The 44,331-nt window shown below is 68.3% G+C and carries 40 protein-coding genes (1 of these 40 only partly in view); 25 read left to right on the top strand and 15 right to left on the bottom strand.

Annotated features, from left to right (window positions below; all coding sequences use genetic code 11):
• Nucleotides 1–274, bottom strand: a 274-nt coding sequence (locus AZG88_RS11170) for a DUF2277 domain-containing protein (RefSeq protein ID WP_156517463.1), incomplete at its 3' end; no start/stop codon positions are given.
• 116 nt (nt 275–390) lie between these two features.
• On the bottom strand, nt 391–1,617 hold the full coding sequence (locus tag AZG88_RS11165) for a glycosyltransferase family 87 protein (RefSeq protein WP_005244603.1): 1,227 nt from the start codon (nt 1,615–1,617) through the stop codon (nt 391–393).
• A 137-nt stretch (nt 1,618–1,754) separates the two neighbouring features.
• On the opposite strand from AZG88_RS11165, the gene AZG88_RS11160 reads away from it, so the two are divergent.
• The gene (locus tag AZG88_RS11160) at nt 1,755–2,348 is read left to right on the top strand and encodes a PadR family transcriptional regulator (RefSeq protein ID WP_061697709.1); all 594 of its coding nucleotides are present in this window, start codon (nt 1,755–1,757) and stop codon (nt 2,346–2,348) included.
• A gap of 25 nt (nt 2,349–2,373) precedes the next feature.
• Here AZG88_RS11160 and hutC read toward each other — a convergent pair whose 3' ends face one another.
• Together hutC and AZG88_RS11150 are read right to left on the bottom strand one after the other, a co-directional pair.
• A complete protein-coding gene (hutC, locus tag AZG88_RS11155; protein ID WP_197487802.1) occupies nt 2,374–3,144 on the bottom strand; it encodes a histidine utilization repressor in 771 nt (256 codons plus the stop codon).
• Nucleotides 3,145–3,243: 99 nt separating this feature from the next.
• Nucleotides 3,244–7,923: an NAD-glutamate dehydrogenase gene (locus tag AZG88_RS11150; RefSeq protein WP_061697707.1), complete on the bottom strand. Its 4,680-nt coding sequence runs from the start codon at nt 7,921–7,923 to the stop codon at nt 3,244–3,246.
• 230 nt (nt 7,924–8,153) lie between these two features.
• Here AZG88_RS11150 and AZG88_RS11145 point away from each other — a divergent pair, with 230 nt between their 5' ends.
• The 4 genes from AZG88_RS11145 to hutG are packed head-to-tail and all read left to right on the top strand — an operon-like array spanning nt 8,154 to nt 13,556.
• Nucleotides 8,154–9,590 carry a purine-cytosine permease family protein gene (locus AZG88_RS11145; RefSeq protein WP_005244607.1) on the top strand — a complete coding sequence of 479 codons (1,437 nt, stop codon included), beginning with the start codon at nt 8,154–8,156 and terminating at the stop codon, nt 9,588–9,590.
• Between the two features lie 59 nt (nt 9,591–9,649).
• Nucleotides 9,650–11,326 (top strand): urocanate hydratase, encoded by a 1,677-nt coding sequence (hutU, locus tag AZG88_RS11140; RefSeq protein WP_061697706.1) that lies wholly within the window; start codon nt 9,650–9,652, stop codon nt 11,324–11,326.
• A gap of 47 nt (nt 11,327–11,373) precedes the next feature.
• Nucleotides 11,374–12,597 (top strand): imidazolonepropionase, encoded by a 1,224-nt coding sequence (gene hutI / locus AZG88_RS11135; protein WP_061697715.1) that lies wholly within the window; start codon nt 11,374–11,376, stop codon nt 12,595–12,597.
• Nucleotides 12,594–13,556, top strand: coding sequence for a formimidoylglutamase (gene hutG / locus AZG88_RS11130; RefSeq protein WP_061697705.1), 963 nt, complete (start codon nt 12,594–12,596; stop codon nt 13,554–13,556). Before hutI ends, hutG begins: the two co-directional genes overlap by 4 nt.
• Before the next feature lie 20 nt (nt 13,557–13,576).
• Here hutG and AZG88_RS11125 read toward each other — a convergent pair whose 3' ends face one another.
• Nucleotides 13,577–14,410: an alpha/beta fold hydrolase gene (locus AZG88_RS11125; protein WP_005244611.1), complete on the bottom strand. Its 834-nt coding sequence runs from the start codon at nt 14,408–14,410 to the stop codon at nt 13,577–13,579.
• 226 nt (nt 14,411–14,636) lie between these two features.
• Between AZG88_RS11125 and cspE the strand changes: the two genes are divergently transcribed.
• Nucleotides 14,637–14,840 (top strand): transcription antiterminator/RNA stability regulator CspE, encoded by a 204-nt coding sequence (gene cspE, locus AZG88_RS11120; protein ID WP_005244612.1) that lies wholly within the window; start codon nt 14,637–14,639, stop codon nt 14,838–14,840.
• 79 nt (nt 14,841–14,919) lie between these two features.
• On the opposite strand, the gene AZG88_RS11115 is transcribed toward cspE, so the two are convergent.
• Nucleotides 14,920–15,369, bottom strand: a complete 450-nt coding sequence (locus AZG88_RS11115) for a hypothetical protein (protein ID WP_231913931.1) — start codon at nt 15,367–15,369, stop codon at nt 14,920–14,922.
• Nucleotides 15,370–15,476: 107 nt separating this feature from the next.
• On the opposite strand from AZG88_RS11115, the gene AZG88_RS11110 reads away from it, so the two are divergent.
• From AZG88_RS11110 to AZG88_RS11100, 3 genes are read left to right on the top strand one after another with little or no spacing between them, the layout of a single operon-like run.
• A complete protein-coding gene (locus AZG88_RS11110) occupies nt 15,477–16,628 on the top strand; it encodes an acyl-CoA dehydrogenase family protein (protein WP_061697704.1) in 1,152 nt (383 codons plus the stop codon).
• Between the two features lie 12 nt (nt 16,629–16,640).
• A complete protein-coding gene (locus tag AZG88_RS11105; protein ID WP_061697703.1) occupies nt 16,641–17,789 on the top strand; it encodes a CaiB/BaiF CoA transferase family protein in 1,149 nt (382 codons plus the stop codon).
• Between the two features lie 37 nt (nt 17,790–17,826).
• Complete coding sequence (locus AZG88_RS11100; RefSeq protein WP_005244616.1) at nt 17,827–18,489, top strand: IclR family transcriptional regulator; 663 nt, start codon at nt 17,827–17,829, stop codon at nt 18,487–18,489.
• A 7-nt stretch (nt 18,490–18,496) separates the two neighbouring features.
• Here AZG88_RS11100 and AZG88_RS11095 read toward each other — a convergent pair whose 3' ends face one another.
• Complete coding sequence (locus tag AZG88_RS11095) at nt 18,497–19,387, bottom strand: LysR family transcriptional regulator (protein WP_005244617.1); 891 nt, start codon at nt 19,385–19,387, stop codon at nt 18,497–18,499.
• Nucleotides 19,388–19,589: 202 nt separating this feature from the next.
• On the opposite strand from AZG88_RS11095, the gene AZG88_RS11090 reads away from it, so the two are divergent.
• The 3 genes from AZG88_RS11090 to AZG88_RS11080 are packed head-to-tail and all read left to right on the top strand — an operon-like array spanning nt 19,590 to nt 22,699.
• Nucleotides 19,590–21,065: a sodium:solute symporter gene (locus AZG88_RS11090; RefSeq protein WP_005244618.1), complete on the top strand. Its 1,476-nt coding sequence runs from the start codon at nt 19,590–19,592 to the stop codon at nt 21,063–21,065.
• A 48-nt stretch (nt 21,066–21,113) separates the two neighbouring features.
• Nucleotides 21,114–21,743: a TetR/AcrR family transcriptional regulator gene (locus tag AZG88_RS11085; protein ID WP_061697714.1), complete on the top strand. Its 630-nt coding sequence runs from the start codon at nt 21,114–21,116 to the stop codon at nt 21,741–21,743.
• Nucleotides 21,740–22,699, top strand: a complete 960-nt coding sequence (locus AZG88_RS11080) for a C-terminal binding protein (RefSeq protein ID WP_005244620.1) — start codon at nt 21,740–21,742, stop codon at nt 22,697–22,699. Before AZG88_RS11085 ends, AZG88_RS11080 begins: the two co-directional genes overlap by 4 nt.
• Before the next feature lie 29 nt (nt 22,700–22,728).
• On the opposite strand, the gene AZG88_RS11075 is transcribed toward AZG88_RS11080, so the two are convergent.
• Nucleotides 22,729–23,511, bottom strand: coding sequence for a class II aldolase/adducin family protein (locus AZG88_RS11075; protein WP_061697702.1), 783 nt, complete (start codon nt 23,509–23,511; stop codon nt 22,729–22,731).
• 75 nt (nt 23,512–23,586) lie between these two features.
• Nucleotides 23,587–24,171 carry a TetR/AcrR family transcriptional regulator gene (locus AZG88_RS11070; protein WP_005258658.1) on the bottom strand — a complete coding sequence of 195 codons (585 nt, stop codon included), beginning with the start codon at nt 24,169–24,171 and terminating at the stop codon, nt 23,587–23,589.
• Nucleotides 24,172–24,268: 97 nt separating this feature from the next.
• Here AZG88_RS11070 and AZG88_RS11065 point away from each other — a divergent pair, with 97 nt between their 5' ends.
• The 3 genes from AZG88_RS11065 (at nt 24,269) to AZG88_RS11055 (ending at nt 27,844) form a co-directional block, all read left to right on the top strand.
• Entirely contained in the window at nt 24,269–25,666 is a 1,398-nt protein-coding gene (locus AZG88_RS11065; RefSeq protein WP_061697701.1) for a cytochrome P450, read from the top strand.
• Between the two features lie 71 nt (nt 25,667–25,737).
• Nucleotides 25,738–27,261: an MFS transporter gene (locus AZG88_RS11060; RefSeq protein WP_061697700.1), complete on the top strand. Its 1,524-nt coding sequence runs from the start codon at nt 25,738–25,740 to the stop codon at nt 27,259–27,261.
• Nucleotides 27,251–27,844 (top strand): acyl-CoA-like ligand-binding transcription factor, encoded by a 594-nt coding sequence (locus AZG88_RS11055; RefSeq protein ID WP_061697699.1) that lies wholly within the window; start codon nt 27,251–27,253, stop codon nt 27,842–27,844. The genes AZG88_RS11060 and AZG88_RS11055 overlap by 11 nt, the downstream gene beginning before the upstream one ends.
• A 74-nt stretch (nt 27,845–27,918) precedes the next feature.
• Here AZG88_RS11055 and lhgO read toward each other — a convergent pair whose 3' ends face one another.
• Nucleotides 27,919–29,124, bottom strand: coding sequence for an L-2-hydroxyglutarate oxidase (gene lhgO, locus AZG88_RS11050; RefSeq protein ID WP_061042298.1), 1,206 nt, complete (start codon nt 29,122–29,124; stop codon nt 27,919–27,921).
• A 44-nt stretch (nt 29,125–29,168) separates the two neighbouring features.
• Here lhgO and AZG88_RS11045 point away from each other — a divergent pair, with 44 nt between their 5' ends.
• The 10 genes from AZG88_RS11045 to AZG88_RS11000 all read left to right on the top strand — a co-directional run bounded on the left by AZG88_RS11045 (nt 29,169) and on the right by AZG88_RS11000 (nt 37,936).
• Nucleotides 29,169–29,441, top strand: a complete 273-nt coding sequence (locus tag AZG88_RS11045) for a helix-turn-helix domain-containing protein (RefSeq protein ID WP_061042299.1) — start codon at nt 29,169–29,171, stop codon at nt 29,439–29,441.
• Nucleotides 29,442–29,521: 80 nt separating this feature from the next.
• Nucleotides 29,522–30,097 (top strand): ATP-dependent Clp protease proteolytic subunit, encoded by a 576-nt coding sequence (locus AZG88_RS11040; protein ID WP_061042300.1) that lies wholly within the window; start codon nt 29,522–29,524, stop codon nt 30,095–30,097.
• A gap of 147 nt (nt 30,098–30,244) precedes the next feature.
• On the top strand, nt 30,245–32,551 hold the full coding sequence (gene hypF, locus AZG88_RS11035) for a carbamoyltransferase HypF (RefSeq protein WP_061697698.1): 2,307 nt from the start codon (nt 30,245–30,247) through the stop codon (nt 32,549–32,551).
• Between the two features lie 44 nt (nt 32,552–32,595).
• Nucleotides 32,596–33,345: a HypC/HybG/HupF family hydrogenase formation chaperone gene (locus tag AZG88_RS11030; protein ID WP_061697697.1), complete on the top strand. Its 750-nt coding sequence runs from the start codon at nt 32,596–32,598 to the stop codon at nt 33,343–33,345.
• On the top strand, nt 33,342–34,034 hold the full coding sequence (locus tag AZG88_RS11025; RefSeq protein ID WP_005258645.1) for a D-sedoheptulose-7-phosphate isomerase: 693 nt from the start codon (nt 33,342–33,344) through the stop codon (nt 34,032–34,034). Before AZG88_RS11030 ends, AZG88_RS11025 begins: the two co-directional genes overlap by 4 nt.
• Nucleotides 34,031–35,131, top strand: coding sequence for a hydrogenase expression/formation protein HypE (hypE, locus tag AZG88_RS11020; protein ID WP_005244642.1), 1,101 nt, complete (start codon nt 34,031–34,033; stop codon nt 35,129–35,131). The genes AZG88_RS11025 and hypE overlap by 4 nt, the downstream gene beginning before the upstream one ends.
• Nucleotides 35,132–35,157: 26 nt before the next feature.
• On the top strand, nt 35,158–35,430 hold the full coding sequence (locus AZG88_RS11015) for a HypC/HybG/HupF family hydrogenase formation chaperone (protein ID WP_005244643.1): 273 nt from the start codon (nt 35,158–35,160) through the stop codon (nt 35,428–35,430).
• A 25-nt stretch (nt 35,431–35,455) separates the two neighbouring features.
• Nucleotides 35,456–36,583, top strand: coding sequence for a hydrogenase formation protein HypD (gene hypD, locus AZG88_RS11010; RefSeq protein ID WP_061697696.1), 1,128 nt, complete (start codon nt 35,456–35,458; stop codon nt 36,581–36,583).
• Nucleotides 36,584–36,607: 24 nt separating this feature from the next.
• A complete protein-coding gene (locus tag AZG88_RS11005; RefSeq protein ID WP_061697695.1) occupies nt 36,608–37,399 on the top strand; it encodes a DUF6390 family protein in 792 nt (263 codons plus the stop codon).
• Between the two features lie 36 nt (nt 37,400–37,435).
• Entirely contained in the window at nt 37,436–37,936 is a 501-nt protein-coding gene (locus AZG88_RS11000) for a hypothetical protein (protein WP_061697694.1), read from the top strand.
• Between the two features lie 17 nt (nt 37,937–37,953).
• Here AZG88_RS11000 and AZG88_RS10995 read toward each other — a convergent pair whose 3' ends face one another.
• From AZG88_RS10995 to AZG88_RS10975, 5 genes are all read right to left on the bottom strand, one after another.
• Nucleotides 37,954–38,721, bottom strand: coding sequence for a DeoR/GlpR family DNA-binding transcription regulator (locus AZG88_RS10995; RefSeq protein WP_005244647.1), 768 nt, complete (start codon nt 38,719–38,721; stop codon nt 37,954–37,956).
• A gap of 11 nt (nt 38,722–38,732) precedes the next feature.
• Nucleotides 38,733–40,961, bottom strand: coding sequence for a 4-hydroxythreonine-4-phosphate dehydrogenase PdxA (pdxA, locus tag AZG88_RS10990; protein WP_061697693.1), 2,229 nt, complete (start codon nt 40,959–40,961; stop codon nt 38,733–38,735).
• A gap of 76 nt (nt 40,962–41,037) precedes the next feature.
• Nucleotides 41,038–41,727 (bottom strand): SDR family NAD(P)-dependent oxidoreductase, encoded by a 690-nt coding sequence (locus tag AZG88_RS10985; RefSeq protein ID WP_061697692.1) that lies wholly within the window; start codon nt 41,725–41,727, stop codon nt 41,038–41,040.
• Complete coding sequence (locus tag AZG88_RS10980; protein WP_061697691.1) at nt 41,724–42,950, bottom strand: sialidase family protein; 1,227 nt, start codon at nt 42,948–42,950, stop codon at nt 41,724–41,726. Before AZG88_RS10980 ends, AZG88_RS10985 begins: the two co-directional genes overlap by 4 nt.
• A gap of 49 nt (nt 42,951–42,999) precedes the next feature.
• On the bottom strand, nt 43,000–44,331 hold the 3' portion of the coding sequence (locus AZG88_RS10975) for an ABC transporter substrate-binding protein (RefSeq protein ID WP_061042384.1). It continues 249 nt past the right edge of the window; 1,332 of the gene's 1,581 nt are visible here — the last part of the coding sequence; its start codon lies beyond the right edge, outside the window; it ends in the stop codon at nt 43,000–43,002.

The raw sequence follows: 44,331 nt of genomic DNA, 5'->3' as shown, positions 1-44,331 counted from the left end.
ATGACGCGGCCTTCGCCGCGATGCGCGCCCGGACCTCCGGCCGTCGCAGCGGGGGCACCGTCTGGGGCGGCTGCTTCCGCGGCGGCAGTGCCGCGAGCAGCTTCGTGGTGGCCTCGGTGACGACGGCTACCGCCTCCTCGAAGGGCTCACGGTTGGCGTCCGACAGCTTCTGGATTCCGCTGACCTTCCGGACGTACTGACGCGCCGCCGCCTCGATCTCCTCCGCGGTGGCCGCCGGTTCGAGTCCGCGCAGCTCGGTGATGTTTCGGCACATGACTCGACGATAGCGCCGCTCGGCCGTCTCCGCGGCACCTCGGCGCTGGGCGAATGTACCTTTCGGCGCACCTGAGGCGCCGGAAGGTACATTCGCCCGCCGGGGGTAGCGACGCCTCAGCTGCGGGCGGGCTCCAGCGCCTCTTCGTCCGCGGGCACGGCGTCCGTCTCGACGTCCGGGAGCGGGGTGCGAGACCGTGCGGCCACGACTGCCGCGCCGAGCAGGACCAGCGCGATGAGGCACTGCGAGCTTCCGATCACCTCACGCACGGCCGCCTCCACCCAGCCTGACGACGAGGACTGCAGGACGAAGTTCGGGCCGATCAGGAAGATCAGGGTCGCGGCGCCGATCAGGGGTCGCCAGCTGCGGTACTGCGGTGCGATCAGGATCGGAATCAGCAGGATGCTGTACGCCCAGTGGTGGGTGACGGCGAACGGCGCGGCGAGCAGGGATGCCAGGGCCACGACCGACAGCGCGATCAGGTGCTCACCGGACCGGGTGAAGCGATACGCCGACCACGCCGCGGCGGACACGATGACGGCTGCGCTGAGGACCCAGAGAACGCTGGCCGGCCGGCCTTCCGCCCCGAGCCGCGCGATGACGCCGGTGACGGCCTGGTTGCGGAAGAAGTCGGGCGCACCCGCGCGGCCGGTGGCGAAGAATTCGGTGGTCCAGAACCACACCGACGACTGCGGCAGCAGCCAGAAGCCGAGCCCGACGGTGACCAGGATCGTGGCGAGCGATCGTCCGATCGAGCGGAAGTCGCGGCGGACGAGAAGGACCAGCAGAAAGGCTGCCGGGGTGATCTTGACGGCCGCGGCGAGACCGATCGCGACTCCGCGGAACCTCTTCGGGATCACACCGGTGCAGTCGGCGACCACGAGCGCCATCAGGATGATGTTGATCTGACCGAAGTCGAAGTTCGAGCGCATCGGCTCGAGGAGAAGTACCGGGCCCATCGACAGCAGAGCGAGAAGTTCGGGGCGTGCGACGTCGAGCTTCGACAGCGCCACCTTGACCATCCACCACACGAGTCCGAGGTTGAGGGCGCACCACAGCGCCTGCAGGACCGCGGGGTCGATCTCCGCCATCGGCGCGAAGAGGATCGCCGCGAAGGGTGCGTAGATGAACCTGAACCCGGAGCTGCTCGGGAAGTCCGCGGAGTAGAGCGGCAGGCCGCTGACGAAGGCATAGCCGGCGTCGCGGAACACGGAGAGGTCCATCAGGTAGCCCGTCGCCGCATCGAACTCTCGGTAGGCCACCGCCCCCAAGGAGAGGACGCCCACGAGGAGCGCGACGGCGTGGAGACGATAAGCCCTGAACTTCGATTCACTCTGTAACAAGAATTTGTTCTTTCATGATCGGCGTCGTGGTCAACGATCCACCGTAGCGGGCCGTGACCCAATCGTGACAAAGGCGAGGTCGCGGTGTCCGAACCGCGTACTTCGTCATAGTTTATTTAGATTGATATATTTCAACCATGCCTGCGCGCACTCTCGACAATCCTCTCGTCCTGCCGGTGCTCGGCCTGCTCCTCGAATCGCCGATGCACCCGTACCAGTTGGAGGTCACGCTGCGCGAGCGCAGCGAGGAGGGCCAGTGGCCGCTCAACCGCGGCTCGCTGAACAATGTGGTCGCGGCCCTCGCCTCGGCGGGCTGGATCGAGGAACACGAACGTGCGCAACGGGAAGGGCGGCCCGCCCGCACCGTCTACGCCCTCACCGAGGCCGGGTACGCGGAACTCGTGAGCCGACTCGACCTCCAGATCCGCAGTGCCGCACGAGAGTTCTCCCCGTTCTTCGCGGCGATCAGCTACCTCGGCGCGCTGGGACGCGAAGGCGCCGTGGACGCGCTGCGCGAACGCGCCGAACGACTCACCGCGAGAATCGAATCCGACCAGGCACGGCTCACCCGAGCGCTCGACGGCGGAGCGCCTGCGCTGTTCGTCGTCGAAGCGGACTACGCACTCCACGCGGCGCGGGGCGAACTCGCCTGGATCGCGTCGACGATCTCCGACATCCACGCGGGCCATCTCACCTGGCCCGCCCCGCAGACGAGGGACGTGCAGCCGTGAGCCTGGTGTTCGGCATCTACCCCGGTCAGCCGGTCCCGAACGTCCCTTCGAGCCGGTTCCGCGAACCGGGATGGACGAGACGCGCAGCACTGACGAGGCCCCGCGAGGACCACGTGCGGCGCCGGATCATCAGGCACGGTTCGGCGCGCTCGATGTGGAGGAGCCGGCATTCCTCGGGCGACGCGAGGATCGCTTCGACCACGTGCTCGCCCCTCGTCAGGGGAGCCTCCACGCTCAGATAGTGATTGGGCGTCTGCTGGGTGAAGTCCTGATCGAGATACCCGGGAGCCTCGGCGGGATTGACGAACCGGTCTTCGAGCTGGATCGGCGTGTCGTCCTCGTAGTGGATCATCAGAGAGTGGAACACCTTGCCGCGGATCGAATCCCGGATGAAGGCGTTCGCCGGATCGGCGTCTTCCTCACGCACGTACACCACTTCGGTTCGATGGCGGTGTCCGCGTTGCTGAATCTCGTCCGCGATGTTCTTGACCTCGAACAGAGACGACGCCGTCTTCGTGGCCGCCACGAATGTCCCCACACCCATCAGGCGCACCACGAGCCCCTCGGCGCTGAGTTCGCGCAGCGCGCGGTTGATGGTCATGCGGGAGAGGCCCAGAGCGCCCACCAGCTGATTCTCCGAGGGCAACTGATCGCCCTCCTGCCAGCGGCCGGCATTGATCTGCGACACGATCAACTGCTTGACGCGTTCGTACGCCGGGGCCGACTCCGTCCCCGGTCCGTTGTACAACGCAGCAAGCTCCGCGTCGACTACTGCGATCTCCACCTCCACTGACACCCATCCCTCTGCAACACCGATGAACTTCCCGTGCAGTCGGCCGTTGCAGTCTATCGGCCGACTGCACGGGTAAGCCCTCATCGCGCGGTGCGCCCGGTGTCACCTCACCATGCTGCGCAGTTGCCTGGTCGCGACGGAGAGGGCGGCCAGGTCGTGCTCCCCCGATTCCGTGACGGCGTCGAGCGTGTGCCGGGCGCGCGCCAGCCGGGCCGCGTTGCGGTCCTCCCACTCCCCGATCTTCTGTTCCGCCGTGTCCAGCACTTCGCTGCCCGAGATCACGTCGAGGCACAGTGCCCGGACCGTGTCGTACAACTCGTCGCGCAACGACAACCGGGCCAGCGCGTTCCACCGAGTTCCCCGTCCCAGCTGCGAGACCCCCACCAGGAGGTGCACCAACCCGAGGCACTCCCCGAGCCGGTAGTACACCTCGGCCACTTCGCGGGGATCGCGTTGGGTGATGTCGGCGATCTCGACGATGTCCAGCAGCGCGAACCGGTCCAGGAGCAGTTGCACCCGCCCGGCCAGGTCCGCGGGGACACCACGGGCCACCAGCGCGGCCGTGCGACTCCGGAGGTTCTCCGCGTCTTCACCGCAGAGCCAGCCCGCGACGTGCGGTGTCAGGTCCGCGACGCGGTCACGGAATCGGGTGATCTCCGCCCCGACCGCGAGCGGCTGGGGCCTGCGGGTGAGCATCCATCGCGACGCCCGGTCGAGCAGCCGCCGGGTGAACAGCGTGAGGTCGTCCGAGAGCGCGGCGTCGAGGTCGGCGTCCCGGATGTCGCGCCGGAGCGACGGCAGGTCGAACACGGCCGACACCACGGCGAACGCCCGCACGGCGTCGGCGCTGCTCGCTCCGGCCTCCTCGCCCAGCCGGAAGGCGTAGGTGATGCCGCCGTTGTCGACGGCGTCGTTGGTGAGGACCGTCGCGACGATCTCCCGGCGCAGCGGATGGTCGCCGATGGCGTCGCCGAAGGACTCCCGGAGCCTGCGCGGGAAGTACCCGGCGAGTGCGTCCGCGAAAGCCGGGCTGTCGGGCAGGTCGCCGGCCAGCAGGTCCGACTTCAGCGCCAGCTTCACGTGCGCCATGAGGGTCGCTAGTTCGGGCGAGGTGAGTCCCGTCTCCGCGCGCTCCCGGGCGGCGATCTCCTTCCTGGACGGCAGCACCTCGATGGCGCGGTCCAGACCGTAGCGGCCTTCCAGATGGCCGATGAGCCGTCCGTGCACCGTGAGGGACGCGGTTGCGTCGGCCCGGCACGTGCCCAGCACGTCGTTCTGGGCGACGTTGTCGGAGAGCACGAGACGCGACACCTCCCCGGACATCTCGGCGAGCAGACCCGCACGGTCGTCGGCGGCGAGACGGCCGCCGCTGACCAGGGCGTCGAGCAGAACCTTGATGTTGACCTCGTGGTCGGAGCAGTCCACGCCCGCCGAGTTGTCGAGAGCGTCCGTGTTGATTCGCCCTCCGGAGCGGGAGAAGTCGATACGTCCCAGCTGGGTGAAGCCGAGGTTGCCACCCTCACCGACCACCCGGGCCCGGACGTCGGCACCGTCGACGCGGACGCCGTCGTTACCCTTGTCCCCCACGTCGAGATGGGTTTCGGTGCCCGACTTCACGTATGTTCCGATGCCGCCGTTCCACAGCAGATCCACCGGGGCCTGCAGGATCGCGCGGACGAGGTCCGGTGGGGACAGTTCGGTGGTCCCGGGGCTCAGTCCGAGTGCGCGCCGCGCCTCCTCGCTGATCGGCACACTCTTCCTCGACCGTTCCCACACACCGCCGCCTGCGCTGATCAGACCGGGCGCATAGTCCGCCCACGACGACCTCGGCAGCGCGAAGAGTCGTTCCCGCTCCGCGAATGATGTGGCCGCGTCGGGATTCGGGTCGAGGAACACGTGCCGGTGGTCGAATGCGGCGACGAGCCGGATGTGCGGGCTCGCGAGCATTCCGTTGCCGAACACGTCGCCGCTCATGTCGCCGATCCCGACGGCCGTGAACTCCTGCGACTGGGTGTCGACACCCATTTCGCGGAAGTGCCGCTTCACGCTCTCCCACGCACCCCGGGCGGTGATGCCGAGCGCCTTGTGGTCGTAGCCGACGGATCCGCCCGATGCGAATGCGTCACCCAGCCAGAACCCGTACTGTGCTGCAACGTCGTTGGCGATGTCGGAGAACGTCGCGGTGCCCTTGTCCGCGGCGACGACGAGGTACGTGTCGTCGCCGTCGTGCCGCACCACCCGCGGCGCCGGGATCACGGCACCCGTCGCGAGGTCCACGTTGTCGGTGACGTCCAGCAGTCCGCTGATGAAGCTGCGGTAGCAGCGAACCCCCTCCGCGCGCTGGGCGTCGCGATCGCGCAGCGGGTCGCCGGTGGGAGCAGGCGGGCGCGCGACGACGAACCCGCCCTTCGCGCCGACGGGCACGATCACCGAGTTCTTGACCGCCTGCGCCTTCACCAGGCCGAGCACCTCGGTGCGGAAGTCCTCCTTGCGGTCGGACCATCGCAGGCCTCCCCGTGCCACGGCACCGAACCGCATGTGCACGCCCTCGACCCACGGCGAGTAGACGTAGATCTCGAAGCGGGGCCGCGGCTGCGGCAGTTCCGGGATGCGCTGCGGATCGAACTTGAACGACAGGACCTGACGTTCCCGGCCCGAGGGGGCGTAGCGATTGGTGCGCAGCGTCGCCAGGACCGCGTTCAGGTAGGCGCGCAGGATGCGGTCGGCGTCCAGGCCGAGGACGTCGCCGATCGCCGTTTCCAGCGACGCGATCAGGTCACCGCACTCCGCTGTGCCGTCCGGATCGAACCTCGCGGCGAACAGCCGGATCAGTGCCTGGGAGATCTCCGGATGATCACCGAGAACCGTCGCGATGTGGTTCTGGCTGTATGGGAATCCACCCTGACGGAGGTACCGTGCGTAGGCCCGCAGCACCTCCACCTCACGCCAGTCCAGGCCCGCGCGGAGTACGAGTTCGTTGAAGCTGTCCGTCTCGGCGCGAGATGCCCAGGCCGCGGCGAACGTCTCCGTGAAGCGGCGCGGCAGCGCGTCGTCCACCGGCCCCGGTGACGCGTAGCGGATCCCGAACTCGTACATCCAGCACACCGTTCCGCGACTGTTCGCGACCGTGTACGGACGCTCGTCGAGGACCGCGACCCCCATGCTCTGCAGGATCGGGAGAACATCGCTGAGGGAGGCGGATGCACCGCCGACGAAGAAGGTGAAGCGCCAGTCCGCCGCGTTCGCGTCGAGCCGGGTGTCGATCGCGCCGTCCGTCAGCCTCTCGAACACCGCCAGATCCGCATGCGCGCGCCGGGCGTCGAAGTCGTGCTTGTACACCTCCGGAAAGTGCTCCGAATAGTGTGCGAGGAGTTCGCGTTCGGCGGTGGCGAGTTCGTCGTGGAACCGGTCGTCCCAGGTCCGGCAGGCCCGGGAGATCCGACGCTGAATTTCCAGTCGCCGGGTGTCCGTCACCTCGGTGTCCGCCGGAACCCGCATCGTGAAGTGCACCATCGCCAGCGGGTACTCGGACACGTTCGTGGTGTATTCGACTGCCGTGCCGTCCAGTTCGTCCAGCAGGACGCGCTGGGTCGCCAGACGCGTCCGCGTGTTGTATCGATCGCGGGGAATGAACACCAGCGCCGACATGCTGTCGCCCGGGACATCCGTGCGCAGGAAGAGGTGAATGTGCTCGCGCGCGGTGATGCCGGCGACCTCGGTGAGGGCCGAATGCAGCGAGTCCGGGCTCGCCGCGAACAACTCGGTCAGCGGCAGCGCCTGCACGACCTGCAGCACGGCCTGCCCGGAGAAGGAGTCGATGTCGAAACCGGCACGGTCGAGCAGGGCCCGCACCCGGCGTCCCGCACCCGGGATGTCCAGGACGTTCTCGTGCCTGCCCGCGGGGGTGAACGCGCCGACGAACCGGTGCTCCACTCCTCCGGCCCGAACCCCGACCACCGACGGGTACGACGACCGGTGCACGGACACCGGAAGCGCCGCCTGCCCGATCGCCAGGACGGGACCGGGTTCCGTGGTCGGCGCCCGATCGCCCTCCCGGTCGTGGAGCACGCCGAGACTCTCCTCGGGTGCGCCGTCGGCGCCGTACCGCGCGTACCCGAGGACGGTGAAGTTGCCCGCCTCGCACCACCGCAGGAAGTCGGCGGCCTCGCGGAGTTCTTCCGACAGCGAGTCCTGCCCGGTCTGCGAGTCGAGTTGTTCGGAGACCTGGATCTGCAGTTCGCGCATGCGCGAAAGATCCCGGTCCACCCGGCGCACGTCGGCGAGGACGGTGTGCAAGGCCTCGACCAGTGCCGCGACGACAGCGTCCGCGGTGTCCGAGCGCAGACCCACGTGAATCCACGACTCCGCCGTCCCCGAGTCGGTGACAGGCAGGAGGTCGGTGAGGGTGCCCGACTCCGAGCGGCGGGCGACGAGGACCGGATGCAGCGCCTCCTCGATCGGGGCGCCGACCCTGGCCGCGGTCAGCAGTACCGATTCGACGAGCAGGGCCATGTCGTCGGTGACGATCTGCACCGCGGGCCCGATCCCGCCGGGGTCTGCGGCGTCGATTCCGCGCACCACCGCGGTCCCGGGGTTCCGGATCCACCCGGTCTGGAGATGCGTGTTCGCGATGCGATCACGCGCCTGTGGATCTGCGCCGTCGGCGGTGGGATGACCGGCGGTGCGGAGGTACAGGTCGCGGAAACGCTGGGGCGCTTCCGGAGCGGAAAACTGCTGTTCATCGCGGTCGAGCGAATGTGAGGACGTCGAAATTACTCTCATGTCAGTACCTTCCGTCGGAAGCATCGACACTTCCGACTGGTGCAGTGGCGGGCCGGCACGCCTCTCGGCTGGGTCCGTGGAGAACGCTTGACAGGGGGTTGTCTATACAGGACTATACATCTAAGGCGATAAAAAACGTGAGTCAGAGCACACTGGATTCAGGACATGGGACAGAGCACCCGGGACCGACCCAGCAGCGCCGGACTCGTCACAGAGAGACAAACAGGCCTATGACACACGAGGGACCTCCCGAGATCAGCCTCGCGCCCGAGCGTCGCACCATCGACGTCGTCCCGGACGACGAGCGCCACGGATCTCCGCGCAGCCAGTTCACGCTCTGGTTCGGCGCCAACATGCAGATCACCGCGATCGTCGACGGCGCCCTCGCGGTCGTCTTCGGCGCCGACGCGCTGTGGGCCATCGTGGGCCTGCTGATCGGCAATCTCTTCGGCGGCGCCGTGATGGCGCTGCACTCCGCTCAGGGACCGCGCCTCGGACTGCCGCAGATGATCTCGAGCCGAGCGCAGTTCGGCGTTCTGGGTGCCGTGCTCCCGTTGGTCCTCGTCGTCCTGATGTACCTCGGTTTCGCCGCCACCGGCAGCGTCCTCGCAGGTCAGGCCGTGAACGAGATCCTCCACATCGACAACCCCACCGTCGGAATCCTGATCTTCGGCGCGATGACCGCATTCGTCGCGGTGACGGGGTACAAGCTGATCCACGTCGTCGGCAAGATCGCGACCGTTGTCGGCATCCTCGGCTTCACCTACCTCGCGATCCGGTTGTTCGCCGAGTACGACGTGGCCTCGTTCGTCGGGATCAAGGGCTTCGACATCGTCACGTTCCTCCTCGCGATCTCGCTCGGCGCCGGCTGGCAGCTCACGTTCGGACCGTACGTCGCGGACTACTCCCGCTACCTGCCGCGCTCGACGAGCGAGCGGACGACCTTCTGGTCGACGTTCGCGGGCAGCGTGATCGGCTCGCAGTGGTCGATGACGTTCGGTGCACTCGTCGCCGCCGTCGCCGGCGACGCGTTCCTCAGCGACCAGGTCGGGTGGATCGGCGGCCTCGCCGGACCGGCGGTGATCGCCCTGATGATCTACCTGGTGATCCTGGTCGGGAAGCTCACGATCAACTGCCTCAACGCCTACGGCGGATTCATGTCGATCCTCACCACGGTGACGGCGTTCAACGGGCAATCCCGCATCTCGTCGCGGGCCCGCACCCTGTACATCATCGGGTTCGTCGCCGTGTCGATGCTGATCGCGATCGGTGCCAGCGCCGACTTCCTCAACAACTTCAAGAACTTCGTCCTCGTGCTGCTGATGGTCTTCACTCCCTGGAGCGCCATCAACCTGATCGACTACTACCTCATCTCCAAGGAGCGCGTGGACATCCCGGCACTGTACGACCCGGCGGGCCGCTACGGCCGCTGGAACAAGACGGCGATGACCTGTTACACCGTCGGCGTTCTCGCGCAGATCCCGTTCCTCGCCCAGAAGCTCTACACGGGACCGGTCACGGACATGCTGGGCGGCGCGGACATCTCGTGGATCGTCGGCATCGTCTTCACCGGCGCCATCTACTACCCGCTCGCGCGGCGCAACAGCAACCCACCCGCGGCCATGATCTACCCCGCACACACCGCCATGGCGGATTCGCGACTGTGAATCACGCAGACCCCCAGACTCTTCCACCTTTCTCGTTCGACCATCAAGGAGTACACGACATGACCACCACGACGCCTCCGGTTTCCGGACCCCGCCACGTGTCGGCGCCCCGCGGCACCGAACTGACGACACTCGGCTGGCAGCAAGAAGGCGCCCTGCGCATGCTGATGAACAACCTCGACCCCGAGGTCGCCGAGCATCCCGACTCCCTCGTCGTCTACGGCGGCACCGGCAAGGCCGCGCGCAGCTGGGAGGCGTTCGACGCGATGGTCCGGACGTTGAAGACCCTGAAGTCGGACGAGACGATGCTGGTGCAGTCCGGCAAGCCGGTCGGTGTCTTCCGCACCAGCGAGTGGGCGCCCCGCGTCCTCCTCGCGAACTCGAACCTGGTGGGCGACTGGGCCAACTGGGAGGAGTTCCGCAAGCTCGACGCCCTCGGACTGATCATGTACGGGCAGATGACGGCCGGGTCGTGGATCTACATCGGCACGCAGGGCATCCTGCAGGGCACGTACGAGACGTTCGGCGCCGTGGGCCGGAAGCGCTTCGGCGGTTCGCTCGCAGGCACCATCACGCTGACGGCGGGACTCGGCGGCATGGGCGGCGCCCAGCCCCTCGCCGTGACGATGAACGACGGCGTCGCGATCTGCGTCGACTGCGACGTCACCCGCATCGACCGCCGGATCGCGCACAAGTACCTCGACACCAAGGCCACCGACATCCACGACGCCCTGCGTCTCGCGATCGAGGCCCGCGACGCGAAGCGCCCGCTGTCGATCGGCCTCGAAGGCAACGCCGCGGAGATCTTCCCCGAACTGCTCGCCATGAACGCCCCCATCGACATCGTCACCGACCAGACGTCGGCCCACGACCCGCTGTCGTACCTGCCGCTCGGGGTCGATTTCGCCGACATGAAGGCGATGGCCGACAAGGACCCGGTGAAGTTCACCGAGGACTCCCGCGCGTCGATGGCACGGCATGTCGCCGCGATGGTCAGCTTCCTCGACAAGGGCGCCGAGGTGTTCGACTACGGCAACTCCATCCGCGACGAGGCCCGCAAGGCCGGCTACTACCGCGCGTTCGACTTCCCCGGATTCGTGCCCGCCTACATCCGCCCGCTGTTCGAGGAGGGCCTCGGCCCGTTCCGCTGGGCCGCGCTGTCGGGTGACCCGAAGGACATCGCCGCCACCGACAAGGCGATCCTCGAACTGTTCCCCGAGAACGAGCACCTCAAGCGCTGGATCACGATGGCGGGCGAGAAGGTGGCGTTCGAGGGTCTGCCGGCCCGGATCTGCTGGCTCGGCTACGGCGAACGGCACAAGGCAGGCCTGAAGTTCAACGAGATGGTGGCGTCCGGCGAGCTGTCCGCGCCCGTCGCCATCGGCCGCGACCACCTCGACTCCGGATCCGTCGCGTCCCCGTACCGCGAGACCGAGTCGATGCTCGACGGCTCCGACGCGATCGCCGACTGGCCGCTGCTCAACGCACTCGTCAACACGGCGTCGGGCGCGTCGTGGGTGTCCATCCACCAGGGCGGCGGCGTCGGCATGGGACGGTCCATCCACGCCGGTCAGGTGTGCATCGCGGACGGCACCGACCTGGCCGCAGAGAAGCTGGAGCGGGTCCTGACCAATGATCCCGGCATGGGCGTCATCCGGCACGTCGACGCCGGATACGACCACGCGATCGACGTCGCCAAGGAGCGCGGCGTGCGCGTGCCGATGTCCGAGGGATGACCGCAGGCCCGAGCGACCGTATTTTCGAACCACTGGAAGGAACAGCAGTGACAGCGAACACCTCCCGCTCCACAGTGCTGACCGGCATCGGCACCCTGGTGACCAACGACCCGACAGTGGGGGAAGGTCCGCTCGGGCTGATCCGCGACGCCGCCGTCGTCTTCGACGGCGGCGTGGTGGCCTGGGTCGGCCGCGCCGACTCGGCGCCGGCCGGCGACGTCGGGCACGATCTCGACGGCCGGGCGGTGTTACCGGGCTTCGTGGAGAGCCACTCGCACCTCGTGTTCGGCGGGGAACGCGCGGAGGAATTCGCGGCGCGCATGGCGGGACAGCCGTACGCGGCGGGTGGCATCCGCAACACGATCGAGGCGACACGGAACGCGACCGACGAACAGCTCGAGGCGAACACGCGGCGGCTGCTGGACGAGTCCCTGCGGTCGGGCAGCACCACCGTGGAGTGCAAGACCGGGTACGGGCAGACGGTCGCGCACGAACTGCGCAGCACGAGGATCGCGGCGTCCCTCACCGACGAGGTGACGCTGCTCGCCGCTCACGTTCCGCCGCCGGAATACGCGGGGCGCGCCGACGACTACGTCGCCATGGTGTGCTCGGAGATGATCGATGCCTGTGCACCGCAGGCGAAATGGATCGACGTGTTCTGCGAGACCGGCGCGTTCGACCGCGATCAGGCACACGCCGTTCTCACCGCCGGAATGGCGAAGGGGCTCATCCCCCGCGTCCACGGCAACCAGCTCCGCGAGGGCCCCGGAGTCCAGCTCGCCGTCGAGCTGGGGGCCGCGTCCGTCGACCACGTCTGCTACACCACGCAGGCCGACATCGATGCGCTGGCACAGAGTTCGACGGTGGCCACCCTGCTGCCCGGCGCGGATTTCTCGACCCGGAACAAGTACCCGGACGCCCGGGCCCTGCTCGACGCGGGTGTCACGGTGGCGCTCGGCGCGGATTGCAACCCCGGCACCAGCTACACCACCAGCCTGCCGTTCTGCATCGCGATCGCGGTGCGGGACATGCACATGACCCCGGACGAGGCCATCTGGGCCGCGACCGCGGGCGGTGCCCGGGCACTGCAACGTGCCGACGTCGGGGTCCTGCGTCCCGGAGCGCGGGCCGACGCCCTCGCCCTCGACGCACCGTCGTACCTACACTTGGCCTACCGGCCCGGCGTCCCCCTGGTCCGCGATGTGTGGCGGGGCGGCGAACTCGCCTGGTCCGCGCACACCGGTCACGAGAAAGCGAGGGCCCTGCGATGATGGAGAACCTGCTGATTCCCCCACCCCCCTGGATCGGCAGGGTGGACGGCACGTCGAGTCACCACCTCCGCTGGCACCAGGCGGTCACGCCACTTCACGACGACTCCGAACCCGGCGCCTGTGTGTTCGTCGGCTTCTCGAGCGACGAGGGCGTGGAGCGGAACAAGGGACGCCGCGGGGCTGCCCGCGGCCCGGACGCGCTGCGGGCCGCGCTGTCGTCGATGGCGCTCGCCGAGCCTCTCCGCGCGTATGACGCCGGCACCGTCGCGGTCACCGACAACCGCCTCGAAGCCGGGCAGATGGCTCTCGGCTCGGTGGTAGCCGCGACCCTCGACGCCGGCCAGTTCCCGGTGGTCCTCGGCGGCGGCCACGAGGTGGCCTACGGGACGTACCTCGGTCTGGCGCAGGCAGCCGTCCGCACGCCCAAGCGGCGGATCGGGATCCTGAACCTGGACGCCCACTTCGACATGCGGTCCGATCCGGTCCCCAGTTCGGGCACACCGTTCCGGCAGATCCTCGAACAGGAGCATGCGGCGGGCACCGCCCTGCAGTATTCGGTGCTCGGCATCAGCCAGCCGAGCAACACCACCGCGCTGTTCGACACCGCACGCGGATACGACGTCCGGTATCTCCTGGACGACGACTGCTCGGTCTCCGACCGGCACCGGGTGGCCGTGTTCGTCAGCGAGTTCCTGTCGGACGTCGATCTCGTCTACCTCACCATCGACCTCGACGTCCTTCCCGCCGCCGTCGCGCCGGGAGTGAGCGCTCCCGCCGCGTACGGTGTGCCTGCGGAGACGATCCAATTCGTGTGCGACGCCGTCGCCGCCAGTGGCAAGCTCGCCGTGTGCGATGTGGCCGAGCTCAATCCGTCGTTCGACATCGACAACCGCACCGCCCGCACCGCGGCCCGGTTGATCCATCGGATCGTCACGAAGCGGGTTCCCATCGTCCGCTGAGGTCGCCCACGACCGTCCGCTCAGCCCTCCCGCAGCACGGCGCGCAGACGAGGGGCGAACGAGGCCGGATCCTCGGCGAAACCGATGTGTCCGCCGGGGAACAGGGTGGGTTCGATGCCGAGTTCCGCGGCGAGCGCCCGTGAGGTGCGGTCGCAGAGCTGGCCGTCCGATTCCTCACCGAGGCCGACCAGCACACGGGTCGTCACCGAGCGCAGGCCGGCGACGTCCGGGCACCAGCGGGTGGTCGGGCGCAGCATGTGCGCATGCTGGAAGTACTCGTCCGCCTCCGTCTGCGCATCACGCTCGCCCGCGAACATCTGCTGAAACACCTCTTCGGGCAGGTGAATGTTCGCCAGGGCGAGAAACTTCCTCCACGCCCCTACGACGTCGCCGGAGAGGTGCGCGTCGATGATGTCGTCGGTCTTCACCCGCAGTTCCTCACGGTCGTCGAGCAACTCGTCCAGCGGCGGTTCGTGCGCGACCACGGTGTGCACGAGTTCGGGATGCGCCTGCACGAGTGCGAGCGCGCTGACGGCGCCGCCGCTGGAGCCGAAGACGGCGGCCGGTCCGGCGTCGAGGTGCGTCAGGATGCGGGCGAGGTCGTCGGCGCGCATCTCGGGGGTCGAATCCCGCTCGCGGTCGTCGACCGGGCTGCGGTGGATGCCCCGGGGATCCGTGGTGACCACCGTGTAGTCGGAGGCGAGCAGATCGGCCGCCGCTGCGAAGGAATCTGCGTCCATCGGGGCGCCCACGAGCACCACGAGGGGGCCTGCGCCGCGAACCTCGTAGTACAGGCTCGCACCGGGGACCTGCAGGGTTCCTGTGTTGGCGGTGGCGGTCGATATCGGGTTCATCGGGTCTCCTCGGGCTGTGATGTCGGGTCGAACGTAGGACCGCCGTCGACGGGCAGAATCATCGGTCGTGGGGGAAATTTCCTCCACAGACCGGGCCCGACGACCGATATCCGCAGGAATCGTGGGCGTTGCACTGGAAGCACGCGCGCCAGGATGCGAGGATGATATCCACGCGAACGGGATCTCGATGTGAGGTCCCGGGCGGCAACTGCAGGGAGTGAACGGTATGGCGCAGGGTGTTGTGAAGTGGTTCAACAGTGAGAAGGGCTTCGGGTTCATTGCGCCGGACGACGGCAGCGCGGACGTGTTCGTTCATTACTCCGAGATCTCGGGCAGCGGCTACAAGTCGCTGGAGGAGAACCAGCGGGTGGAGTTCGAGGTCGGACAGGGCCAGAAGGGCCCGCAGGCCCAGAATGTCCGGGCCGTCTGACCGACGCCCCGATGACACTGTGACGACGAGGTCGCACCCGAGCGGTGCGGCCTCGTCGTCGTAGTGGGCCCCGGGACAGCTATCTCGCGAGGCCGAAGCTTCCCACCTGGTTGCCGCCCACGTACACGGCCCCGGTGTAGGTCCCGTCTGCGTTGGGGGAAATCCTGTCGGTCAGGAACCCCAGTCCCGATGGGCTGTAATCGATGACGGTGTTTCCGTTCCCGTCCTGCGAGGTCGTGCCCGCGAGTCCGGTCAGGCCGAACGTGAAGTTGTTGACGACCGTGCCCTCCTGGAAGGTTTTCCCCTTCCAGATCAGCTCCCCCGCCGGCACCGTGGTCGTTCCCTGATAGGTGCCGGACGGGATGGGTTCGCCGCCGGCCGTGCCCACGCCGGCAAGTGCGCCGCTGACAGCGATGCCCGCGGCGACGAGTCCTCCTGCGATCACGCGCATCATGCCTCCCTCTGCCGTGCCCGACGGGATGTGGAGTGCCCGTCCGTAGTCGAGTACCCGCTCCTTCGCTGTGGACACCGGGCCGCCCCTGGACAAATTCGGCGATCTCCTTCATAGTCGATATGCCACCAAGTGGCATTGCTATTTCACTAGATGGCAATCTGACCTTTCCGACAGGAGTTCCCGTGACCGATCAGCTGCTCGATGCCGCCGAGTTCCGCACCACGGTGCGCGCGTTCGCCAACCGCGAGATCCATCCCGGCGCGGCGTTCCGTGACGAGACGCGCGAGTTCCCGGCGGAGCTGGTGAAGCGACTGGGCGAGCAGGACCTCATGGGGATCTCGGTGCCCGAAGAGTTCGGCGGGCTGGGCCTGTCCACCAAGACACAGCTGATCGCGATCGAGGAGGTGGCCCGCACCGACGCCGCCCTCGCCTCGATCTACACCGCGCACTACCTGGGGCTCGAGCCGATCCTCGTCGGCGGAACCGAGGAGCAGAAGCGCCGGTGGCTGCCCCGGCTCGCGTCCGGCGAACTGCTCGCCGGGTTCGCCCTCACCGAACCGGACGCCGGCTCCGACATCGCCTCGATGCGGACGACGGCGCGGCGCGAGGACGACGGGTGGCACCTGTCCGGTTCGAAGACGTACATCTCCAACGCCAAGGAGGCCGATCTGGTCGTCCTCTTCGCCAAGACCGATCCGTCCGCAGGCTTCCGCGGCATCACCGCGTTCGTCCTCCCCCAGGGCACGCCCGGCGTGAGTTACTCGGAGCCCCAGGACAAGCTGGGCATCCGGTCCGCCCCCACCTACACCGTCTACCTCGACGACGTGGTGCTTCCCCACGACGCCGTGGTGGGAACGGAGGGCCGCGGCGGCAACATCGCGCTCACCGCCCTCAACCGCGCCCGCATCGACGTGGCCGCGATGGCCAACGGAATCGCCCTGCGCGCGTGGGAACTGGGCCGCTCCTACGCAGCGGAGCGCAAGCAGTTCGGTCACCCCATCGCCGAATTCCAGGCGATTCAGCTGCTACTGGGTGCGTGCGACGCGCAGCTCGTCGCCTCCCGCGTCACCGCGGACTGGGCGGCGGACGTGAAGGATGCCGGGGCCGACCTGCGCCGCGCCGCATCCGTGTCGAAGTACGTGGCCACGGAGGCCTGCTTCTCGATCGTCGACCAGACCGTGCAGATTCACGGCGGTGCCGGATTCATGCGCGAATCCGAGATCGAACGCCTCTACCGCGACTGCCGGATCCTCCGGATCTTCGAGGGCACCTCGCAGATCCAGCTGCTCACCATCGCCTCCAACGCACCGTCCCCGCGCTCTACCGAATCCTGAGAAGGGCCCGTCATGCCTACACTGCCTCCCCTCGACGGCATCCGCGTCGTCGATCTCTCCCGCGTCCTGGCCGGACCGTACTGCACGGCGCTGCTCGCGGACGCCGGCGCCGACGTCGTCAAGATCGAACCCGCCGCCGGCGAGGACTCGCGGCACCTGGGCCCGTTCCGCGATGGCGAGAGCATCTATTTCAACGTACTGAACCGCGGAAAACGCTCGCTGGCACTGAATCTCAAGGACGACGCGGATCGGAAGGTGCTGTTCGACCTCCTCGATACGGCGGACGTTCTCGTCGAGAACTTCCGGCCCGGGGTGACCGCCCGTCTCGGCATCGACTACGACACCGTCCACGCCCGCAACCCCCGGCTCGTCTACACGTCCATCTCCGGTTTCGGGCAGGACGGGCCGCTCGCGGGTTCGGCCGCCTACGACCTCGTCGTGCAGGCGATGTCGGGAATCATGAGCATCACCGGTTCCCCCGAATCCGGGCCGACCCGGCTCGGCGAATCGTTCGGTGACCTCGTCGCGGGACTGTTCGCGGCATGGGGCATCAGCTCCGCCCTCGTCGGCACCCGGGAATCGGGTGTGGGGCAACATCTCGACGTCGCCATGTTCGACAGCATGCTGGCCATGCTCCCCACAGCGCACAGCCAGTTGCAGGCATCGGGGGTCGCGCCGGTGGGAGTAGGTAATCGCCATCCCGTCTCCACCCCGTTCGACACGTACCGGGCGTCGGACGGCCTGTTCGTCCTCGCCGTCGCCAGCCGATCCGGATTCGAGAAGCTGGCGCACACCATGGATCGTGCAGACCTTCTCGGCGACAACCGTTTCGCCGACGACACGTCCCGCACCGATCACGAACCCGCCCTTCGCGCGGAGATCGAGACCTGGGCGAAGGACAAGACGGTCGCCGAGGTGGTCGCGCTCCTCGGCGCGGCCGGACTGGCGAGCTCCGAGATCTGGAACGTCGAACAGGCGTTGTCGTCCGAGCAGAGCCGGCACCGCGGACTCGTGGAGTCGTTCGATCATCCGGTCGCGGGAACGATCGACTACGTCCGGCAGCCGGTCGTGTTCGGCGACAGCGCGCGCCCCGGGGTCCGCCGCAGCCCACTGCTCGACGAACACCGGCAGCCCCTGCTGTCCGAGATCGCGTCGCGGTAGATTCACGCCGACACCCGCGACCGTCAGGAGACGACCCATGGCCCCCGGAGATGTGACCCGCAGCGCGAGCCGCACCTTCGAACTGCTCGGCGCGATCACCGAGCAGGGCGGGTTGACGCTCGGCGACGCCGCGAAAGCGGCCGGTCTCGCCACGAGTACCGCACTGCGCCTGATCCGCAGCATGGAGCAGAGCGAGTTCCTGGTCCGCGGCGACGACAACGTCTACCGGGCCGGGCCGCGACTTCTCCAGATCGGCGCCCGCGCGATCAGCGACAACCAGCTGCTGTCCCGGGCGCGGCCCGCGATGGTCGCGATCGCGGAGGAAACCCGCGAATCCACGTACCTGTCGACCCACGGCCCGAAGGGCACTGCCCTGTATCTCGCGCAGATCGAGGGCACCCACGCGATCCGGCACATGGGATGGGTGGGGCAGACGGTGCCGCTCGAGGGCACGGCCGTCGGCGCCGCACTGCGGGGCGACCTGCACAGCGAGGGGTATGCGATCGCCCACGACACCATCGAGGACCACTCGACCGGTGTGGCGGCCCCGATCTACGACGCGGTGGGGCGGATCGTGGGCGCGCTCAGCGTCGTCGGGCCGACGTTCCGCCTCGACGACGCACTCTGCGCGCAGCACGGCCTGGTTCTCGTCGAGCGTTGCCGTGCCCTGTCGACCGAACTGGGCTCCCCGGCCCCGTGAACACCGATCAGCTGCCCATGCTGGTCCGGACGAACTCGCGGAACGTGAGGACCATCGGCTCGCGGGCCCGGCCGCGCCGGTAGATCAGCGAGAACGGCGCCTGATAACCGAACGACGCCGGCAGGATCGGTCGCAGCCGGTTCCGGTCCACCCAGTACTCCGCGTAGTGCTCGGGCAGGTATCCGATGTACGCGCCGGACAGCACGAGGATGAGCTGCGCTTCCATGTTCTCCACCGTCGCCGAGGGTTGCGGGAACCCCTGGCGGGCGAGTTCCTGCTCGGACCAGTAACCGCGGGTCACCATCCGCTGTTGCGTGATGACCTCCGGCGGCACCCGTTTTCTGCCGAACAGCGGATGCTTGTCGCTGCAGTACAGCCAGTGCTGCTCCCGGTGCAGCGCCTGGGAGACGAGGCCGTTCATCGGTGAGGCGAACGCGCCGACCGCGACGTCGATCCGGTCGTCGAGCACGCCGACCTGCAGTTCGTGCGGGGTCTGGATCTTCAGGTCGAGGTAGACGGCGGGGTGGTCCTTGCTGAACACGCCGATCACGTCGGCGAGCGGCAGGGTGGCGTCGGTGACGGTGGAATCGAGAACCCCGATGGTGAGGGTTCCCCTGAGCTCCCCCTGCAGCGCGGCGCCGTAGCGTTCGAAGCCCTCGAGTTCGCCGAGGATGCGCAGGCATTCCTTGTGGTAGAGCTCGCCCTTGCTGGTGAGGCCGAATCCGCCCCGGCCGCGGTGGCACAGCACGATGCCGAGGTGGCGCTCGAGCTGGCTCATGTAGGTGCTGATCGCGGAGGCGGACAGTCCGAGTTCCTGCTGCGCCGGCGCGAACCCCTGGTGGCGGACGACGGCCGCGAAGATCTGGAGGAGCTTCAGGTCGGGCAGCGAGCTGCGCATCGCACTCCTCCGGCGGGTCGAAAACAGGGTGTGAGCTGGCTCGCACCGTTACTTCACGATTTTCTGAAGTGATTATTTGTATCAAGTGATTTATTTCACGTCAATGTTCTCCTACCGTCTAGGGCAACGGTCTGACGAGACCGGCACCGACGGGACCACCGCCCGTCATCACCGATCCGCTAGGACACGTGAAGGACGCACCATGGACATCACCATCATCCTGATCTACCTGGGCGCAATGCTCGCGTTCGGCTGGTGGGGCAAACGCCGGGCGAGCAACTCCAGCGAATACCTCGTCGCCGGCCGCCGCCTCGGCGGATTCCTCTACACCAGCACGATGGCGGCGGTCGTCATCGGCGGCGCCTCCACCGTCGGCGGCGTCGGCCTCGGCTACAAGTACGGCATCTCCGGAATGTGGCTGGTCGTGTCGATCGCCGCCGGCGTACTCCTGCTCAGCCTGCTCTTCGCCGCGCGGATCCAGCGTCTCAAGGTCTACACCGTCTCCGGGATGCTCAAACTCCGGTACGGCATCGACGCCACCGGCGCGTCCGGTCTCGTGATGATGGCGTACACACTCATGCTCACCGTCACCTCCACGATCGCCTACGCCACCATCTTCAACGTGCTGTTCGGCTTCGACCGGACCCTGTCGGTGATCCTCGGCGGCCTCATCGTCGTGGCCTACTCGGCGATGGGCGGCATGTGGTCGATCACGCTCACCGACGTCGTCCAATTCGTCATCAAGACCATCGGCGTCTTCGTCCTGCTTCTCCCGTTCACGTGGAGCAAAGCGGGCGGGTACGCCGGCATCAAGGAGCGCGTCGGCGAACAGGCTCTCGGGCTCGGCACCATCGGCACCGGCACCATCGTCACGTTCTTCGTCGTCTACACGCTCGGCATCCTCATCGGACAGGACATCTGGCAGCGCGTGTTCACCGCGAAGTCGCCGGAGGTCGCACGGTGGGGCGGCGTCACCGCCGGCGTCTACTGCCTGCTGTACGGCGTCGCGGGCGCACTGATCGGTCTGGCCGCGTCGGCCCTCATGCCCGACATCGGATCGTCCGACGACGTGTACGCCGACGTCGCCGTCCACGTCCTGCCCGTCGGTCTCAGCGGCATCGTCCTCGCCGCCGCGGTGGCCGCGATGATGTCGACCGCGTCCGGCGCGCTGATCGCCACCGCCACCGTCGCCCGGCAGGACGTCCTTCCGCTGGTCGCCCAGATCTTCGGACGCACACGCCCCGAACTGGACACGTCCGATCCGGAAGCCGACGTGCGCGGCAACCGCCTCTACGTGATCGTGATCGGCCTCGTCAGCATCGTGATCGCCGCGCTCATCAACGACATCGTCTCCGCGCTCACGATCGCCTACGACATCCTGGTCGGCGGGCTCCTCGTCCCCATCCTCGGTGGACTGGTCTGGAAGCGCGCCACGGGTACGGCCGCCATGGCGGCCATGGCGGTGGGCACCGTGGGGACCATCGCGACGATGTTCGTCGTCGGCGACGTCATGGCGAACGAGCCCGTGTACGTCGGACTCGTCAGCGCGCTGGTGGTGTTCGTGGCCACCAGCCTGTTCACCGAACCCACCCCGGCGAACGTGATGTCCGTGTGGAACGCGCGAGTGTCGGGAAAGGACGAGGAAGATCCGGTTCCGGTCCCGGCACCGATAGCCTGAGTGACACCGGCGCACGCGGGTGAGTGCGCACTAGCGGGAGGAAAGATCGTGCCGAAGATCGTCGACCACGACGAGCGGAGACTGGCGCTCGCCGACGCCGTTCTCGCGTTGATCGCCCGGGAGGGGATCTCCGCCGTCACCACTCGAGCGGTGGCGGAGGAGAGCGGGTGGTCGACCGGAGTGTTGAACCACTACTTCGGATCCCGGCACGAACTGCTCCTCGCAGCGCTTCGCCGGGCCGGCGACATCCAGGGCGACCGGTACCGCACGATTCTCGACGAGGAGGGCGCCGGCCCGATCGAGAAGCTGCGGAACATCACCGCCAGCATCCTGCCGCTCGACGAACGCCGACTGGCGATGACCCGCGTGTTCCTGTTCTTCTACGCGGAGGGCGCGGCCGAGGAAACCGCGCGCGGTGAGATCGCGGCCTTCCTCGCCCGCTGGCGGGGCGTCGTGCGCGAGTCGGTCGTCGCCGCACAGCGGGAGGGCACCGTCTCCGCCGACCTCGACGCGGACGCCGTCACCGTCGCGCTGGTGGCACTGACCGACGGTCTCGCATTGCAGGCCATCCTGGATCCCGTTGTCATGGAGGCGATCAGCGCGGAGGACGCGGCAGCCCGCTGCGTCGACGCCGCCGTGCGACGGACCACCGAAGAAGCGGGGGCAGTAGGCAGATGACCGATCGCGTCGTCGTCCTCGACGACTTCATTCCTGCCGAAGCACTGTCCGATTCGCTTGCCGCCGCAGGCATTTCCGCGGATGTCGTGCACCAGTCCGAGTTCCCGTCCGGGCCGGGCGTCATCGCCCTGCTCGTGGGTCCGGAGACCACCGGACTCGAGCCCCGTCACCTGTCGGATCTCCCGGACCTGCGACTGTTGTCGGCCACGTCCGCCGGGTACGACCACCTGCCGGTGTCGGCGGCCCACGAACGCGGCCTCTGGGTCACGCGGGCAGTGGACTACTGCACCGAGGAGGTCGCGGATCACGCACTCGCGCTCACCCTCGGACTGCTCCGATCCACTCACACCCTCGACCGCTCCGTGCATGCCGGCGGGTGGGACGTGACCGCAGCGCCGCCGCGGAGGATCGCGGGAACCGTGCTGGGCCTCTACGGCTTCGGCCGGATCGCCGCGGCTGTCGCGGTGCGGGCCCGAGCGGTGGGGATGACCGTCCTCGTCAGCGGCCGCGGACTGGGCGACCGAGCCGGGGAACTGGCGGCCGAGGGTATCGAGGTGGTCGGGTTCGAGGAACTGCTGCGCCGCTCCGACGTCCTGAGCCTGCACGTTCCCCTCACATCCGAGACGCAGGGTCTGATCGACGACCGCGCCCTGTCCGCGATGACGCGCGGCGCGTATCTGGTGAACGTCTCCCGCGGCGGTCTCGTCGACCACGACGCACTCGGAGCCGCGCTGCGCAGCGGACACCTCGCCGGGGCCGCCGTTGACGTGCTGCCGAACGAACCACCCGCACAGGACGATCCGATCCTGCAGATCCCGAACCTCGTGATCACCCCGCACGCCGCGTGGTACTCACCGGAGGTCGCGCGCACCCTGGCGCAGCAGTCGGCGCGCAACGTCGCGGCGGTCCTGACGGGCGCATCCCCGGTGGGAGTCGTTGCCGCACCGGGGATGTGATCACCCCTGCCAGTTCTCGTGAGCCGCCGTCAGTCCTTGTAATCGGGGGCGGTGCGGTCCAGCATCCGCAGCAGCGCCGCCCACGCCATCTCGTACGCCTGATCGTCGGTGTAGTCGTCCGTGGCCTCGCCGGCGAACTGCCGGGCGGTGTGCTCGGCGATCTCGGGCGACGGAACGCGCAGTTCACCCGACGCCTGGGCGGCGATCTGGATGTCACACGCCTTCTCCAGGTAGAACATTCGCAGAAACGCCTCGGCGGCGGATTCGCCCACGGTGAGCAGTCCGTGATTGCGCAGGATCATTGCGGGGTTGTCGCGCAGGTCCTCGACCAACCGCACGCGTTCGGCCGTGTTGAGCGCGATGCCCTCGTAGTCGTGGTAGCCGACCCGGTTGTAGAACTCCATCGAGATCTGGTTCAGCGGCAGCAGTCCGTGCTCCTGCGCGGCCACCGCGCACCCGGCCTTCGTGTGAGTGTGCAGCACGCAGTGCGCGTCCGGCCGGGCCTCGTGAATCGCGCCGTGGATCACGAATCCCGCCGGGTTGACGTGATATTCGGACGGTTCGACGAGTTCGCCGTCGAGCCCGATCTTCACCAGGTTGGAGGCGGTGATCTCCTCGAAGAGCAGGCCGTACGGGTTGATGAGGAAATGATGTTCGGGCCCGGGAATCCGGACCGAGACGTGCGTGAAGATGAGGTCGGTCATCTTGAAATGCGCGAGCAGGCGGTACACCGCCGCGAGTTCACGACGCAGTTCCGCCTCGGTCTTCGCCGGGTTCGTTCGGCCCCGCGACGTAACGGTGGGTGCACTCATGCGGGATCTCCTTGATCACGGAAGGGATTTCGGCTTAAATATATCAACTGATTTATTTAAGTGCCAGCCCTGAGATCAGTCGAGCCGCCCACCCAGCATGCCCCGCAGCGAGCGCAGGCAGAGTTCACGTAGCTCGCCCTCGGCGATCGACGGGTGATCGAGCCAGTCCATGCAGACGGCGCGCACGAAGGCGATCCACCCGCGCACCGCGACGCCGACGAGTTCCCGTTCGCCGTCGGGGGGATCGAGCGCGTCGACGATGCGGCGCTGCTGGGCGTCGAGTTCCCGCTCGACGATGGCCCGGATGTCGGCATCGGCCGACAGTGCGCCGTGGTTGATGGCCCGGACTCCGTGCCGGTGGCTCGCGACGTGCTCGAAGTACGCGTCGAGGCCGGCCGCGACCTGTTCCTCGACGGGGAGCGTGGAATCGGGGGCCGTCACCTCGAGCAGTCGTTCGGATTCGCGTTCGACGATCGCGGCGAAGAAATCCCGCTTCGTCGGGAAGTAGTGGTACATCAATCCGCGCGACACCTCGGCGAGTTCCGCGACCTCCTCGATCCACACGTCCTCGTAGGGGCGGTCCGCGAACAGCCGCGCGCCGATGTCGAGCAACTGCGCCCGGCGCTGCTCCGGGGCGAGTCGTCGGCGGGCGCTGGTCATGCCAGTCACCGTACTGCTTGACACCGGTTCAGTAAGGCGTACCTTGCGTACTAGACATCAATTCAGTAACGCAGGCCACATCGACACGGGGGTCGACATGAGCGTCGAATCACTGCACACCACAGCGGAGGCGACCATCCCGCATCCCCGATGGCGGTTTCCCGTCGTCGGCGACGTCTTCGGGATCAGCATCCGCACTCCCGTGCAGAATTCGATGGAGATCGGCAGAAAGCTCGGGCCCATCTTCGAGCGCAACGTCCTCGGCAATCGGTTCGTGTTCGCCTCCGGTGCAGACATGGTCGCGGAACTTTCCGACGAATCACGGTTCGCGAAGCACCTGGCGCCCGGCGTCGCGTCGCTGCGCGAGGTCGGTGGCGACGGATTGTTCACCGCCTACAACCACGAGCCGAACTGGAGCAAGGCGCACAACCTCCTCGCCCCCGCATTCACGAAATCCGCGATGCGGTCGTATCACCGCACGATGCTGGATGTCGCCGGCGAATTGACGGAGCGCTGGGACGAGCGGGTGGACGGCACCCCCGTCGACGTCTCTTCCGACATGACGAAGCTGACGCTCGAGACCATCGGCCGCACCGGTTTCAGCTATTCGTTCGACTCCTTCACCCGCGAGCGGCCGCACCCGTTCGTGCAGGCGATGGTCGGAGCGCTGAGCCATTCGCAGCGCACCACGTTCGTGAAGTCCACCGCGCTCGGACGACTGCTGGCGCGACGGTCGGATCGCCGCAACGTCGCCAATCTGGAACACATGGCCGAGGTCGTCGACGAGGTGATCCGTGCCCGTCGCGACAGCGCCGAGGCCGGCCCCGAGGACCTGCTCGAACTCATGCTGCGGGCGGCGCGGGAGGACGATCCCCATCGGATCGACGAGTTGAACATCCGCCACCAGGTGGTGACGTTCCTGGTCGCGGGGCACGAGACCACCTCCGGCGCACTGTCGTTCGCCCTGTACTACCTGTCGCGGCATCCCGACGTCCTCGCGAAGGCGCAGGCGGAGGTCGATGCGGTCTGGGGCGACGAAGAGCCCGCGTTCGAGCAGATCGCGAAGCTCCGCTACGTGCGCCGGGTGCTCGACGAATCGTTGCGGCTGTGGCCGACGGCCCCCGCGTACGGCAGGGAGGCGACCGTCGACACGACCCTCGTCGGCAAGTACCCGATGAAGGTCGGCGACTGGGTTCTCGTCCTCATCCCCGCACTGCACCGCGACCCCGTGTGGGGTGACGATCCCGAGGCGTTCGACCCCGACCATTTCCTCCCCGAGCGCATCCGGTCCCGCCCCGCGCACGTCTACAAGCCGTTCGGGACCGGCGAGCGCGCCTGCATCGGACGACAGTTCGCCCTCCACGAGGCGGTCCTGGTTCTCGGCACGATTCTGCGTCGATACGACATCGTGGGCGACCCGAGCTATCGACTGAAGGTCGCCGAGCGGCTCACCCTCATGCCCGAGGGCTTCACGCTACAGCTCCGCCGGCGCTGACCGGTCCCTTGACAGCCGCAAAGTGAGAGTTACTATCAAAATATAGTAACTTCCTTTCGAGTGGAGCTGTCATGAGTGAATCGACGGTCATCGAAGTCGCCTCGCGCCGCTGGTGGGCGCTCGGAGCCCTGTCCGTGGCCATGCTGACCATCGGTCTCGACATCACGGTCCTGACGGTGGCACTGCCGACCCTGGCAGTCGACCTCGGCGCGGACAACTCGCAACTGCAATGGTTCAGCTCGGCGTACACGCTCGTGCTCGCCGCGGCGCTCCTGCCGGCCGGGGCGCTCGGCGACCGGTACGGCCGCAAGAAACTCCTGCTCGGCGCCCTCGTCCTGTTCGGCGTCGCGTCGCTGCTCTGCAGTTACGCGAGCACGTCGGGTCAGCTGATCGCCGGACGCACACTGCTGGGACTGGGAGCCGCCGTGATGATGCCGCTGTCGATGGCGGTGCTGCCCGTCCTGTTCCCCGACGCCGGCGAACGGTCGCGGGCACTGACCATCTGGGTGACGTCCACCGCGATCGGCCTGCCCCTCGGACCGATCCTCGGCGGGTGGTTGCTCGAAAACTTCTGGTGGGGGTCTGTGTTCCTGATCAACGTGCCGCTCGTCGTCGTCGGCGCGATCGCCGTCGCGGCCCTGGTACCGGAATCGCGCAGCGAGGAGCAGTCGCCCACCGACTATCTCGGCGCCGCACTGTCTTCGCTCGGATTGCTCAGCCTCACTTACGGTTTCATCAGGTCCGGCCAGGACGGCTGGGGTGACACACTGGCATTGACGACGATCGCGGCGGGCGTGGTCGTGCTCGGACTGTTCGCGATGTGGGAACGGCGGTCGCGTCACCCGCTGATCGACACGTCGCTGTTCGCCAGCCCCGGGTTCCGCTGGGGCACGATCTTCACCACCCTGGTCAACTTCGGGATGTTCGGGCTGTTCTTCACGGTGCCGCAGTACTTCCAGGCGGTGCTCGGGGTCGACGCGCTCGGTAGCGGCCTCCGTCTGCTGCCGTTGATCGGCGGACTGCTGGTCGGCACCCGGCTCTGCGACCAACTGCTTCGGCGGGCCGGCGCCCGGCCGGTCATCGTCATCGGGTTCGCCCTCCTCACCGCGGGACTCGCGACCGGCGCCCTGACCTCCGTCGATTCCGCGTACTGGTTCACGGCGGCGTGGATCGCACTCGTCGGCGCGGGAATGGGTTTCGTGATGCCGGCGGCGATGGGTGCGGCCCTGGGCGCACTGTCGGCCGAACGGTCCGGTTCCGGCTCCGCGCTGATCCAGGCGCTGCGGCAGGCAGGCGGAACGATCGGGGTCGCGGTGCTGGGCACCGTCCTCGCCACCCGCTACCGGTCCGAACTGGGGGACCTGGACGTGGATCCGATTCGCGACGGAGTCAACGCCGGGGTCGCGGTGGCCAAGACGACCGGCGACCCGTCGATGCTCGCGCACGTCCAGGCGTCGTTCCTGTCCGGGATGGGGCTCATGCTGTGGGTGTGCGCGGGCATCTGCGCCGTCGCGATGGTGCTCGCAGCGCGGTTCACGCCCCGCGATACCCCGGCCCGGGAGCAGGATGAGTCAGAATCGGTACATGTCCATTGACGCTCGACCAGGCCTGCGGGAGCGGAAGAAGGCGCGCACCCGGCTGACCATCCGTTCCGAGGCGTTTCGGTTGTTCCGTGAACAGGGCTACGCCGAAACCACGATCGAGCAGATCGCGGAGGCGGCGGACGTGTCGCCGAGCACGTTCTTCCGATACTTCCCCACCAAGGAACAACTGGTGCTCGCCGACGACCTCGATCCGGTCATGATCGAGGCGATCGAAGCGCAACCGCCGGACGTCCCGCTGATCACCGCATTCCGGAAGGCGGCCGAGTCCGTGTTCGCCGGCCTGTCCGAGGCAGACATGGACTTCGAGCGGAAGCGTCAGGAACTGCTGTACTCGGTCCCGGAACTTCGCGGTGCCATCATGCAGGAAATGGTGCGCAACATCGACATGATCGCGGGTGTCATGGCGCGCAGGGTCGGACGCACCGCCGACGACTTCGAGGTCCGCGCGCTCGCCGGGGCGATCGTCGGGGTCATCCTCGGTGTGGTCGATCTGCTTCCCGGTGATCTGCCGCTTGCCCTGCGCGCACTGGAGTTCCTCGAGGACGGGTTGCCGCTCGGGCGTGCCACGTCGTAGCGCCGGCGACTCGGACGCCCAATGTCACATCGGTCTACTTCGACTGCACCAGTGTGACATTGGGCGAAGCCGTGTCACGTGGTCGCGCGGGCCAGAACTTCCGTCACGACGTGTTCGGCGATGGCGAGGGACGACGTCGCACCCGGTGAGGGCGCGTTCCGGACGTGAACGACGCGTCCCGACCCGGTGATGACGAAGTCGTCCTCGAGGCTGCCGTCGGCGTTCATCGCCTGAGCGCGGATGCCCCGGGGTCCGCGGGTGACGTCGGAGCGGCGCACGTCGGGCACGTACTTCTGCGCCTCCTTCACGAACTGGCCCGTGCTGAGGACGGTGCGGGCCTCGCGGACCGCCGCCGCGGTGTTGTGCACGGCGAACCGCCAGAATCCGGGAAACCCGACCGCCGACATGACGTCCGACGCCGACCACCCCCGACGGTCGTACGCCTCCCGACCGAAGGAGAGAAAGGCGTTCGGTCCGAGCATGATTCGCCCGTCGATCCTTTTGGTGAGGTGGACGCCGAGGAACGGGTACCGCGGGTCCGGAACCGGGTAGATCAGCCCCTTCACGAGCGAGGACCGCTCGGGCTCGAGCAGGAAGTAGTCGCCGAAGAAGGGCACCACCCGAGGCGATCGCGGTTCACCCGACATCAGTGCCACCCGATCGGACTGCAGTCCCGCGCACGTGACCACCAGGTCGAAGACCTCGCTGCCCTGCCGGGTGGCGACCACCGTTTCCGCGGTCCGGCTGTCCAGGCCCACGACCTCCCGGCCGAGCAGGACGCGTCCCCCCGCGGCGGCGATGTCCGCGGCGAGAGCCTCCGCGACCGCCACGTAGTCGATGATCGCGGTGTGCGGCGAGTGCACGGCGGCGACTCCGCGTGCGTGCGGTTCGATCTCGGGGATCCCCTCCCCAGGGACCTTGCGGATGCCGGGGACGCCGTTGGCCACCGCTCTGTCGAAGATGGCGTCCATCCGCGCCACTTCGGACGAGTCGTGGGCGACCACCACTTTGCCGCATTCCTCATAGGCCACACCCTTGTTCTCCGCGTACTGCTGCAGGAGGGTGACACCACGGCGGCACAGGCGAGCTTTGAGGCTGCCCGGCGGGTAGTACAGGCCGGCGTGGACGACGCCGCTGTTGTGTCCGGTCTGGTGGGCCGCGACCCGGGTCTCCTTTTCGAACAGCGTCACCTCGACGACGTCCATCCGGTGCAGGAGTTCCCGGGCGACCGCCAGACCGATGATGCCGCCGCCGATGACGGCGGCACGAACCTTCGCCATGAGCACCCCTCCGTATATACCGTTTTCGAGATACCATCGATGGTATGTCGACCACCCCTCGACGCACGTCTTTTCCCGGACTGGAGCACCTGTCCGATCGGCGTCGAGCGCTGCTGGACGAGCTCGTCACCACTCGCCGCGAGCGCGGCCTGACGCAGACGGAGATCGCCGCCCACATGGGCACGTCACAATCGGCCGTGGCACGGCTCGAACGCGGCGACGTCGACCCCCGCCTGTCGACGCTCGAACGGTACGCGGAGGCCGTGGGCCGGACGGTCGACTGGACGATCTCAGCGCACCGGGAGTCATCACCATGATCTGGCCACCACCCACCCCACCACCGGTCCCGCCGTTTCACACCCCCTGGCAGCCGGACCCCCGGCAGCCGCCTGCCCCGATGCCCGTCACGTCCGTGCCCGCTCCCACTCCCGGTCCCGACTGGCTGGCCGAGCGCCTGTTCGACAAACGGATCGTGTCGCTGACCGGCAGGCTCGACGCCGAGGCCACCAACCGCGCGGCGGCGTCGCTGGCACTGCTCGACGCCTCGGACGACGGGGAGGTCCAGCTGTGGCTGCACGGCGTCGACGCCGACATCGACGCGGCCGCCACCCTCCTCGACACCCTCGATCTGATGGGCGTCCCGCTGCACGTCCACTGCCGCGGCGACGTCCGGGGAATGGCGATCGCCCTCCTTGCGCCCGCCGACCGCCGGACGTCGGCGTCGCACGCCACGTTCCACCTCCGCGAACCGCAGGCGTCCTGCACCGGTCCGGCGTCGGACGTCGCCATCGCCGCCGAACACCACGAGCAGCAACTCCGAAGGCTGCAGCAGCGGATCGCCGACTCCTGCGGGCGTCCCGTCGACACGGTGATCGGCGACATGCGGGACCACCGGATCCTCACCGCCGACGAGGCGCGCGACTACGGGCTGATCGACGCCGTCACCGGCGCACGCTCCGTCGACGGCGAGTGATCCGGCAGGCGCACCCCTTTTCGGTTCCCGCGCACGAATTCCAGGCGCAATTTCGAGTGCGCGAACCGAGAAAGGGTGCGGCTGTGCCGCCGGACGTGCACGGGAGGGCCCTTGCGCCCCGCACCTCGACGGGGGAATCATCCGAGGATGACGGTCGAACGATCGCGCATCACGGTCCACGGGGTCGTGCAGGGGGTCGGCTTCCGCCCGTTCGTCGCGCGACTGGCCGACGACCTGGGACTGCACGGCCACTGCGGCAACGACGACGTCAGCGTGTTCATCGAGATAGAGGGCAAGTCGGCGTCGGTGTCCGAGTTCGTGCGCCGGTTGCGCACGGACGCGCCGCCGATGGCCGTGATCGTCGACGCGACCACTCAGCCCGTGCCGGTGCGCGGCGACGAGTCGTTCCGGATCATCGACAGCAGGCACGTCCCCGGCGCGCGGACGCTGGTGTCGCCGGACGTGGCGACGTGCGCGGATTGTCTTCGCGAACTGGCTGATCCGCACGATCGGCGGTTTCGCCACCCGTTCGTCAACTGCACCAACTGCGGGCCGCGGTTCACGGTGATCACCGACCTCCCCTACGACCGGCCCAACACCACGATGGCCGAGTTCCCGCTGTGTGCGAAGTGCCTCGCCGAGTACCGCGACCCCGCGGATCGACGGTTCCATGCCCAGCCGGTGTGCTGCCCCGACTGCGGTCCGCACGTGTTCGCCGAGGTCGACGGGCACCGGATCGACGGGGACGACGCCGTCCTCACCGCGGCGCAGGGGGCGTTGCGGGACGGCCGGATCGTGGCGGTCAAGGGCCTCGGCGGATTCCATCTCGTCTGCGATGCCGCCGACCCCACCGCCGTCGAGACTCTGCGGGCGCGCAAGCACCGCCCGGACAAGCCGTTCGCGGTCATGACCGCGGACCTGTCCGCCGCCGCCGAGTTGTGCGAGATCTCCGAGCCCGAGAGCGCCCTGCTGCGACACGCGGCCCGGCCGATCCTGTTGCTGCACAAGAAGAGCACAGCGTCGGTTGCCGACGGCATCGCGCCCGGGATCGACGACCTCGGCGTGATGCTCCCCTACACCCCGCTGCACCATCTCCTGTTCACCCGGACCCCCGGCAGCGACGTCGACCCTCCGCGGGTGCTGGTCATGACGTCCGGCAACCTGAGCGGCGAGCCCCTCTGTTTCGACAACGACGACGCCCGCACTCGACTGACGGACATCGCCGACGTGTTCCTGATGCACGACCGCCGCATCGCGGTGCCCTGCGAGGATTCCGTGCTCGCGGTCGAGGCCGGGGCGGTGCTGCCGATCCGCCGCTCGCGCGGATTCGCACCGCTGCCCGTCGTGCTCCCCGCGCACGGCCCGGAGATCCTCGCGGTGGGCGCGGAGATCAAGAACACCTTCTGCCTGACCCGGCAGGACTACGCGTTCTGCTCGGCGCACCTCGGCGACATGGGCAGCCTGGAGAGTCAGCGCGCCTTCGAGACGTCGGTGCGGCAGTTGACGCATCTGCACGGCATCACCCCGGAGGCGGTGGTCGCCGACCGGCACCCCGGATATTCGACGCACCACTGGGCCCGGCGCTACAGCGACAGGACCGGCGTCCCCCTGCTCACCGTGCAGCACCACCACGCGCACGTCGCGTCGCTGATGGCCGAGCACGGACTGGTCGGGACGACGGTGCTCGGTGTCGCGTTCGACGGGACCGGGTACGGCTGCGACACCACCGTGTGGGGCGGCGAACTCCTCCTCGTCGGCCCGAACATCCTCGACACGAGGCGGGTGGGGCACATCCAGCCCTTCTCACTGCCGGGCGGTGACGCCGCCGTCCGGAATCCGGTGCGGGTGGCGCTGGCTCTGCTGCACGAGTGCGGGATCACCGACGTCGGCGGGTTGCCGTGCGTGGAGGCGATCCCCACTTCGGAACGCGCGGCCGTGGAGTCGCAACTGCAGTCGGGTCTCGGTTGCGTCAGGACGACGAGCGCGGGCCGCCTGTTCGACGGCGTCGCGTCGCTGCTCGGGGTCCGGCACCGGGTCACCTACGAGGCGCAGGCGGCCATCGAACTCGAGGCCCTCGCCCGGACCGCCCTCCACCCGGCTCCCCTGGCCATGGACGTGGAGAACGACCAGCTCAGGCTGCCTCTTCTGGTGTCCGGACTGGTCGCCGGACTCCGCGACGGGACCCCGCCCGCTGCGCTCGCCCTGGGCTTCCACCATGCCCTCGCCGCCGCCACCGCCGGCCTCGTCGACCGGGCCGTCACTGCGACCGGCGCGTCGACGATCGGACTCACCGGAGGAGTCTTTCAAAACCGTTTATTCCTCGCACTGGTGAGAGCACACTGGGAGAGCAGCGGTTATCGAGTCCTCACCCACCACCGGGTGCCTCCCAACGACGGAGGACTCTCCCTCGGCCAGGCGGTGATCGGTGCCGCGGCAACCATGCGCGGACCGTGACGTCGGCAGCCCCCGACCGGCCGGTCCGGGACGGGAGCTAGTGAATGACCACCACCGCAGAGGCGGGCGGGCACCTTGTCGACACGGACCTGTCTGCGGATCTCGCCGCCGCAGCGTTGTCACTCGCCCGCAGATTCCATGACGGCGCGACGCTCTGGGTGATCTCACCCCAGTGGGAACCGCACGCCCATCACGTCGCCGTCGAATTCGTGCATCCCGTGATCATGGGCAAACGGGCGCTGCCGTCGGTGGCACTCGTCGAACCCGATCCGGTGGCGCAGGCCCGGGTGGCGAGCAGGCCCGGCGACATCCTGCTGGCCGTGGCGTCGGCGAACGAGCCCTCCGTGGTCGACGCGATGCGCCGCGCACCGGCGTGGGGCGCGATGACGCTGTGGATCGGGGCAGGCCCCCGGCCTCCGGCCGGTGCGGCGAACCACATCCTCTGGGTCGACTCGGAGGATCCGATGGTGCCGGCCACCGGGCGGTTCGTCCTCATGTATCACCTGCTGTGGGAACTCACCCACGTCTGCTTCGAGCACTCGGGACTGCTGAAGCCCGACGCCGAGGAGTGCGACGAGACGGTCTGCGTCACGTGCAGCGACGAGGGGCGTCTCGGTGAGGTGGTGATCGAGCCGGCCGAACCGCTCGGACCTGCCCTGGTCCGCACCGCCGCGGGCGAGGAGTGGGTGGACGTCAGCGTCCTCGGCGACGTCCAGCCCAACGACCTCGTCCTGGTGCACGCGGGTGCCGCGATCACGCGACTCGACGACGCCGGTCAGGAGGCGAACCGATGACGACACACGACTCGGAGAGCACCAGCTTCCTCTACCCGTTCATCGACTCGGAGGAAACCGACGCCCAGAGCCTCCTCGACGACCTCGCCGCCTCCGCGCGGGGGAAGGCCGCCGAGAGCGCTCGCCTGCAGAAGGAGTCCCTCGACGAGTACGGCGACGGCCTGATCGCTGCCGGCATCGACATGGCCGACAGGTTCCGTCGCGGCGGCCGGCTCTACACGTTCGGCAACGGTGGCAGCTCCACCGACGCCGCCACCCTGGCATCGCTGTTCAGCCGTCCCGCCCGCGGACGCCCGGTGGCGGCGTGGTCGCTCGCCGCCGATCAGGCCGTGGTGACGGCGCTCGGCAACGACGTCGGCTTCGATCTGATCTTCAAGCGGCAGATCATCGCGCACGCCCGGGACCGCGACGTCGCGATCGCACTCTCGACGTCGGGCAACTCCGACGATCTGATGACCGCACTCACCGAGGCGAAGCAGCGGGGGTTGCTGACCATCGGGTTCGCCGGGCACGAGGGCGGCCGGATGGCGGCGATGGCGTCCGCCGGCGAACTCGACTTCTGCTACACCGTCCACTCGCAGAGCATCCACCGGATCCAGGAGAGCCACGCGATGCTCGGGTACCGGCTGTGGTCGGTGGCCCAGGAACACATGACGCGGCCCGCTCCCAACTCCGTGGAGGCTTCATGAGCACCACCGAACCGGCAACCTCGGCGGAACGGGAAGACCGGGTCCTCGAGCGGATCGACAAGTTCCGGCAACGCCGGCCGCGGCTGCTGGACGAGGTGGTGACACTCGCTCACGGTGCGGGCGGGAAGTCGTCGGCGGCCCTCGTCGACGCGGTGTTCGTCGAGGCGTTCCGCAACGAGGAACTCGAGCAACTCGGTGACGCGGCCGCCCTCACCATGCCGTCGGGTGAGCGGCTCGCGTTCTCGACCGACTCGTACGTGGTGCAGCCGCTGCGTTTTCCCGGCGGTTCCATCGGGCATCTCGCGGTGCACGGGACCGTCAACGATCTCGCCGTGTCCGGTGCGCGGCCGCGGTGGTTGTCGGCGGCGTTCGTCATCGAGGAGGGTTTCCCGATCGCCGAACTGCGGGAGATCGTCGCCGACATGAGCGAGGCGGCCGTCCTGTCCGGCGTGCAGATCGTCACCGGCGACACCAAGGTCGTCGGCAAGGGCGCCGCCGACGGCGTCTACATCTCCACCGCCGGTGTCGGTGTCATCCCGGAGGGCAGGCGGCTGTCGGCGGATCTCGTGCGTGCCGGCGACAAGGTGCTGTTGTCGGGCACCATCGGCGAACACGGCATGGCGGTCATGCTCGCCCGCGGTGACCTGGCCATCGAGGCCGACATCGCCTCCGACACGGCCCCGGTGAACTCGCTGGTGGAGAAGCTGCTGGAAGCGGCACCGTCGACCCGGTGGATGCGGGATGCCACCCGCGGCGGCGTCGGCACCGTGTGCAACGAACTCGCTCACGCCTGCCAGCTCGCCGTGATCGTGGACGAGCAGTCCCTGCCCATCGAGCCGCAGGTGCTGGGCGCCTGCGACATGCTCGGCATCGACCCGCTGTACGTCGCGAACGAGGGGAAGTTCGTCGCGATCGTCGCGGCGGACGAGGCGGATGCGGCCGTCGCGGCGATGCGATCCCACCCGCGGGGAGCCGATGCCACCGTGGTGGGCGAAATCCTGGCCGAACCGCCGGGCATCGTCGCACTGCGAACCTCGTTCGGCGGCAGCCGGATCGTCGACATGCTCGTCGGCGACCCGCTCCCCCGAATCTGCTGAAGAACAGCCCGAGAAGGAGAACCACGATGTGTCTGGGGATACCCGGTCAGGTGGTCGACATCGTCGACGCCGAACAGCATCTGGCCAAGGTGGACGTGAACGGCGTCCAGAGAACGATCAGTGTGCGACTGCTCGCCGAAGAAGGTCTCGTCGTCGGTGACTGGGTGCTCGTGCACGTCGGTTTCGCGATGGCGAAGATCGACGAGATCGAGGCGCAGCTGACGTTGGATCAGGTGCAGAAGATGGGCGCCGACTACGTGAACGAGATCGACGCGTTCAACTCGTCCGAAATCGCGTGACTACAGCAAGAACGAGGTAACAGGGATGAAGTTCGTCGACGAATTCCGGGACCCGGCGGCGGCACGCGCCCTGGTCAAATCCATCACCGAACTGGCCCGTGGCGACGAGTTCAAATTCATGGAGGTGTGCGGCGGCCACACCCACACCATCTACCGGCACGGCATCGAGCATCTCCTGCCGGAATCGGTCGAACTGGTGCACGGACCGGGATGTCCGGTGTGCGTCATCCCGATGGGCCGCGTCGACGACGCCATGTGGCTGGCCGAACAGCCCGGCGTCATCTTCACGACGTTCGGCGACATGATGCGGGTGCCCGGCTCCAAGGGCAATCTCATCGAGGCCAAGGCCCGCGGCGCGGATGTCCGCTTCGTGTATTCGCCGCTGGACGCGCTGAAGGTGGCGCTCGACAACCCCGACCGCCAGGTGGTGTTCTTCGCCGTCGGGTTCGAGACCACGGCCCCGTCGACCGCGGTGACGCTGGTGCGCGCGCGGGCGCTGGGCGTCACGAACTTCAGCGTGTTCTGCAATCACGTCACGATCGTTCCGCCGATCAAGGCGATCCTCGAGTCCCCCGACCTGCGGTTGTCGGGTTTCCTCGGCCCTGGCCACGTGTCCACCGTGGTGGGGTTGCGCCCGTACCGGTTCGTGAACGAGGTGTACGGCAAACCGATGGTGGTCGCGGGCTTCGAGCCGCTCGACATCCTCGCGTCGGTGCACATGCTGCTCCAGCAGATCCGTGAGGGTCGCTGCGAGATCGAGAACCAGTACAAGCGGGTGGTCCGCGCGGAGGGCAACGTGCAGGCGCTGAAGCTGATGGCCGAGACGTTCGAACTGCGACCGCACTTCGAGTGGCGCGGGCTCGGTTTCATCTCGCACAGCGCGCTCAAGGTCCACCGCAACTACGCCGAGTTCGACGCCGAGGAGAAGTTCTCGATGCCGGGTGTGCGGGTGGCGGATCCGAAGGCCTGCCAGTGCGGTGAGGTTCTCAAAGGCGTCATCAAACCGTGGGAATGCAAGGTCTTCGGGACGGCCTGCACACCGGAGACACCGATCGGCACGTGCATGGTCTCCCCCGAGGGCGCGTGCGCCGCGTACTACAACTTCGGCCGGCTCCACCGCGAGACGGCGCAATTGCTGGGTCAGCGAGGCTGACCGGTGATGCCGCGCGAACACAGGATGCCGTCCGGGCATCGCGTGTTCGCGCAGTATGCGCACGCCCCGAATGCCCTGGGCTACTGCGGTCCTCCCGGTTCGGAGCGACTGCAGGCGGTCGCGTGCGGTGCGGCACCGGACACCGACGTGGCGGCGTTGGCGAAGCAGTTCAGCGGCGCCTGGCCGTACCAGGAGGTGATCGCCCAGCTCGCCGGAATACCGGACCCCTTGGACGAGAACGTCGTTCGAGCCTACTGGACCTCGGACGAACTCTCCGACCGCATCGACCGCGCCGAGTTCGGCGCGGCACTGCTCGCCCGCCTCGCGTCGCAGGCCGGCCACTACTGGAAGCACCTGACCGAGGACCTGCTCGGGGAGGCGGCGCCCACCCACAACTTTCACGTGTTCGGCGTGTATCCGTGGTCGCGGCTGCTGGACACCGGAATGCCGCAGCCGCTGCAGGTTCTCGACTCGTGCCGCATCCGCTGGGGTGAGGTCGTCGGCGTCGATCACGACCGTGCCGTCGTCCGGTCCCGCCGCCTGTCGTGGGACGGCACCCAGCTGTCGCTCGGGGCCGAGCAGGACGACCCGGCCGACTACCGCGTGCCCGAGGGTGCATTCGTCGCCGATCTCACCGTGGGTGACCGGGTGGCGGTGCACTGGGATTTCGTGTGCGACCGTCTCGACCCGGATCGGGTGGAGCGGTTGCGCAGGCAGACGGAATGGCAACTTGCACAGACCAATCAGCGCCTGCTTCGGCAAGCGACCCCGACCTCACGAAAACGGACCGACACGAACGTTTCCCAGCTACCATGACTACAACTCACGGCCTGTGGCCGGATCGGAGCCGACATGAAGAAGATCCTGAACTCGTTGTCCGAAGAAGAGTTCGTGCTGATCCGCGAGACCAAGAAGGCGCAGATGGCCGACTTGGACGAGGACAAGCTGATCAAACTGCACACTCGCATCCGCCGTGCCCGCAACAAGCACGTCAAGCTGTACCGCCAGGAAGGCGCAGCGAAGGTCGCGGACAAGGGCGCGCGCGGCGCCGGTAAATCGGCCAACATACGAAACTCGGAGAAGGCAGAAGTCTTCGAGGCGGCACTCAGCAGGGTGAGCAGCCAGCTCGCGTCGGCGGCCCGCGCGAGCGCCCGCGAACTGAAGGGCGAACGCCTCGCCCGCGCCCGCAGCGACTCCCCGTCCTTCAGCGAACTCGGCGACAGCAACGGCAAGGTCGGCTCGTCCGGCAAGGCACGCGTCGACGCCACCCGGAAATCATCCGGCCGCAAGAAGTTCGAAGCATCCACCATCGCCGCAGGCGCACGACGTCAAGCGAAGAAGGACAAGCGGTAAGTCCCCGTCGCCCTTCGTCAGACGCGCACCACGCGCATCCCCGCGGCTTCGAAAGACGCGGTCTCCCCGGTGTCGGCCGAGTCGTCGGTGACGATCGTGGTTCCCGGAGGGATCGGCGCCCACGCATGGAACGGGCGCTGCCCGAGCTTCGCCGCATGCGCGAGCACGTACACCTCGTCGGCGCGGGCGATCATGATCTCCTTGAGGCGCGTCTGCTCCAGCTCTGCCTCACAGATCCCCAGATCCGCGGTGACGGCGTCCGCGCCGAGAAACGCGCGATCGAACGTGACGCGTTGGAGCGTGGCCTCGGCCAACGGTCCGACGAACCCCTGACTGAGGTGGCGGAGTGTGCCGCCGATGCACTCGACCCGCACGGAGTCCGCGTCGGCCAGCGATTCGAGGGCGGTCAGACCGGCCGCGATGACGGTGATGTCGTCGATCTCGCGCAGAAACTCCCCCATCGCACCCACGGTGGTGCCGGCGTCGAGCAGGATGGTCTCGCCTGGCCGGACCTGGCTCGCGGCCCATTCCGCGATCGCGCGCTTCGCGTCGAATCCCTCGAGAGCGCGCTGGCGGAGTGACGATTCCTGCTGGGGGTCGAGCGCGATCGCGCCACCGTAGGTTCGGGCGATCAGACCCTGGGACGTGAGCTGGCTCAGGTCCCGCCGGATGGTGGAGGCGGTGACACCGAACTGCGCCGACAGGTCGTCGACGCTGGCCAACCCGCTCGACCGGGCCAGTCGCACGATCTCGGATCGGCGTGCTTCCGACTCGCGAACCGCCATGTTTCGTCCCCCTACTTCACAACCGCTGTGCTGGTTGCCAATTCGGCAGCCTGACGAAGAGCTTCGACCATACTACCGGCCTCCGCAATACCCTTGCCTGCGATGTCGAAGGCGGTGCCGTGGTCGACGGACGTCCGGATGACGGGCAGTCCCACCGTGATGTTGACCCCCGCCTCGATGCCGAGGACCTTCACCGGCCCGTGCCCCTGGTCGTGGTACATCGCCACGATGAGGTCGTAGTCGCCGCGCCCCGCGAGGAAGAACGCGGTATCCGCAGGCAAGGGTCCGTGGACGTCGATACCGTCCGCCTTCAGCACCTCGACCGCGGGAATGATCTTCTGCTCCTCTTCCCCGTAGCCGAACAGCCCGTGCTCGCCGGCGTGCGGGTTGATGCCGCACACCCCGATTTTCGGCTCCGGGATGCCGGAGCGCACCAGCGCGTCGTGCCCACGCCGGATCGTCCGCTCGACGAGCCCGGGTTCGATCTTCGCGACGGCGTCGAGCAGGCCGATGTGGGTGGTCACGTGGATCACCTTCAGCTTGGGCGTCGACAGCATCATGGACACCTCCTCGGTGCCGGTGAGGTGCGCGAGAAGTTCCGTGTGCCCCGGGAAGATGTGGCCGGCGGCGTGCAGCGCCTCCTTGTTGAGCGGGGCCGTGCAGATCGCCTGCACCTCCCCGCGTACCGCGAGTTCGCTGGCGACGCGGATGTACTCGTAGGCCGCGTGACCGGCGACCGAGGACAGTTCGCCCCACGGCAGGTCGTCGGGAAGGAGGTCGAGATCGATGACGTTGACGCGCCCGGGTACCGACTGCGCGTCCGCGACCGACTCGACGGTCACGATGTCGACGTCGATGCCGAGCACACTCGCCGCGAGACGAAGCCGCTTCGCGTCGCCGATGACGACCGGTGTGCACCAGGACCGGGTGGCCTCGTCCAGCAAGGCGGGAACGATCACCTCGGGGCCGATTCCGGCGCCGTCGCCCATGGTGACGGCGACGACGGGAAGGTTCGCGGTATCAGTTGACGCTGTCATGTGAGGTCCTCGCTGTGTGGGGGTGTGGGTGGGCGACTGAGCGCCGCGCAGGTAGGCCGCGATCGCGGAGAGACTGGTCGCGTCGCCGAAGCTGCCGGGCCTCGTGACGACTCGCCGTCCGTCGGACGCCAGGGAGGCGACGGCGCCGTGGTGCACTTCGTGGACCGGCCGAAGCGACGTGATCCCCAGTGCGTCGACGACGGCGCGGGCCGTCTCACCGCCGGTGAGCACGAGGTCGGCTCGGCGGTCGTTCGGCAGGGCTGCGACCAGCCGTCCGAGCGCCGCCGACAACGCCCGGGCATTCGACGGCTCCACGTCGCCGGAGACCGTCACGACCGCAGGACCGTCGTCGAGAACGTGCCGCAGTGGTGTCGTGTCCACATCGCCGCGGAGAAGTTGCGTCGCGTCGACCGGCACGTGCCGTACGCCGTCGGCGACCAGCGACGCAACCTGTTGCACGGCAACGGGTTCTGCGGTCCCGACGACGATCAGGAGGGATTCCGCCCGCTTGGCCGCCGTGGTGGGGACGTGCCGGAGCGGCAGCGTGCGTGCCACCGCCGCCGCGAGGGCGGAAGTCCCGACCAGTCGCACTCCGGGGATTGCCCGGCAGGCGTGGATGATCGAGTCGAGATCCTCGTCGGTCCCGACGTCGCATATCGCGATGGCGCCGGCGGACACCGCGCGGGCGAGCGACCGTTCGACACCGGGACCCCGGTGCACGCACTGCGTGGGAGTGCCCGGAAAGAGTTCGGCTATCGACTCCGGCGGCGGCGTGGATTCCGCCGACCACACCCCGGCCCGGTGGAGCGGCGTCGCTCCGACGTGCACGACGCCGTGGCGAACGGTCCGGCCGAGCGCCGGCAGGCCTGCCGCGACGACCACCGGACCGGTTTCGGCGAGGATCCCCACCTCGGGCCCGATGTTTCCGCGGAGGAGGGAGTCGATCTTCTTCACCACGAGCGCGTCTGACGGAACTCGGGCGAGCGCGTGTCGAACCGCGCGTGCCGCGTCCTCCGGGCTCATCGACCGCGTATCGAGATCGGCGATGACGACTCCGCCCGGTTCATGCGTTTCGGCGGCGCCGAGAAGGAGCGATACGGGCGCACTCCGATCGAGGAACGCGCTGGCCACTTCCGCCGCACCGGACAGGTCGTCGGCGAAGACCGCGACGGCCGGAACGGATCCGATCGATTTCGGTCTCATGATGCCACCTTCGCCCGAGAATCTGCGTGTTTCGTGCAGTTCATGGTAGCAGTTGTGCGCGTTACGCGCAGATTCTTCACAGGGACGCTCCCGCGCACTGCACGATCGCCTGACCCGTGATGCTCCCGCCGTACGGTCCCAGGAGGAATCCGATCAGTCCCGCCACCTCGTCGGGGGCGATGAAGCGACCGAGCGGCGGGACCCGCGGAGGCGTCGACGTGCGAGCCGGATCGTTCAGCATCGGGGTGTCCGTCGGACCGGGGGCAACCACGTTGACAGTGATCGCCCGGTCCACCAACTCCGCAGCCCAGGACCGCGACATTCCCACGAGTGCCGACTTGGTGGCGACGTACTGACTCTTGCCCGCCGCTCCGGACATCGTGCGGCTGCCGACCAGGACCACCCGGCCGCCGTTGCGCATCGACGGAGCGAGTGCATTGACGAGAACCTCCGCGGCTGCGACGTGAATCCGCCACATCTTCAGGCCGTCGTCGACCTGCAGTTTCCCGAGAGGTGCTGAGGATTGCAGGCCGGCGGCGTGCACGACGGCGTCCACCGAACCGGCCGCGGCGGCGTGCTCCGAGAGTGCGTCGAGGTCGCCGAGATCGACGGCCGTCCAGGAGAATCGGTCGTCGTCGATGCCGGGGTCGCGCCGGCTGAATCCGGTGACCGACCATCCGTCGTCCAGAAGCCGGCGGGCTGTGGCGGCGCCGATGCCGGAGCTCACCCCGGTCACGACCGCACGCTTCGAGTCGCCGTGCGTCACGACCGGCTCCCCTCGGCGACCCAGGCCTGATCGAGCTCGACGTACTCGATCGCCTGCCGGAACCGGGTGAACGCGACGTGCAGGCGGCCGTCGTTCCCGGCGGTGATGCTGGGGTACGAGTACTCGCGGTTCAGCCCGTCACGAGAATTGTTGGACAGGCAGTACCCGTCGCCGATCTCGATGTCGCGGCGAACCGGCCACGTCCGGCCCCCGTCCTCCGACATCGCCAGCGTCATCGGGGCGCGGGGCGCACCCCAGAACGCGCTGCGACTGTCACCGTCGTCGAGCGGCTCGAGCTCCGTGTCCGCCTGCTCGGGCACCCCGTCGGCGAGACCGTCGTCGTCGATCTCGTCGTACAGGGACGTCCGCCGCGCGGTGGCGTTCGCCGCGCTGGACTCGTTGAACACCAGGGCGAGACGGTCGCCCGGAAGCACGACGAACTGGATGGACGAGTTGTTGTTGGGAAGCTCGGTGGCCTCCGGCTCGGTCCAGGTGTCACCGTCGTCCGTCGAGACGCTGCGGTAGATCGAGTCCGCCCAGCGGCTGCGATAGAGGGCCACGAGGGTGCCGTCGGCGAGGCGGCCGATGTTCATGTGCACGCAGCCGACGCTGCCCGGCACAGTCACCTCACGCCAGGAGTTGCCCTGATCGTCGGAGATCATCACGCTGCTGTAGTCGCGATCGCCCACCCACTTGCGGCCCTCGATGCGGACACAGTGGAACACGGGGAGCAGAAGCCGCCCGGTCGGGAGTGCGACCACCGGCTGTCGCACGAACACACCGCCGGCGTCCGTCTCCGGCAGCAGCGTGTGCGCCTCGCCCCACGTTCGGCCACCGTCGGCGGAGATGCGCCGCATCACCCGTGCGGTGTCCTGGTTGCCGGCGTGCTGGGAGGTCCACATCAACCACACGGTTTCCGTATTCGTCACGTGGAGAACAGGATTCTGTTCCGACCTCGTCGGATCGCCGGACAGCTGCACCGGCTCCGACCATGCGTCCGCATCCGGGGCGAGCCGGGAGAACCAGACGCTGATGTCCGGCACGCCCTCCTGGGTGCCCGCGAACCACACGCAACCGAGGGATCCGTCCGGCAGGACGGTGAGATTCGCCGCGTGGTTCTGCACCTGCGGTGCGGGAAGCAGAGCGTCGCGTCGACCCGCCTCGACGTCACGGACCACGCCGTCGGTGGATCGGGTATCGGTTGCGGGACTCGGTGTGGTCATCTGCGTCTCCTGTGCGTCGAGAGGATGGGGCGAGCTGTCGGTGCGGCGGTCACGTCGACGTGTGCAGCGCCGCAGCGCTCAGGTCGTAGGAGTTCGTGGGGCGCAGCGCGACACCGTCGATCCGCGAGCGGCGCGCGAGAACCGCTTTCGGAACGAACGCCCACAGGCACGGGCACGTGTCCCAGATCTGGCGCTGCGCGTCCGCGAGGAGTTCGGCGCGCCGGACGGCGTCGGCCTCCTCCGAGGCCTGGGTGATGGTCCGGGTGATCTCGGGAAAGATGTACCCGTGGTAGGTATCCCGGGTCGCTTCCTTCTCCGCGGTGCCGGCGTACATGCCCTGCATGATGGTGAGGGCCAGACCGGTCGGGCTCGGGAAGCCGTTGCCCAGCACGTCCCAGTCGCCGACCTTGCCCTGCCGCCACTGCGAGATGTCGCCACCGGGTTCGAACTGCTGGAGAGTGGTTCGCACGCCGACCGCGGACAGCATCTGCAGCACCGACTCCATGATGTCGGTGTCGGCCGCGAACTCGCCTGTCTCCCAAATGATCTTCAACTCCAGATCCCGGATTCCGAGAGCGTCGAGTTCGCCGCGGGCGCGGGCCGGGTCGTAGCTGTACTCACCGGTCTCGACGGCACCGTCGAGAGTGAGGGGAATGACGCCGCGCGACTGGGTGGCGGAGCCCTGCAGAACCTGGTCGACGAGGGCCCGCCCGTCGATCGCATACGTCAGCGCCCTGCGCACCCGCGCGTCGGCCAGCGGGTGCCCCTGGGGTTTCCGGAAATTGAAGAAGAGCTGATTGAGCCGGACGCCGTCGATCCGATCGATCGCGACACCCGACAGCCCGGCGAGCTGGTCGGCCGCATCGGGGGTGATGGAGTCGATCACGTCGACCTCGCCACTCCGCAACGTCACGACACGGTTCGACTCGTCCGGAACGAAACGGACGCGCACCGATTCGATCTGTGCCGGTGTTCCCCAGTAGTTCTCGTTGCGCACCAGGGTGTAGTTTCCGGTGCCGCGGTCGCTCTCCGTCACGACGTACGGTCCGGATCCCACGCCGGACTGCAGTTCCTCCGGCACGTTCGCGGCCGCCGGGGTGATGAGGATGTTCGACATGAGGTAGTCGAGGACCGGGACAGGTCGCTGGGTGTTCAGGGTGAAGCTGGTGTCGTCGATCTGCTCGACCGTGGGCCACTCGGGGAAGAACCCCCCGACGAAGGAGCCGTCGACCTGGCTGTACATCTGCAGGGCTGTCGCGACGTCCTGAACCTGCACCGGGGTGCCGTCCGAATACCGGATGCCGGGACGCAGGTGCACGAACCACTGGGTGGGTGCGACGAGTTCGAACCGGTCGGCCAGCACCAGCTGGGGGCGCAGGTC

It is taken from the genome of Rhodococcus sp. LB1 (assembly GCF_001583455.1).
Classification (GTDB): Bacteria; Actinomycetota; Actinomycetes; order Mycobacteriales; family Mycobacteriaceae; genus Rhodococcus_F; species Rhodococcus_F opacus.
This window is presented reverse-complemented; position numbering and strand designations above follow the sequence as displayed.

Coding starts and splice junctions, on each gene's coding strand:
- AZG88_RS11160 (WP_061697709.1), top strand. CDS start 1,755: ATGCCTGCGCGCACTCTCGACAATCCTCTCGTCCTGCCGGTGCTCGGC.
- AZG88_RS11150 (WP_061697707.1), bottom strand. CDS start 7,923: ATGAGAGTAATTTCGACGTCCTCACATTCGCTCGACCGCGATGAACAG.
- AZG88_RS11145 (WP_005244607.1), top strand. CDS start 8,154: ATGACACACGAGGGACCTCCCGAGATCAGCCTCGCGCCCGAGCGTCGC.
- hutU (WP_061697706.1), top strand. CDS start 9,650: ATGACCACCACGACGCCTCCGGTTTCCGGACCCCGCCACGTGTCGGCG.
- hutG (WP_061697705.1), top strand. CDS start 12,594: ATGATGGAGAACCTGCTGATTCCCCCACCCCCCTGGATCGGCAGGGTG.
- AZG88_RS11125 (WP_005244611.1), bottom strand. CDS start 14,410: ATGAACCCGATATCGACCGCCACCGCCAACACAGGAACCCTGCAGGTC.
- cspE (WP_005244612.1), top strand. CDS start 14,637: ATGGCGCAGGGTGTTGTGAAGTGGTTCAACAGTGAGAAGGGCTTCGGG.
- AZG88_RS11105 (WP_061697703.1), top strand. CDS start 16,641: ATGCCTACACTGCCTCCCCTCGACGGCATCCGCGTCGTCGATCTCTCC.
- AZG88_RS11100 (WP_005244616.1), top strand. CDS start 17,827: ATGGCCCCCGGAGATGTGACCCGCAGCGCGAGCCGCACCTTCGAACTG.
- AZG88_RS11095 (WP_005244617.1), bottom strand. CDS start 19,387: ATGCGCAGCTCGCTGCCCGACCTGAAGCTCCTCCAGATCTTCGCGGCC.
- AZG88_RS11090 (WP_005244618.1), top strand. CDS start 19,590: ATGGACATCACCATCATCCTGATCTACCTGGGCGCAATGCTCGCGTTC.
- AZG88_RS11080 (WP_005244620.1), top strand. CDS start 21,740: ATGACCGATCGCGTCGTCGTCCTCGACGACTTCATTCCTGCCGAAGCA.
- AZG88_RS11075 (WP_061697702.1), bottom strand. CDS start 23,511: ATGAGTGCACCCACCGTTACGTCGCGGGGCCGAACGAACCCGGCGAAG.
- AZG88_RS11070 (WP_005258658.1), bottom strand. CDS start 24,171: ATGACCAGCGCCCGCCGACGACTCGCCCCGGAGCAGCGCCGGGCGCAG.
- AZG88_RS11065 (WP_061697701.1), top strand. CDS start 24,269: ATGAGCGTCGAATCACTGCACACCACAGCGGAGGCGACCATCCCGCAT.
- AZG88_RS11060 (WP_061697700.1), top strand. CDS start 25,738: ATGAGTGAATCGACGGTCATCGAAGTCGCCTCGCGCCGCTGGTGGGCG.
- AZG88_RS11055 (WP_061697699.1), top strand. CDS start 27,251: ATGTCCATTGACGCTCGACCAGGCCTGCGGGAGCGGAAGAAGGCGCGC.
- lhgO (WP_061042298.1), bottom strand. CDS start 29,124: ATGGCGAAGGTTCGTGCCGCCGTCATCGGCGGCGGCATCATCGGTCTG.
- AZG88_RS11045 (WP_061042299.1), top strand. CDS start 29,169: ATGTCGACCACCCCTCGACGCACGTCTTTTCCCGGACTGGAGCACCTG.
- AZG88_RS11040 (WP_061042300.1), top strand. CDS start 29,522: ATGCCCGTCACGTCCGTGCCCGCTCCCACTCCCGGTCCCGACTGGCTG.
- hypF (WP_061697698.1), top strand. CDS start 30,245: ATGACGGTCGAACGATCGCGCATCACGGTCCACGGGGTCGTGCAGGGG.
- AZG88_RS11030 (WP_061697697.1), top strand. CDS start 32,596: ATGACCACCACCGCAGAGGCGGGCGGGCACCTTGTCGACACGGACCTG.
- AZG88_RS11025 (WP_005258645.1), top strand. CDS start 33,342: ATGACGACACACGACTCGGAGAGCACCAGCTTCCTCTACCCGTTCATC.
- hypE (WP_005244642.1), top strand. CDS start 34,031: ATGAGCACCACCGAACCGGCAACCTCGGCGGAACGGGAAGACCGGGTC.
- AZG88_RS11015 (WP_005244643.1), top strand. CDS start 35,158: ATGTGTCTGGGGATACCCGGTCAGGTGGTCGACATCGTCGACGCCGAA.
- hypD (WP_061697696.1), top strand. CDS start 35,456: ATGAAGTTCGTCGACGAATTCCGGGACCCGGCGGCGGCACGCGCCCTG.
- AZG88_RS11005 (WP_061697695.1), top strand. CDS start 36,608: ATGCCGTCCGGGCATCGCGTGTTCGCGCAGTATGCGCACGCCCCGAAT.
- AZG88_RS11000 (WP_061697694.1), top strand. CDS start 37,436: ATGAAGAAGATCCTGAACTCGTTGTCCGAAGAAGAGTTCGTGCTGATC.
- AZG88_RS10995 (WP_005244647.1), bottom strand. CDS start 38,721: ATGGCGGTTCGCGAGTCGGAAGCACGCCGATCCGAGATCGTGCGACTG.
- pdxA (WP_061697693.1), bottom strand. CDS start 40,961: ATGAGACCGAAATCGATCGGATCCGTTCCGGCCGTCGCGGTCTTCGCC.
- AZG88_RS10980 (WP_061697691.1), bottom strand. CDS start 42,950: ATGACCACACCGAGTCCCGCAACCGATACCCGATCCACCGACGGCGTG.